Origin of the sequence: Mycobacterium sp. D16Q13 (assembly GCF_002013375.1) — a bacterium.
Taxonomy (GTDB): Bacteria; Actinomycetota; Actinomycetes; order Mycobacteriales; family Mycobacteriaceae; genus Mycobacterium.
Genome location: NZ_MAEW01000014.1, coordinates 229694 through 285788, shown reverse-complemented (window position 1 = coordinate 285788; position 56095 = coordinate 229694). Strand labels below are relative to the sequence as shown.

At 62.6% G+C, this 56095-nt stretch carries 56 protein-coding genes and 1 pseudogene (2 of these 57 cut by a window edge); 31 read left to right on the top strand and 26 right to left on the bottom strand.

Annotated elements, in window-relative coordinates; translation table 11 throughout:
• Window positions 1–147, top strand: the 3' portion of a protein-coding gene (locus B4400_RS16700) for an MMPL family transporter (protein WP_078312543.1). It extends 2445 nt beyond the left edge of the window; only the last 147 of its 2592 coding nucleotides appear in the window; its start codon lies off the left edge, out of view; it ends in the stop codon at window positions 145–147.
• A gap of 124 nt (window positions 148–271) precedes the next feature.
• Window positions 272–1207 (top strand): NAD(P)/FAD-dependent oxidoreductase, encoded by a 936-nt coding sequence (locus B4400_RS16695; RefSeq protein ID WP_078312542.1) that lies wholly within the window; start codon window positions 272–274, stop codon window positions 1205–1207.
• Between the two features lie 1328 nt (window positions 1208–2535).
• Here the strand turns inward: B4400_RS16695 and B4400_RS16690 are convergent.
• Window positions 2536–4035: a bifunctional aminoglycoside phosphotransferase/ATP-binding protein gene (locus B4400_RS16690; protein ID WP_286142430.1), complete on the bottom strand. Its 1500-nt coding sequence runs from the start codon at window positions 4033–4035 to the stop codon at window positions 2536–2538.
• A gap of 209 nt (window positions 4036–4244) precedes the next feature.
• Here B4400_RS16690 and mgtA point away from each other — a divergent pair, with 209 nt between their 5' ends.
• Window positions 4245–6878, top strand: coding sequence for a magnesium-translocating P-type ATPase (gene mgtA / locus B4400_RS16685; protein WP_078312541.1), 2634 nt, complete (start codon window positions 4245–4247; stop codon window positions 6876–6878).
• 48 nt (window positions 6879–6926) lie between these two features.
• Here mgtA and B4400_RS16680 read toward each other — a convergent pair whose 3' ends face one another.
• Window positions 6927–7190 (bottom strand): SHOCT domain-containing protein, encoded by a 264-nt coding sequence (locus B4400_RS16680; protein WP_078312540.1) that lies wholly within the window; start codon window positions 7188–7190, stop codon window positions 6927–6929.
• 22 nt (window positions 7191–7212) lie between these two features.
• A complete protein-coding gene (locus tag B4400_RS16675) occupies window positions 7213–8115 on the bottom strand; it encodes a universal stress protein (RefSeq protein WP_078312564.1) in 903 nt (300 codons plus the stop codon).
• Between the two features lie 251 nt (window positions 8116–8366).
• Here B4400_RS16675 and B4400_RS16670 point away from each other — a divergent pair, with 251 nt between their 5' ends.
• From B4400_RS16670 to B4400_RS16660, 3 genes are all read left to right on the top strand, one after another.
• The gene (locus B4400_RS16670; RefSeq protein WP_078312539.1) at window positions 8367–9242 is read left to right on the top strand and encodes a universal stress protein; all 876 of its coding nucleotides are present in this window, start codon (window positions 8367–8369) and stop codon (window positions 9240–9242) included.
• Window positions 9243–9259: 17 nt separating this feature from the next.
• A complete protein-coding gene (locus tag B4400_RS16665; RefSeq protein ID WP_078312538.1) occupies window positions 9260–9448 on the top strand; it encodes a hypothetical protein in 189 nt (62 codons plus the stop codon).
• Between the two features lie 81 nt (window positions 9449–9529).
• Complete coding sequence (locus B4400_RS16660) at window positions 9530–10249, top strand: VIT1/CCC1 transporter family protein (RefSeq protein WP_078312537.1); 720 nt, start codon at window positions 9530–9532, stop codon at window positions 10247–10249.
• 17 nt (window positions 10250–10266) lie between these two features.
• Here B4400_RS16660 and B4400_RS16655 read toward each other — a convergent pair whose 3' ends face one another.
• On the bottom strand, window positions 10267–11949 hold the full coding sequence (locus B4400_RS16655; protein WP_078312536.1) for a sulfate permease: 1683 nt from the start codon (window positions 11947–11949) through the stop codon (window positions 10267–10269).
• A gap of 168 nt (window positions 11950–12117) precedes the next feature.
• Here B4400_RS16655 and B4400_RS16650 point away from each other — a divergent pair, with 168 nt between their 5' ends.
• Window positions 12118–12345, top strand: a complete 228-nt coding sequence (locus B4400_RS16650; protein ID WP_139360426.1) for a hypothetical protein — start codon at window positions 12118–12120, stop codon at window positions 12343–12345.
• Here the strand turns inward: B4400_RS16650 and B4400_RS16645 are convergent, their stop codons facing one another.
• From B4400_RS16645 to B4400_RS16630, 4 genes are read right to left on the bottom strand one after another with little or no spacing between them, the layout of a single operon-like run.
• Window positions 12346–14064 (bottom strand): sensor histidine kinase, encoded by a 1719-nt coding sequence (locus B4400_RS16645; protein ID WP_078312534.1) that lies wholly within the window; start codon window positions 14062–14064, stop codon window positions 12346–12348. It lies immediately after the preceding gene.
• 50 nt (window positions 14065–14114) lie between these two features.
• On the bottom strand, window positions 14115–14777 hold the full coding sequence (locus B4400_RS16640) for a response regulator (RefSeq protein WP_078316475.1): 663 nt from the start codon (window positions 14775–14777) through the stop codon (window positions 14115–14117).
• Window positions 14774–17188: a phosphoketolase family protein gene (locus tag B4400_RS16635; RefSeq protein ID WP_078312532.1), complete on the bottom strand. Its 2415-nt coding sequence runs from the start codon at window positions 17186–17188 to the stop codon at window positions 14774–14776. Before B4400_RS16635 ends, B4400_RS16640 begins: the two co-directional genes overlap by 4 nt.
• The gene (locus B4400_RS16630) at window positions 17185–18087 is read right to left on the bottom strand and encodes a universal stress protein (protein ID WP_078312531.1); all 903 of its coding nucleotides are present in this window, start codon (window positions 18085–18087) and stop codon (window positions 17185–17187) included. Before B4400_RS16630 ends, B4400_RS16635 begins: the two co-directional genes overlap by 4 nt.
• A gap of 231 nt (window positions 18088–18318) precedes the next feature.
• Between B4400_RS16630 and B4400_RS16625 the strand changes: the two genes are divergently transcribed.
• Complete coding sequence (locus B4400_RS16625; protein WP_078312530.1) at window positions 18319–19293, top strand: Acg family FMN-binding oxidoreductase; 975 nt, start codon at window positions 18319–18321, stop codon at window positions 19291–19293.
• Window positions 19294–19322: 29 nt separating this feature from the next.
• Here B4400_RS16625 and B4400_RS16620 read toward each other — a convergent pair whose 3' ends face one another.
• Together B4400_RS16620 and B4400_RS16615 are read right to left on the bottom strand one after the other, a co-directional pair.
• Window positions 19323–20324: a zinc-binding alcohol dehydrogenase family protein gene (locus B4400_RS16620; RefSeq protein WP_078312563.1), complete on the bottom strand. Its 1002-nt coding sequence runs from the start codon at window positions 20322–20324 to the stop codon at window positions 19323–19325.
• 53 nt (window positions 20325–20377) lie between these two features.
• Window positions 20378–20971: an Rv1733c family protein gene (locus B4400_RS16615; protein WP_078312529.1), complete on the bottom strand. Its 594-nt coding sequence runs from the start codon at window positions 20969–20971 to the stop codon at window positions 20378–20380.
• Between the two features lie 258 nt (window positions 20972–21229).
• Between B4400_RS16615 and B4400_RS16610 the strand changes: the two genes are divergently transcribed.
• The 3 genes from B4400_RS16610 to B4400_RS16600 are packed head-to-tail and all read left to right on the top strand — an operon-like array spanning window position 21230 to window position 23505.
• Window positions 21230–22036, top strand: coding sequence for a universal stress protein (locus tag B4400_RS16610; RefSeq protein WP_078312528.1), 807 nt, complete (start codon window positions 21230–21232; stop codon window positions 22034–22036).
• A 33-nt stretch (window positions 22037–22069) separates the two neighbouring features.
• Complete coding sequence (locus B4400_RS16605) at window positions 22070–22942, top strand: universal stress protein (RefSeq protein WP_502688408.1); 873 nt, start codon at window positions 22070–22072, stop codon at window positions 22940–22942.
• Complete coding sequence (locus B4400_RS16600) at window positions 22939–23505, top strand: GNAT family N-acetyltransferase (protein ID WP_078312527.1); 567 nt, start codon at window positions 22939–22941, stop codon at window positions 23503–23505. Before B4400_RS16605 ends, B4400_RS16600 begins: the two co-directional genes overlap by 4 nt.
• 173 nt (window positions 23506–23678) lie before the next feature.
• Here the strand turns inward: B4400_RS16600 and B4400_RS16595 are convergent, their stop codons facing one another.
• Both B4400_RS16595 and B4400_RS16590 read right to left on the bottom strand, forming a co-directional pair.
• Complete coding sequence (locus B4400_RS16595; RefSeq protein ID WP_078312526.1) at window positions 23679–24509, bottom strand: SDR family NAD(P)-dependent oxidoreductase; 831 nt, start codon at window positions 24507–24509, stop codon at window positions 23679–23681.
• A 63-nt stretch (window positions 24510–24572) separates the two neighbouring features.
• Window positions 24573–25463, bottom strand: coding sequence for a 2OG-Fe(II) oxygenase (locus tag B4400_RS16590; protein ID WP_078312525.1), 891 nt, complete (start codon window positions 25461–25463; stop codon window positions 24573–24575).
• A 1025-nt stretch (window positions 25464–26488) separates the two neighbouring features.
• Between B4400_RS16590 and B4400_RS16585 the strand changes: the two genes are divergently transcribed.
• From B4400_RS16585 to B4400_RS16560, 6 genes are all read left to right on the top strand, one after another.
• Window positions 26489–27475, top strand: coding sequence for a glycosyltransferase family 4 protein (locus B4400_RS16585; protein ID WP_170915029.1), 987 nt, complete (start codon window positions 26489–26491; stop codon window positions 27473–27475).
• Window positions 27476–27640: 165 nt separating this feature from the next.
• The gene (locus tag B4400_RS16580; protein ID WP_078312523.1) at window positions 27641–28048 is read left to right on the top strand and encodes a YciI family protein; all 408 of its coding nucleotides are present in this window, start codon (window positions 27641–27643) and stop codon (window positions 28046–28048) included.
• Complete coding sequence (locus tag B4400_RS16575) at window positions 28048–29217, top strand: RNA polymerase sigma factor (RefSeq protein ID WP_078312522.1); 1170 nt, start codon at window positions 28048–28050, stop codon at window positions 29215–29217. The genes B4400_RS16580 and B4400_RS16575 overlap by 1 nt, the downstream gene beginning before the upstream one ends.
• A 72-nt stretch (window positions 29218–29289) precedes the next feature.
• Entirely contained in the window at window positions 29290–29973 is a 684-nt protein-coding gene (locus B4400_RS16570; protein WP_078312521.1) for a phosphatase PAP2 family protein, read from the top strand.
• Window position 29974: 1 nt separating this feature from the next.
• Window positions 29975–30934 (top strand): cytochrome c oxidase assembly protein, encoded by a 960-nt coding sequence (locus B4400_RS16565; protein WP_078312520.1) that lies wholly within the window; start codon window positions 29975–29977, stop codon window positions 30932–30934.
• 72 nt (window positions 30935–31006) lie between these two features.
• A complete protein-coding gene (locus B4400_RS16560; RefSeq protein WP_139361438.1) occupies window positions 31007–31546 on the top strand; it encodes a hypothetical protein in 540 nt (179 codons plus the stop codon).
• Between the two features lie 18 nt (window positions 31547–31564).
• Here B4400_RS16560 and B4400_RS16555 read toward each other — a convergent pair whose 3' ends face one another.
• Window positions 31565–32332 carry a DUF2127 domain-containing protein gene (locus B4400_RS16555; protein ID WP_078312519.1) on the bottom strand — a complete coding sequence of 256 codons (768 nt, stop codon included), beginning with the start codon at window positions 32330–32332 and terminating at the stop codon, window positions 31565–31567.
• Window positions 32333–32402: 70 nt separating this feature from the next.
• Between B4400_RS16555 and B4400_RS16550 the strand changes: the two genes are divergently transcribed.
• A complete protein-coding gene (locus tag B4400_RS16550; protein WP_078312560.1) occupies window positions 32403–33167 on the top strand; it encodes a polysaccharide deacetylase family protein in 765 nt (254 codons plus the stop codon).
• Here the strand turns inward: B4400_RS16550 and B4400_RS16545 are convergent.
• Entirely contained in the window at window positions 33164–34018 is an 855-nt protein-coding gene (locus B4400_RS16545; RefSeq protein WP_078312518.1) for a phytanoyl-CoA dioxygenase family protein, read from the bottom strand. The two genes, B4400_RS16550 and B4400_RS16545, sit on opposite strands and share 4 nt — an antisense overlap.
• A gap of 45 nt (window positions 34019–34063) precedes the next feature.
• Here B4400_RS16545 and B4400_RS16540 point away from each other — a divergent pair, with 45 nt between their 5' ends.
• Together B4400_RS16540 and B4400_RS16535 are read left to right on the top strand one after the other, a co-directional pair.
• A complete protein-coding gene (locus B4400_RS16540) occupies window positions 34064–34642 on the top strand; it encodes a TetR/AcrR family transcriptional regulator (protein ID WP_078312517.1) in 579 nt (192 codons plus the stop codon).
• A 56-nt stretch (window positions 34643–34698) separates the two neighbouring features.
• The gene (locus tag B4400_RS16535) at window positions 34699–35133 is read left to right on the top strand and encodes a hypothetical protein (protein ID WP_078312516.1); all 435 of its coding nucleotides are present in this window, start codon (window positions 34699–34701) and stop codon (window positions 35131–35133) included.
• 14 nt (window positions 35134–35147) lie between these two features.
• Here the strand turns inward: B4400_RS16535 and B4400_RS16530 are convergent, their stop codons facing one another.
• Window positions 35148–35903, bottom strand: coding sequence for an MBL fold metallo-hydrolase (locus B4400_RS16530; RefSeq protein ID WP_286142413.1), 756 nt, complete (start codon window positions 35901–35903; stop codon window positions 35148–35150).
• A 130-nt stretch (window positions 35904–36033) separates the two neighbouring features.
• Here B4400_RS16530 and B4400_RS16525 point away from each other — a divergent pair, with 130 nt between their 5' ends.
• Window positions 36034–36468: a PPOX class F420-dependent oxidoreductase gene (locus B4400_RS16525; protein ID WP_078312514.1), complete on the top strand. Its 435-nt coding sequence runs from the start codon at window positions 36034–36036 to the stop codon at window positions 36466–36468.
• A 3-nt stretch (window positions 36469–36471) separates the two neighbouring features.
• Here B4400_RS16525 and B4400_RS16520 read toward each other — a convergent pair whose 3' ends face one another.
• Window positions 36472–36915: a nuclear transport factor 2 family protein gene (locus B4400_RS16520; RefSeq protein WP_078312513.1), complete on the bottom strand. Its 444-nt coding sequence runs from the start codon at window positions 36913–36915 to the stop codon at window positions 36472–36474.
• 94 nt (window positions 36916–37009) lie between these two features.
• Between B4400_RS16520 and B4400_RS16515 the strand changes: the two genes are divergently transcribed.
• Window positions 37010–37345, top strand: coding sequence for a YnfA family protein (locus B4400_RS16515; protein ID WP_078312512.1), 336 nt, complete (start codon window positions 37010–37012; stop codon window positions 37343–37345).
• Window positions 37342–38601, top strand: a complete 1260-nt coding sequence (locus tag B4400_RS16510) for an APC family permease (protein WP_078312511.1) — start codon at window positions 37342–37344, stop codon at window positions 38599–38601. Before B4400_RS16515 ends, B4400_RS16510 begins: the two co-directional genes overlap by 4 nt.
• Here B4400_RS16510 and B4400_RS16505 read toward each other — a convergent pair.
• The 6 genes from B4400_RS16505 to B4400_RS16480 are packed head-to-tail and all read right to left on the bottom strand — an operon-like array spanning window position 38576 to window position 43499.
• Window positions 38576–39565 (bottom strand): cation diffusion facilitator family transporter, encoded by a 990-nt coding sequence (locus B4400_RS16505; RefSeq protein ID WP_078312510.1) that lies wholly within the window; start codon window positions 39563–39565, stop codon window positions 38576–38578. The two genes, B4400_RS16510 and B4400_RS16505, sit on opposite strands and share 26 nt — an antisense overlap.
• A complete protein-coding gene (locus tag B4400_RS16500; protein WP_078312509.1) occupies window positions 39562–39948 on the bottom strand; it encodes an ArsR/SmtB family transcription factor in 387 nt (128 codons plus the stop codon). Before B4400_RS16500 ends, B4400_RS16505 begins: the two co-directional genes overlap by 4 nt.
• Before the next feature lie 60 nt (window positions 39949–40008).
• Window positions 40009–40677: a cation efflux transmembrane domain-containing protein gene (locus B4400_RS16495; protein WP_078312559.1), complete on the bottom strand. Its 669-nt coding sequence runs from the start codon at window positions 40675–40677 to the stop codon at window positions 40009–40011.
• Window positions 40677–41000, bottom strand: coding sequence for an ArsR/SmtB family transcription factor (locus B4400_RS16490; RefSeq protein ID WP_078312508.1), 324 nt, complete (start codon window positions 40998–41000; stop codon window positions 40677–40679). The genes B4400_RS16495 and B4400_RS16490 overlap by 1 nt, the downstream gene beginning before the upstream one ends.
• A 43-nt stretch (window positions 41001–41043) precedes the next feature.
• Complete coding sequence (locus B4400_RS16485) at window positions 41044–42846, bottom strand: N-acyl-D-amino-acid deacylase family protein (protein WP_078312507.1); 1803 nt, start codon at window positions 42844–42846, stop codon at window positions 41044–41046.
• Between the two features lie 23 nt (window positions 42847–42869).
• Window positions 42870–43499 carry a TetR/AcrR family transcriptional regulator gene (locus B4400_RS16480; RefSeq protein ID WP_078312506.1) on the bottom strand — a complete coding sequence of 210 codons (630 nt, stop codon included), beginning with the start codon at window positions 43497–43499 and terminating at the stop codon, window positions 42870–42872.
• A gap of 118 nt (window positions 43500–43617) precedes the next feature.
• Between B4400_RS16480 and B4400_RS16475 the strand changes: the two genes are divergently transcribed.
• The 4 genes and pseudogenes from B4400_RS16475 to B4400_RS16460 all read left to right on the top strand — a co-directional run bounded on the left by B4400_RS16475 (window position 43618) and on the right by B4400_RS16460 (window position 48733).
• Entirely contained in the window at window positions 43618–44940 is a 1323-nt protein-coding gene (locus tag B4400_RS16475) for a flavin-containing monooxygenase (RefSeq protein ID WP_078312505.1), read from the top strand.
• Window positions 44937–45851: an alpha/beta hydrolase gene (locus tag B4400_RS16470; protein WP_078312504.1), complete on the top strand. Its 915-nt coding sequence runs from the start codon at window positions 44937–44939 to the stop codon at window positions 45849–45851. Before B4400_RS16475 ends, B4400_RS16470 begins: the two co-directional genes overlap by 4 nt.
• A pseudogene (gene fadD1, locus B4400_RS16465) lies at window positions 45844–47425 on the top strand (fatty-acid--CoA ligase FadD1). Before B4400_RS16470 ends, fadD1 begins: the two are co-directional and overlap by 8 nt.
• Window positions 47426–47530: 105 nt before the next feature.
• Complete coding sequence (locus B4400_RS16460) at window positions 47531–48733, top strand: FAD-dependent oxidoreductase (RefSeq protein ID WP_078312503.1); 1203 nt, start codon at window positions 47531–47533, stop codon at window positions 48731–48733.
• Between the two features lie 9 nt (window positions 48734–48742).
• Here the strand turns inward: B4400_RS16460 and polA are convergent, their stop codons facing one another.
• The 3 genes from polA to B4400_RS16445 are packed head-to-tail and all read right to left on the bottom strand — an operon-like array spanning window position 48743 to window position 52320.
• A complete protein-coding gene (gene polA / locus B4400_RS16455; RefSeq protein ID WP_078312502.1) occupies window positions 48743–51451 on the bottom strand; it encodes a DNA polymerase I in 2709 nt (902 codons plus the stop codon).
• A 47-nt stretch (window positions 51452–51498) separates the two neighbouring features.
• Window positions 51499–51888 (bottom strand): VOC family protein, encoded by a 390-nt coding sequence (locus tag B4400_RS16450; RefSeq protein ID WP_078312501.1) that lies wholly within the window; start codon window positions 51886–51888, stop codon window positions 51499–51501.
• A 9-nt stretch (window positions 51889–51897) separates the two neighbouring features.
• Entirely contained in the window at window positions 51898–52320 is a 423-nt protein-coding gene (locus B4400_RS16445) for a winged helix-turn-helix transcriptional regulator (protein ID WP_078312500.1), read from the bottom strand.
• Window positions 52321–52427: 107 nt separating this feature from the next.
• On the opposite strand from B4400_RS16445, the gene B4400_RS16440 reads away from it, so the two are divergent.
• The 4 genes from B4400_RS16440 (at window position 52428) to B4400_RS16425 (ending at window position 55596) form a co-directional block, all read left to right on the top strand.
• Window positions 52428–53138 (top strand): SDR family NAD(P)-dependent oxidoreductase, encoded by a 711-nt coding sequence (locus tag B4400_RS16440; RefSeq protein ID WP_078312499.1) that lies wholly within the window; start codon window positions 52428–52430, stop codon window positions 53136–53138.
• A 68-nt stretch (window positions 53139–53206) separates the two neighbouring features.
• On the top strand, window positions 53207–53647 hold the full coding sequence (locus B4400_RS16435; protein WP_078288150.1) for a Zn-ribbon domain-containing OB-fold protein: 441 nt from the start codon (window positions 53207–53209) through the stop codon (window positions 53645–53647).
• Complete coding sequence (locus B4400_RS16430) at window positions 53644–54849, top strand: lipid-transfer protein (RefSeq protein WP_078312498.1); 1206 nt, start codon at window positions 53644–53646, stop codon at window positions 54847–54849. The genes B4400_RS16435 and B4400_RS16430 overlap by 4 nt, the downstream gene beginning before the upstream one ends.
• Before the next feature lie 39 nt (window positions 54850–54888).
• On the top strand, window positions 54889–55596 hold the full coding sequence (locus B4400_RS16425) for a YwaF family protein (protein WP_078312497.1): 708 nt from the start codon (window positions 54889–54891) through the stop codon (window positions 55594–55596).
• Here the strand turns inward: B4400_RS16425 and B4400_RS16420 are convergent.
• On the bottom strand, window positions 55578–56095 hold the 3' portion of the coding sequence (locus B4400_RS16420; protein ID WP_078312496.1) for an ABC transporter ATP-binding protein. 208 nt of this gene lie beyond the right edge of the window; 518 of the gene's 726 nt are visible here — the last part of the coding sequence; its start codon lies off the right edge, out of view — the gene reads right to left on this strand; it ends in the stop codon at window positions 55578–55580. The genes B4400_RS16425 and B4400_RS16420 overlap by 19 nt on opposite strands.

The following is a 56095-nucleotide window of genomic DNA, read 5'->3' as shown; positions in this document are numbered from 1 at the left end:
CTACTGGGCCGCTGGTTCTGGTGGCCGCTCCACGTGCGCACCAGGCCGGCCAGTCAGATGCTGCAGCCGTTCGGATCGCGGATCTCCGTCCGAAAACTGTTAGGACCAGATCCCAGACCCGCGACGGGTGTGGGCGATCGAGCATGACCGAACTTGCCTGCGACATCGCGCACGATCGTCATACCGCACGAGGATGAGCGATGAAGCGACTCACGGTAAGCGCCGTCAACGCGCGAAACAATGAACTCGAAACAATTAGGAGGATTAGGTCATGAACACTACATGGGACTGCATCGTCGTCGGTGGCGGCGCAGCGGGCTTGAGCGCGGGTCTGGTGCTGGGCCGTGCGCGGCGGCGAACACTGCTGGTCGACGCGGGTCAGCAGAACAACCTGGCCGCTCACGGCATCGGCGGGTTGTTGGGTCATGACGGCCGACCGCCGGGCGAGCTGTACGAGGCGGGGCGGCGGGAGATTGCTGCTTATCCGTCTGTCGAAGTGCGGACCGGTGAGGTGGTGGCGGGTGAGCGTGCCGGCGATGTGTTCGAGCTGGAACTGTCCGACGGTCGGCGTGAACGCACACGTCTGGTGCTGCTGGCCACGGGCATGGAGTACCGGCCGCCTGCGCTGCCCGGGCTCGCGCAGTTGTGGGGGCGGTCGGTGTTCCACTGCCCGTTCTGCCACGGCTGGGAGGTTCGCGATCAACCGTTGGCGGTGTTGGCCAACGGTGAGCGGGCAGTGCGTTCGTCGTTATTGCTCAGGGGATGGAGCGATGACGTTGTGCTCCTGACTGGAGGGCCTGCGCAACTCGATGGTGACGCCCGATCCCGGTTAGCTGCAGCACGCGTCGCGGTCGACGAGCGGCCCGTTGCCCAACTCACCTCAAGCAATGGCGAGTTGGAAGCCATCGTGTTCACCGACGGAACTCAGATGGCACGCAGTGGTCTGCTCGTCGCAACGACACTGCATCAGCGGTCGCCGTTGGCCGAACAGCTCGGGGTCGGATTCGGTGAGCCGACGCCGGGGGCGGCGAATCCCATCGCAGTTGATGCGCTCTGCCGGACAACGGTTCCCGGAATCTTCGCGGCCGGCGACAACGCTAGTACGCAAATGCCGCAGGTAGCCTCGGCGATCGCGACCGGTTCACTCGCGGCCACGTCGGTTGTGCAGAGTCTGGCCGAGAACATCGGCCTACCGATACCGGAATGAACGGGACCGGTCGGGCTGTCGCCATCTCAACCAGAGAATCGCTAACCAACTTGGACTACAACTGGTAGTAGGCCTAGCCATGATAGGCCACCAGATGCCGTGGGCTCGCCCCGGCGCGTCTTGTACGCGATTGTTGTTCTTATATCGCTGATCGCGTACGGCAACTCGCATCCGATATGACGAAATTGGCCAGGATCAACCGAAGGCAATCGCTCGACGAGTTGCCCCAGATTCAGTGAGAAATCCACGACACAGGATTCTCATCCAATCTGGGGCACCCCAGGTCAACGGCCATCCCGCGCCCCAGATTCAATGAGAACGGACAGCAGGGAAGTGGCGGTGATCCGGTCCAGGGCGGACCGATCACCGCCACAAACTGCGTGCCATTCACAGCATCAAGTGGCCGCCAACGTCGACGGCCACTTCACTGACAAGATCTCAGAGACGAACTGCCCAATTCCGAACACTGACATCCACTCTGAGAAAACTGACATTTCAACTGAGAACGGACAGCCGCTCAAAGCGTTCCTGATTCATCAGATGAAAACAGCGTACCTTATCTGACATAATGTGTCTTATCGGCGTTAGATATACGTGGTGCTGGTGTTGAAAAGGTGCCTATCAGCACTTTCTGCACAGGCACTCGGCGCAGACCCTCGCTCTTCGGCCATCGCCGAATGTCAGCACTTATCGACTTGGCGGGACGCCAGCATGCCCAACGGATGCGCGTGTACGCGGTGGTCACACTCGGCCAAGCCGGACGCCGCTCCAACATCCAAACTCGCTCGGGCGCGACATGTTTCGTGCCCCGGGCACCCCTTCCGGCCTCCAGCCCCACACCCAAGAAACGTCACTGTGACGATATGATCGAGTTGGGGATGTCCTAGCCCGACCCGTTGACGAGCGGCACGACCGCCTCTTAGTCCGCCCGAGGTGAGCGGAGATCGCTTGATACTCATCCGATTCAGGCGAGGTGCGAAATGACGACTCATCGGGAAAGGCCTTCTTCAACACGTCACGACTTCCTCGCGATCCCAATCACCGTCAATAGTCCGCGGCGACACATCTGCCGCCAACAACGCTCCGCCGCGCTTGTCGAACACTTCGAGGACTCGAGCTTGATGCTGTCGTATGCGCACCCCGATCCGTGAACCGAAGCCGGGCAATCGCATAGACGGCCCTAAAGGCGGCACTACCCCACCGTCAGCCGACCCGCGCCACCCACGCTCATTACGTCACTGTGACGAATATATCTTGAATGGCCCAGCGCTGCAGCATCTTTGGCTACCGAGTTTCAACGACATACAAACAGAAGCTTCGGAGACGGACTACAGGACATGACACACGGCCGCGATCTGAGCTACTGACTCTGCGACTGGCCGGTTGGTGTCGATGCGATGCGCCGTGTCTGACGTACTGACGTCCGCGTCTATGGCCGCAGCGACGTCAGAAGTGGCGTCCGAGAATGTGGGCCCACGGTGCGCAATTCTGTCCTGGGCAGCAGAAAGCGGCACGTGACATTCGAATTCATGGAGCAAGGCGTGCGTTTCGCAGGCGAGGTCGCGTGTTCGCTTTTGCTGATGGATGTCACGCCATGTTCCATCGAGAATCACTGACTGACCCCGCGTAAGGAAGTTTCGTGCGCGCTGTAGCACGCTGTCGTACACCGCCGAGACATTCTGCTTGGAATACAGCCCACCGTCGAGAATGCCCGGGTCACCCGTGATTGCGCCCTGCTCTTGCAGCATTCGGCGCACGGCGTCGGTTGAAATTACCTGTGCCCCAATTCTTCCGGAAAGCGCTTTGGCGAGTGTGGTCTTTCCAGTGCCTGGTCCACCGCCGATTCGGATTAGCCGCACAGCGCCCACCCGAAGGTGCCGCCGCGCCAATTCAAGGTGAGCGACCGCCTCTGCCACCGATGCGGCACGTCCCTGTGCGAACCGAATGCAGTCCACCTTCGCCCTCACCACGGCACGGTAGGCGATATAGAAATGCCACAGCGATTGTGGAGTATCGATTCCGGACGATCTTGTGTACTGATCGATGAAGTAGTCGGCCAAATCGTTGCGGCCCAGAAATGACAAATCCATCGCCAAGAACGCCGCGTCGTCGACACAGTCGACATAACGTAAGCAATCATCGAACTCTAGGCAGTCCAACAGGACCGCCCCAGTAGGTACACAGAAAATGTCCTCAGCTAGGAGATCGCCGTGGCCATCAACAATGAAGCCTGCGTCGACTCGCTCGGCAAACAATGGATGTCTACCGCTGATGAATTCAGTTGACAGTGTGTGTATCTCGCGCAGAACATCGTCCGCGAGCACGGATCCTGTGAAGCTGAATAGGACACCTATGTTCTCTTCCCAGCGGGCCGCGACAGCATCGGCTGTCCCCGATTCGCTGATCGCTACACTGCGATCGGCACTGGCGTGAAAGTGCGCCAATGTCTTGGCGATGGCAGCAAGATTCGATTCGACCTCCGCTCCGGTTCTCACCATTGTGGCTAGTCGTGCGGAGTCCGGATAGCGGCGCATCACTATTACGGGCTCGCTGGCACCGCCCGGGGGATCAGACAGGTGAGCCACACCCAGATAGCTGTCTGGCGCCAGCCTGCGATTCAGGAAAACTTCTCGGTTACAGGCACTTTCGCGTAACTCCACGGTACTGAAATCCAAGAAGTCGTTCGTCACCGCCTTCTTCACCTTGTAAGCTCGATCGCCAATCAAGATTACGAACGCCGTGTGTGTTTCACGAAACTCTGCGGCGTTACCTCGGTTTGACGCAAAATCATTTGCAGTTCGGTGCGTACCCGCCTGGTTTGCGTCCACGGCTCCCATGATCGTCCGCCGACGCCCGGATATCGAGGCCTTGCGACTCTTTCTCGATGCCCATTTCATTGGGGTGAGCAGGGACGAAAGCCTCTTCCGCTGAGGTGGTGTCTGGCCGATAGTTCACATGACCACCCCGACAGGGAGCAAACGATGCCGAGAACACCGTACGTCGACGAGATCAACTGCTCCCCTACGGATCTGTGCCGATGAGCACCCTAGCTAAGCCGTCACCATCCGGCAGCATGGCACCGTTGGGCATTTCTGTGGCTAGTGCGCTACCGGTAGACCACCTGCTGACACGATTAGCAGCCAGAGAGCGCGGATTGACACAGGACGAAGCTCGTCAGCGGATGCTCCAGCACGGGCCGAATGCGGTGTACTCGCATCGGGCACGGATGGCTGCGGTGCTGTGGCGTCAGCTCCGGTCCCCATTGCTCGGTCTGCTAGTAGCCGCAGCAACAGTGTCGTTCTTCGTGGGCGAACGCACTGATGCATCGGTGATCGGAGTGATAGTGGTGCTGTCGGTCGGCCTGGGGTTCGGCAATGAGTACCGCGCGGCAAAGACAGCTGAGGCATTGCACTCACAGATCCATCACCGTGCACTGGTAGTCCGTGACGGACATCAGGTTCTCGTGGATGTTACCGAGCTGGTTCCCGGGGACGTGCTAGAGCTGCGCCTGGGCGATGTAGTGCCCGCCGACATCCGGCTGTTGTCGGTCAACGAATTGGAATGCGACGAGTCGGTGCTGACTGGCGAGTCCTTGCCGGTGGAGAAGAACGTGGGCCAGGGCGCCGTCGCGGCGCCGCTTGCGGAGCTGTCCGGTTGCGCGTTAATGGGCACAGTGGTGCACGCCGGCAGCGGACGAGGTGTTGTTGTCGCGACCGGGGCGCAAGCCGAGTTCGGCCGTATTGCAGCCGGATTGGATATCCACCACCCCGAAACGCAGTTTCAGGTTGGACTGCGCAGCTTTTCGATGCTCTTGGTGCAGGTTGCCGCAGTGTTGACCACCTTTATCTTCGGCGTCAACCTCGCGCTACACCGCCCGATTATCGACGCGCTGCTCTTCTCCCTGGCGATCGCGGTCGGGATCACTCCCCAGCTGCTTCCCGCCATTGTCTCCACGTGTCTGGCCGCCGGATCCCGGCGAATGTCTCAGCGCAAGGTACTGGTGAAACGGTTGGTGTGCATTGAGGATTTGGGCAATGTGAACGTCTTGTTCACCGATAAGACCGGCACGCTCACCGAGGGGCGTATCAGTTTCATGCGGGCGCTTGGCCCTGACGGGCGCTTGTCCGAGGGGGCGCTGAAGTGGGGCCTGGTGTGTACCGAGGTGGACCTGGAAGGCTCTACGGTGCTCGGCGGAAACGCACTGGATGTGGCGTTGTGCGAGTCTTCTCAATCTGCCCGGCATCGAAGCGAAGTCGCCCGCTATCGAGTACAGGCGGTGATTCCCTTCGACCACGAACGGCGGATGTCCTCCGTACTGGTGGACGATGCGGCTGGACGGCGGACGCTCATAACCAAAGGGGCACCAGAAGCCGTTCTTGATCGGTGTGTCGATGTGCCGCCACAGGCGCGCGCAGCGCTGGCGGCCGAGTTCGCGGCAGGAAATCGTGTAGTGGCCGTGGCTACTCGTTCCGCTGCCGCATTGGTGAGGCCGGGTCCGGAAGACGAGCGCGACTTGCGATTCGGCGGATTGTTGGTCTTCTTGGATGCGCCCAAGCTCGGTGCAGCCGCAGCCCTGCAACGGTTAGCAGGATTGCATATTGCAGTAAAAATCGTCACTGGCGATAGCCCAGCAGTCGCCGACAAGATCTGCCAAGACCTTGGTGTGGTCGTGACCGGCACGCTGACTGGCGCCGAGATTGCTTCTCTCGATGATCAACAACTCGGCGCCGCCATTGAGGACACCACAATCTTCGCCCGCGTAAGTCCCGAGGATAAGGCACGCATTGTGCGCGTCCAGCGTCGCACCGGCTTCGATGTTGGATTCCTCGGCGACGGCGTCAACGACGCACTTGCGTTGCACGCCGCGGATATTGGGATCTCCGTTGACTCAGCCAGTGACGTGGCCAAAGACGCCGCGGATGTCATTCTCCTAGAAAAGGACCTCGATGTTCTCGCTGACGGAGTGATAGAGGGCCGGCGGATCTTCGCCAACACCATCAAGTACATCCTGATGGGCACGTCCAGTAACTTCGGCAACATGTTCAGTGCGGCCGGCGCCTCGCTGTTCCTGAGCTTTCTTCCGATGCTGCCCTCGCAGATTCTGCTTAACAACCTGCTCTACGACACCAGCCAATTGGCCATCCCCACCGATGAGGTGGACGCCGAGCAGCTTGCCCGACCATCTCGGTGGAACATCGGTTTCATCCGCCGGTTCATGATGTATTTCGGCCCGATCAGCTCACTGTTCGACTTCGCCACCTTCGGGGTCATGTTGTGGGTGTTCCATTCCGGACCGACACAGTTCCGCTCCGGCTGGTTCGTCGAATCGCTGGCCACCCAAACTCTGGTGATCTTCGCGATCCGCACCAGACGGATCCCCTTCTTTCGCAGTACCCCCAGTATGCCGCTACTGCTTTCCGCACTCGGCGTTGTCGTGATCGGTGCATTGCTACCGGCGACACCTCTAGCCAACAGTCTTGGCTTTCACCCGCTGCCGCTCGGCTTCTTCGCCGCACTGGTCCTCATGGTCATGTGTTACCTCGTCCTCATCGAGATAGCGAAGATGCTCTTTTACCGCACGTCGCAGACATCCCCTCCAGTCTCACAACAAAAGGACCGACGGCACCATGTCGAGCGTCGTGCAGCCCGATTTAGCACTGCGCTTTCCTAGCAATTCGAGCGATGAGAGCGGAAGGCGGCAACCAATTCGGGGCGCACGTCAGTTCGGGTCGTGAAGGACCGCGATCCGCCCGCGATACTGTTCCTCGTTGATCTCGCCGTGTGCGAACTTCTCTGCCAAAATGCGCTCTGCTGCATCAGTATTCGCGCCCCGGATAGGCATCTCCCGACCAGCGGCGAGTAGGTGCTGCAGTAGCGCGACAATACCGATGACCAACACTACCCAAAATAGGACCATGCTGAGCATCATCCCCGCCCCTGCCCATAAGCCTGTGCCGTGGCCATACCAAAACATCATGATCATCCCTTCCTGCTGACGGCGACTTCTAGAGTGGCCTGTGATGGCCGCCAATCATGACGGAGTAGGCAGTCCCAGGGTGCGTGACGGACGGACTATGGTCTGTCAGCTCGGTGAGGCCCTGTTTCCGGTGGCGACCGACGACCAACAACTGAATCGAATCGGTCTCCTGCACAAGGTATTCAGAAATTGAACCCTGCCAGACGACACTGTCGATGGCGCTGTCGGGATATTGGTGCCGCCACGGTTCAAGCACCTTTTCCATGCGCGCTCGCAACGTGTTCATATCCGCCGATGGCCGACAGGTACCGCTGCCATGGCGTGACCAACAGCCCACGACCTGAACAACCGAAGCATCCCCGGCCGCCGCGTTCAACCCTTGGGTCATCACGTCATCGAAATCAGCATCATCACTAAATTCGATCACTATTATCCCCTGCCGCTCTTGGCATGGCCTGCGCCCTCGAACAACCACGACGGGGCAATGGGCACGTGCCGACAGAGCCGAGGCCGTTGATGTTGCGCGGCGGGAAGTTGCGCGGTCCCGGCCCAATGCTCCTACACAGACTAATGCGGCCGAATGCGACTGACGAGTCAATACTTCCACCGCAGAACCCTGGTGGATTTCAACCTCGATCTTGACGGGCTTCTCGCACGATTGCACTGCCATGACGGCGCCCTGGCTGGCGATTTCAGCCGTAGTCAGATCATATGCGTCGTAGAGTTCGCTACCCGACCGCTCGCGGGGTTCGATGGCGTAGACGAGCCGGAGCGGGATATCTCGGCTCACAGCTTCGTCGACTGCCCACAGCGCAGCCCCCAGCGCTCGATGAGACCCGTCAATGCCGACAACCACTGCCGGTGCCGGTTTGTCATAGTCCGGTGCTGGTTGCCCCTCGTCGGACCAACCGCTCCCGGCTTCTTCCTCCATCATGCTCTCCTTCTGCGCAATGCAATCCCGAAATTCGAAGCGATCCCGAAATATGCTGCCCTACAGCTAATACTCGTTGCCGAACCGCCACAGAGGCCAGTGCCAGTTGTCGACGCGGCGAGAGCACAAAGTCGACGACAGTGGCCCGTCAGACGGGACCAATGGCGCCAGTACGGGGACCACAGACCACAGCGCGGAGTATGTGCCGGCTCATAGCCTGCGTATAGGAGCCCACCAGAAGGAGCGTCGAGATGAGAGAAATCACTCAGAAACCGGGTGTCGTCGTCGCCACCGACGGCTCTCCTGAAGCATCCGCAGCTGTGCGCTGGGCTGCGAAACATGCTGCGATGCGCCGTGATCGGTTGACGATTGTCACAGTGGTAACCCGGGAGTACCTCTACATTCGCGATCCGGATACACAAGAACGGGTCCACCAATGGCAACGCCATCACGGTGAAGAGGTACTGCGGCGAGCTCAGCACACGGCCGAGCAGGCCGTTGGCATCGGCGCGCTTCCCGAGATACGCACCGAACTCGAATTCGGGAAACCGGTTCCTGTGCTTGTCGATATGTCAAAGGACGTTCGCACGATCGTCGTTGGACGGCGCGGCCTGGGGACATTTGATCGCCTGGTAATGGGATCGGTAAGTTCCGGCCTGGTGCACTATGCGCATGCACCGGTGGCCGTGGTCCACGACGTGCCCGAACTCGATCGGAGCGACCCGGTGATCGTCGGCATCGACGGCTCCCCCGTTTCCGAGCCGGCCATCGCGCTCGCATTCGATGAGGCATCCCACCGAAAGGTGCCGTTGGTCGCAATGCACGCATGGGTCGATGTACTGGACACAGCACCCGAATTCGATTGGCACGAAGAGCGTGAGCACGCCAATGAGCTCTTGGGTGAGCGGCTCGCGGGCTGGCAGGAGCGCTACCCAGATGTGAGCGTCGTCCGGAAACTGGTGAAGGGTAACCCCAGCCGCTGGCTTATCGAGCATTCCGGACATGCGCAGCTTGTCGTGCTGGGAAGCCATGGCCGTGGTGGATTTGCGGGAATGTTTCTCGGCTCGGTGAGTAGAAGCGTTGTGCAAGCGGCACATTCACCGGTAGTCGTAGTACGACCTTCTTGACACCTTGGGGGTATTCCATGGACATGCTGATATTCGAAATCGGGCGTTACCTCATCGGCCGCGTGTGCACGCTTGATCGGCGGGTACGCGTATCGAGCCGGATGGCGGCACTCGCTGAGTTGGGCGCCGGAGCGCTGATACTGTCCGCGCAGGCGCTGATCGCAGCGCTACGTCGCACCCACCCCATACCATCGGATCTCTTGTAGTCATGCCCACACCACGACCCTCTTGAGTAAGTGTGTACTGCCTTGCTAGACAGGACAGTTCATAGTCTGTTTGGGTGAGTCATGACCAACGAGGCGACACCACACTCCGCCGAGCCACATCAGGTCGGGACCGGCCGCAGACTGAACTGGTTGCGCGCGGGGGTCTTGGGCGCAAACGACGGCATTGTGTCGACCGCAGGCATGGTGGTCGGTGTCGCGGCGGCCACCATTGAGCGGGCACCGATCTTCACCGCGGGACTAGCCGGTGTGGCTGCCGGCGCCGTCTCCATGGCGCTAGGTGAGTACGTCTCGGTGAGCACCCAGCGAGACACCGAACGAGCCCTTCTGAGCAAAGAGCGGCAGGAACTCAAGGACCTGCCCGCCGAAGAACTCGCCGAACTCACCTCGATATATGAATCAAAGGGCCTGGCGCCAACAACCGCCCGGCAAGTGGCAGTTGAGCTCACCACCCATGATGCCTTCGCAGCGCATGCTGACGCAGAGTTGGGAATCAACCCCCACGAATTGACCAACCCGTGGCATGCCGCCCTCTCGTCGGCCATCTCGTTCTTGACCGGCGCCATCTTGCCCATGGTGGCGATCCTCCTGCCGCCGGCGGCCTGGAGAATCCCCGTGACCGCAGTCGCGGTGTGCCTGGCTCTGATTGCGACGGGGTGGATCAGCGCCACCATCGGCCAGGCCAGTCGGACCCGGGCCATCCTGCGCGTCACGATTGGCGGGCTCGCGGCCATGGCCGTCACCTACCTGATCGGCACCCTAGTCGGGCACGCCATATCGTGAGATAGCCCGGGTACTGGCTAGCGCGCGTTGAACGCATCGACGGCGATCGGCAGTGTCACGAAGATCCGGTCCTCCCCTATTTTGGACAGCAACCCTGCCGCGGCCAGCGCGTCACGCAGGTCCTGTTTGACTCGTGCCATGGCGAAGACAATTCCGAGGTCGTCTAAGTCTTCCCGGAGTCGATCAAGTGCGTCGAGGGCGGTCAGATCCACATCGACATTCGCCTCCGCGCTGAGAATGAACCATTCGGCCAGTTCGGGTCCTGCGGCTACAGCCGCCATTGCACGCTTACGGAAATCCTCTGCGTTGGCAAAACACAAAGGCGCGTCGTATCTGTAGACCACGAGGCCGGGTACCGCATGCGCGCCGGGGTAATCATCAAGGTCATGCATTCCGGGCACTCCCGGCACAAAGCCCAGCACGCTGTCGTGCGGGTGAGCGACACGGCGAAGCAGGTCGAGAATCGACAAAGCCACAGCGGCAAGGATTCCGTACAGCACCCCTACCCCGAGAACGGCGAATGTTGTTGCCAAGGCGATTATTAACTCGCTGCGACGAAAGCGGGCGAACCTACGGTACTCGGGAACATCAACCAGCTTGATGGCGGCATACACCACGAGCGCCCCCAGGGCCGCGCGGGGAAAGTGCGCCAAGGTTCCGTGCGCGAACATCAGCACCATCAGGACCAGGGCGAGTGTGGTCAAGGAATGCAGTTGACTACGGCTTCCCACCGAGTCTCCCAGCGCGGTCCGGCTACCACTGGAGCTGACCGGAAAACCCTGAGTAAGACCGGATCCCAAGTTGCACAGCCCCAGCGTGCGTAGCTCCGCGTTGGCATCTATGTCTTCATTGCGGCGAACGGCGAATGCGCGTGCCGTCAAAATGTTGTCGGAGAACGCCACGATCGCGACACCTAACGCGGGCAGGACGAGGGCGCCCAGGCTATCGAGGCCCAGCGGAGGTACCCCGGGGTGCGGCAATCCCGCGGGGACTCCGCCGACGAGATCGATGCCGGAACCGTCAGATGGTATGAGCGCCACCGCCGTCGCTGCCATCAGCACCGTAATGAGCGGGCCTGGTGCTCGTGGCGCCCATCGTGCGAGCACGCCGAGCAGTGCGAGCACCGCTGTAGCGACGATGATGGTGGGCCAACGGATCTGCTCGACGTGATCGGAAAATGACCTGATTTGCTCGACAAACTCGTCACCAGAACTGGCCGTGCCTGTAATGGCACCGATCTGACTGCCCACCATCGTGATTCCCACGCCACCCATATAGCCAACAAGCACCGGGTGCGACAGCAGATTAGCGAGCAGACCAAGACGGGCCAGCCCTGCGATCAAACACACCACCCCGACGAGCAACGCCAGCGCAGCCGCTAGCGCCGCATATCGAGCGGCGTCACCAAAGGCCAAGGGAGCCAACACTGCCGCGGTCATCAACGCGGTGGTCGACTCCGGGCCGACGGACAGCTGCCGGGATGAACCGAGCATCGCATAGATCGCCAATGGGGCCAGCGCCGCCCACAACCCCGCCACCGGCGGCAGGCCAGCCAGCGTCGCGTACGCCATGACCTGTGGGACGAGGTACGCGGCCACCGTTATTCCGGCGAGGACATCTCCCCGCAGCCACCGTTTCTGGTACGTCCGCAGCTGCGCCAGATTCGATGCGTAGTTCATCCACCGCATGGTGAAGATCATGGTGCGTCAGCGGTTCTCACGCAGCTGAACGGACTGATGACCAAGGACCCAGCTGCGATGAGCACAACTCTCCTACCAGAAGACGCAGTGCGGTGCGACGCTCTGCGGTGTCACTACCAAAAGACAGGAACAACAATGGGCTCGTCGAAGACACCAGCATTCCGGATCGTGAAAACGACTCCGATGGAACGATTCAGCTGGCTGATCATGGGTGTGATTGTGTTGGCGACGGGCGTGCTGTTCTTGATGGACAAAACAGAACGTGCCTCCACGGTCGAGTTGGTGCTTCTCTGGGTATTGGTTCTCGCCGGAATCAAGATGACCATCATCGCGGCATTCGGCCGCTATCCGTTGCCCCGCTGGCTTAACTTTCTTGCCGCCAATCCGCCCAAATAGTCAGGGCAGCGGCACCGACCAAGAGACCTGGGTACCGCCGCCGTCCGGCTCGGCGATGGTGAGATTCCCTTGCAATGCCGCAGCCCGGGTACTGAGATTGCGCAGACCCCGGTGGGTAGCACCCTGCGGCATGCCTATCCCATTGTCCGCGACGTCAACGACGACATCGTCGCCGACCGCCACCAATACCGCCAATTCCGATGCATTCGCATGCCGGACGGCATTGCTTACGGCCTCGCGCAGCACCGCCTGGGTGTGTTCGGCGATATCCGTCGGGACGACATCGAGTGGCCCGTTCAGACGCACGGAGACTTGTAGCGAGGTGTCATCGGTCAGCTCGGCGACAATAGCGCGCAGGGCTGCACGGAGCGAAGGACCGTCGGTGGCGACGGTGTGCAAGTCAAAAATAGCGGTACGAATGTCTTGAATGACGTTGTGCAGCTGGTCGATGTGTTCGGCAAGCCGGGCAGCTACTCGCGGTGATTTGGCTGCCCGCCGGTGCGTTCCCTGCATGGCCAATCCGACAGCGAACAGCCGCTGGATGACGTGATCGTGGAGATCGCGGGCGATGCGGTCGCGGTCGCTCAGCATCTGTAGTTCATTCATCGTGGTGCGCGTCTGGGCTTGTTCGAGAGCGAGCGCCGCCTGATCGGCAAAAGACGCGGCGATCTCAAGTTGCCCCTCCCTGAAATGTGCACCGTCGGCCGGGCGGATCAGCAGGAGCACGCCGGTGGTGGAATCACGTCCACGGAGCGGCAATGCCATCGCAGGACCGAAGGCCACGTGTGCTCCTGCTGCGATATCGAATTCCAGCTGGGTCACTATGCGCGGCAATCGATCTCGAAAAGCAGCCCCGGATGTGGACCCCTTCAGCGGAATGCGTACTCCGCTAAGTTCCAGCCCAGAGGTGCCGGCACATACCGCCACTGTGAGCTCTCCGATATCGCCGTCATCATCGGGCTCGCAGGGCAGCGCGATCAAGGCGTAATCGGCGTCGACGAGAGCTGCGGCGCGGACGGCTATCAGCTGCAGCGCCTCGGCGGGCTCGACTCCGGCCAGCAGCTTTGATGTGACCTCTTCAATGGCCTGCAGCCAGCGCTGCCGCTGCCGGGCCTGTTCATAAAGACGAGCGTTCTCCACCGCGATTCCCGCCGCACCGGCCAGCGCCCGTACGACCACCTCGTCATCGGCACTGAATTCTTCGCCATTGCGTTTCTCGGTGAGGTACAGGCGCCCAAATACCTCGTCCCGCAACCGCACCGGTACGCCGAGAAAGGCGCGCATGGGCGGGTGATTGGGCGGGAACCCTATGGATGACGGGTGGTGCATGATGTCGCTGAGCCGAAGGGGTTTGGCCTCGTCGATGACCACTCCGAGGACGCCATGGCCAGTGGGCAGCGGGCCGATGAGTTCGCGGGTGGCATCATCGATGCCCTCATAGACGAACTGGGTGAGCATGCCGTCCTCCCCCAGGACGCCGAGTGCCCCGTACTGGGCATCCACGAGCTCAATGGCGGCTCGGACGATCTGCCGGAGTGTGACATCCAGTTCCAGCCCGGCACTGACCGCCATCACGGCATCCAGAAGCGCGTCGACCCGGCCCCTGGTCTCGGTGATGATGCGCTCAATTCGGCCCTGGACCTCCGCCAGCAGCTCGCTGAGCTGGATATGCGCGAGTTCCTTGGACACCGACTCGTCGGTACCCAACCGATCGGTCACCCAATGAGTATGGCGCAACCAGTCGATATCGGCTGGTCAAAGGTCAAGTCTTAACGTCCCGAGTATCGCTCTCCGGAAGCGGTTCGGTCGCCGGCGAGTTTGGTCACGAGCACTGCGGCCTGTGTGCGTCGTTCCAGGCCTAGCTTGGCCAGCAACCTCGACACATAGTTCTTCACCGTTTTGTCCGACAGGAACATCTCTCCCGCGATCTGGCGATTGGTGAGGCCTTGTCCTATCAGCTCCAGCAGAATCTGCTCCTGCGGCGTCAACGAGGCGACGGGCGAGGACTGCGTCGCCGCACGCAGTCGATCCATCAGGGCGGCTGCCGACCGGTTGTCCAGCAAGGACCGGCCAGAACCGACCGTCCGTATCGCGGACACCAGGTCCATGCCCTTGATGTCTTTGATGACGTATCCCCCCGCTCCGGCCAGGATCGCGTCCAGCATGGCTTGCTCATCAGTGAACGACGTCAGCATCAGGCAGTTCAGGGCAGGACACCGCGAACGTAGGTCCCGGCAGAGTTCGATCCCGTTTCCGTCGGGCAGCCGTATGTCGAGTACGGCGATATCGGGATTGAGCGCGGGGATCCGGGCCATCGCTTCAGCAACCGAACTGGCCTGTCCTATGACGACTAGGTCCTCTTCGTCGTCGATGAGATCGGCCACCCCGTATCGCACGATTTCGTGGTCATCCACCAGGAACACAGTGATCATCTCGTCTTGTCTTCTTCCCATCGCCAATCCCGGACCTCCGGCAGGTCTTCGCCGTGGGCACGTATCCACGCGTTGTGGCGGTCGTGCGTACGGAGCATCTCGTCCCTCAGTCCCTGGGCGTCTGCGCATTCCAGCAGGCCCGGTGTGCGCTCCACTACGTCGATCACCAGCTGGAATCGGTCCATCTTGTTCAGCACCAGCATGTCGAAGGGCGTGGTGGTGGTGCCCTCCTCCAGGTAGCCGCGAACATGCAGATTCGCGTGCCCCGCCCGACGGTAGGTGAGCCGGTGGATGAGCGCCGGGTATCCATGGAACGCGAAGATCACAGGACGATCCGCGGTGAACAGCGTGTCGTAGTCGACGTCGGACATGCCATGCGGGTGCTGGCTATCGGGCTGCAGACGAAACAGATCAACGACATTGACTACCCGGATCTTCAACTGCGGCAAATGCGTTCGCAGTATCGACACTGCCGCCAGTACCTCGATGGTGGGCACGTCACCGGCACAAGCGAGAACAACATCCGGGACAGCTCCGGCGTCACTGCTGGCCCATTCGAAAATATCGGCACCGCGTGCGCAATGCAGCGCTGCCTGTTCGGGATTAAGCCATACCGGCGTGTAGTTCTTGCCGGCAACAATGACATTGATGTAGTCGCGGCTGGCCAGGCAATGCGCGGCAACCGACAGCAAGGTGTTGGCATCCGGCGGCAGGTAGATGCGCGCCACTTCGGCGCGCTTGTTCGCGATGTTGTCGATGAAACCCGGATCCTGGTGGGAGAAACCGTTATGGTCCTGACGCCACACATGCGACGTCAGTAGATAATTCAGCGACGCGACGGGGCGGCGCCATGGTAGTTGCCTGCTGATCTTGAGCCATTTAGCGTGCTGGTTCACCATTGAATCCACAATGTGGGCGAACGCCTCGTAGCAGGAGAACAGGCCATGGCGGCCCGTGAGCAGGTAGCCCTCCAGCCATCCTTGGCACAGGTGCTCGGATAGGACCTCAAGAACCCGGCCGTCTCGCGCCAGGTGCTGATCGCCGGGGAAAATCGTTGCGCTCCACTGCTTATCGGTGACGTCATAGACGTCTCCGAGCTTGTTCGACTCGGTTTCGTCCGGCCCGAAAAGGCGGAAGTTCCTTCGGTCGGCGTTGCGGACCAACAATTCTCGGAGATAGCGTCCCAGCACCCTGGTCGGCGATGCGTCCACTGCGCCCGGCCGGCCGGTCACCACACCGAAGGTTGCCGGATCTGGCAGCGCCAGCGGCGTCAAGAGCGTGCCACCGTTGGCATGCGGGTTCGACCCCATGCGTCGTTGCCCAGAGGGAATAAGCCGTGTCACAAGCTCATTCGGCGCTCCTGCTTCGTCGAAGAGCTCTTCAGGGCGGTAGGACCGCAGCCAGTGGGCAAGTTGGGCCCGATGTGTTGGGTTCTCGCGCACATTGGCGATGGGTACCTGGTGTGATCGCCATGTGCCCTCGACCTGATGTCCGTCGACTACCACTGGGCCTGTCCAGCCTTTGGGGGTGCGCAGGACGATCATGGGCCAGAAAGCGCGATGCAGAACCGGTACCTGGCATCGGGACAACGCCTGAAAGTCGCGGATCTCCATGATCGCCCGGTCCAGTGCGGCGGCCATCTGTTGGTGCATGTCTTCGGGTTCATGGCCGGAGACATAGATGGGGGTGTAGCCATATCCCCGTAGCAGGCTGTCGAGTTCTTCGTCCGTGATTCTCGACAGCACGGTGGGGTTGGCGATCTTGTAGCCGTTGAGGTGAAGGATCGGTAGGACCGCACCGTCGGTCGCCGCGCTGAGGAATTTGTTGGCGTGCCAGCTGGCGGCCAGTGGCCCGGTCTCGGCTTCGCCATCGCCGACGACGCAGACTGCGACCAGATCCGGGTTGTCCAGTACGGCGCCGTATGCATGGGCCAGGCTGTACCCCAGTTCGCCGCCCTCGTGGATGGATCCAGGCACCTGCGGCGCTACGTGGCTGGGCACACCGCCAGGAAATGAGAACTCCTGAAACAGTTTCCGCATACCACGCCCGTCACGGGGGACATCCGGACGGATATCGCTATAACTGCCCTCGAGCCACGTATTCGCGAACAGGGCAGGCCCACCATGCCCAGGCCCGGTGACGTACATCGCGTTCACATCGTGGGCGATGATGGCCCGATTCATATGGGCGTAGATGAAATTCAGCCCCGGTGAGGTCCCCCAGTGCCCCAGCAGACGCGGCTTGATGTGCTCGGGCTGCAAGGGCACCGTGAGCAGCGGATTGTCCATTAAGTAGATCTGGCCGGCCGTGAGGTAGTTCGCGGCCCGCCACTGCGCATCAACTGCCTCAAGCTGATCGGCAGACAGGGTGCCCGGGTGATGGTGCGCGGTGCCTGGCGTTGCGGTGCTCATCGCTTATCGTCTGCTGCATGTGGGCGAGCGACTAGCACCGGGCAAGGAGCCTGGTGGATGAGAGCATGGCTGGTGGAGCCGAGAAAGAAGCCCGCGACGTCGCCGCGTCCGCGGCTGCCGACCACGAGCAGCTGTGCATGCCGGGCCCGGTGCAGCAGGATATCGGCGGGGTTGCCCATCGCGACTACCCGGCGCACGCCGACGTCTGGGTATTTTTCCTGCCAGCCCGCCAGTCGCTCGGCCAGTACTTCGGCCTGCTGTTGCTCGGCGATATCCCAATCCATCGCACTCCAGGCGGTGTATGCGTACACGTAGCTCGGTGGTACGTCACCTCCGGCATGCACGGCCACCAGCTCAGCGTCACGCATCGACGCTTCCTCGAAAGCCCACGCGATGGCTTCTTCGCTTGAGGGAGATCCGCTGACACCGACGACAACCGGACCCGCCGGCGGAGTCCCCGACTCGCGAACGACCGCGACGGGGCTGTGTCCCCTCGCGGTCAATGAGACCGACACCGACCCGGCCATCATCCCGGTGAATCGGCCAAGCCCGCTGGAGCCGACCACGGTGATGAATGCATCCTTGGACAGCTCGACAAGCGTGGGCACAGGCTGAGCTGTCACCTTGGCGGCGGCCACTTCCAGATTGGGGTGCAGCGCCAGGACGTGCTCTTTGGCCCGGTCCAGAAACTTGACGCCGTCGGTGTCCAGGTGGTCGTAGAAGCTCGTCGACGCCGATAGATTGAAGCCATAACCGAAGCTGCCGTAATCGACAGCATGCACAAGCCGAAGGGGCAGATTGCGCCGTTCTGCCTCGTCCCCCGCCCATGTGAGTGCGTGCAGAGCGGACGCAGATCCATCAATGCCCACCAAAATGTATGGACGTGGTGTGGTGTTCATGGTGTCCTCCGAGTTGGTAGGTACCAGTGGCTGGTAAGGACAACGCTATGGATCGGCCCTGTGGTCTTCCACGGTCAAAGGTCCCGTACCGCCGGGTATCACGTCCCCGATCAGCGAGGCAGTACGGCTGTTCGGTCCTAATGCACCATCAAGCCGGGACCAATTGCTCTCATCTGCGGGGCCGCCTCGGGTTGATGCTTGGTGCAGGGCGGCCGAGGCGGAGGTATCGCTATGACGCAGGTAGTGCTAGACCGCGATGTGGTCGTCAAGGCAATCCAGGCGGCGTGCCGGGCGCCATCGATCCACAACAGTCAGCCATGGCGATGGGTCCTCGATGATGAACTCAAACTCTTTCTCGACGTGAATCGCCTACTACGCGTGGACCCCTCACAGCGGGAAGCCTTGATCAGTTGCGGTGCCGTATTGGATCACTTTCGGGTGGCCTCAGCCGCCCTCGGCTGGTTAGTGCGCCCTGAATACTTTCCGAACCCCAATGACCGTACCCATTTGGCGACAATCAATTTCACCAAGATGCAGTACGTCACGGATGCACATCGCGATCGCTTACATGCCCTGGAGCGTCGCTATACCGATCGACTCCCCTTTCTGCCGCCGCGCCGGTGGTCGGTGACCGAGCAGCTGCTCCGGCAGGCGGTCAGTGATCGTGCCTTCCTCGATGTCCTCGCCGACGGGGCCCGTCCTCGCGTCGTGGAGGCAGCTCAGCTCAGCGAAGGCCTTCGCCAATACGATTCGGCGTATCAGTCCGAGATCGACTGGTGGACTGCGCCCTTCAAGCTCTCCGAGGGAATCCCGGACAGCTCTTTGCCTTCCGAGGAAGAGCGGAATCGGGTGGATATCGGGCGCGATTTTCCTTTCGCTCGGCACCGCGAACGTCGTGCCGCTGTGCCGAAGGATAAGGCAACTCTGGTCGTGCTCTCGACCGGTGATGACTCTGCGCAGGATTTCGTGCGATGCGGTGAAGCCTTGTCAGCCTTGCTGATTGAAGCAACGGTCGCCGGTTTAGCGACATGCACCCTGACCCACGTCACCGAACTTACCGCCAGCCGCCAGATCATCGAAGGTATCACTGACCGCGACTATCCGCAGGCGGTGGTTCGGATCGGCGCGACGCCACCGCTGGATCCGATACCGGCTCCCACGCCGCGGCGTCCGCTGTCTGCTGTCATCGAATTCGCGGGTAAATAGCCTATGCGCCGCACGCTGCGGCGTCGGAACTAAGGAACAAGCACGGCCGCGCCGGTGATCCGGCCGGCGGCAAGATCGGACAGAGCACGGTCCGCATCTTGCAGGTCATATTGCGGGCCCGCCAGATGGAGGCGATGTGTCGTGGAGAAGTCCAGGAATGCCCGCGCGTCAGCCCGGGTGTTGGCCGTGACCGATCGAATCTGCCTCTCCTGGAACAGGTGCCGTTGATAGTTCAACGGGGGAATGTCTGTGAGATGGATGCCGGCGATAGCCAGCGTGCCTCCCCTGTCGAGCGCCGCCAACGCGGGGCGCACCAACTCGCCGACAGGGGCAAACAGTATCGCAGCGTCCAGCGCAGCGGGAGGCGCATCGGCAGGCCCCTGCGCCGAGCTAGCACCAAGTTCGAGGGCAAGTAGTTGGGCATCTTTCCCGCGGGTCATGACGTGCACCTCGGCGCCCTGGGCCAGGGCGACCTGCGCGGTGATGTGCGCGCTGCCGCCAAAGCCGTACAGGCCCAAACGCCCGCCCGCCGGCAACTCTGCACGCTGTAGTGAGCGGTAACCAATGATGCCAGCGCACAACAGCGGGGCAAGCTCGGCGTCGGTATATCCCGCGGGCAGCGCCAACGCATAGGCGGCTGGTATCACCGCGAACTCGGCGTACCCACCGTCAGCGTCCCAACCTGTGTATAAAGATCCGGGACATAGGTTTTCCTTGCCGCGTTGGCAGTATCTGCACACGCCGCACGTATGCCTAAGCCATGGCACGCCGATTCGATCGCCTATCGTGAAATCGGTGTCGGCCTGCTCGCCCAGTCCAACGACCTCGCCGACGATCTCATGTCCAGGCACAACGTTGGGCCTGCGCGGCACCAGATCACCCTCGGCGACATGAAGATCGGTGCGGCACACCCCACAGGCAAGCACCCGCACCAACAATTCGCCCGGATCAGGCTCGGGCACTTGCAAGCGGACCCGACGCAGGGGCCCGTTCACGATAGGCCCCGGCCGCTGTACCTGCCAGGCCAGCATCTCTGTGTCCATGGCCGCCTTCTTCCCCTGTGCTCGCAAATGAGCTTACGAGCTCAATGGTCGCTTTTCCGGCGACCCCCGCGATCCACCAGAGCATTGAAGTCCGAATCCCAGCGCGCATACCGAAGTCGACAGATGCGCCGAAGCGCCAACCCGACCGCACCGACGACAAGAGCCGTGACAGCAGTCCACAGCAGGACCGCGGCGGCTATGGCGTCAGCGGCAGCGTCCGCTCGAGACGCCGGTGCCGACACGCTGCGACCATCCGGATCAATCCAGATCGTGAACCTGTCTCCAGTATTGAGATCTTTTCCATAGCGGATGGTTTCGCGATGTTGCACACCTCCGATGCTCCACTGCGCCGGTACCAGAACAGCGGAGCTGTACCGGGGAGCGACCGCATGACTATCCCCGGTTGCCACCGCCTGCACCTGGTGGCGTGAATGCACTTGCTCATTGCTGGTTCTGCTTCCGGCGTCGTACAGAGCTGTGCCGACCGCTCCCGCCGTCGACAACATCACCAACGCCAAGAGTAAACCCGCCAGCTGGACTGCGGCCGCAACCCGATCGCAGCCCCGCACCAAAGGATGGCGCCGAAACAATCTGGTAAGCAGCACCTGCAGGTAGCCAAACGCTAAGACATTCATGACATCTCCTAGGCTGAGCATCGGCTGTAACCATCTGATCGTCGCATCGGATGCGTCCGCGCTGCAGAGACCGCAGCCTCCACGTGACCAGGTCATTGGTCACGGTGCTCATCAGCCCTATGGCACGGCGGGGCGTAAACCATCGGCAGGGAACCGGGGACTTATTACTCCGCCTTGTGACCGAAATCGGTCCTAGCGTCAGTTCAGCCGATCAACGGGCCGGCGAACCGCGTTCGATCACCCAAAGGAGTGATTGCAATGACCGATACCGACCGGCACGGCCCGGTAGTTGTTGGCATCGACGGCTCGCGCGCCGCTGTTCACGCGGCCGAATGGGCCACAGATGAGGCAATCAGCCGAGATGTGCCGCTGTGCTTGGTTCATGTGACCAGGCCCGTGGTCACCGCCAAATCTTTCGTGGACCAGTACAACATCGACAAGGAGTATGCAGAAACATCACTGCGTGATGCGGCGGCCGCCGTCAAGGCGACCCGCAAGCCCGTCAAGGTCGATTGCGTGATCCGTCATGGGCTGGCCTCGGATGCCTTGGCCGCAGAATCACGAACCGCCAGTCTCGTGTGCGTTGGCTCCGAGGGATTCGGGCGATTGGCGAGTGCCTTTTGGGGCTCCACCGCAACTGAAATCGCTAAGCGAGCGCATTGCCCCGTCGCGATAGTCCATCGACCGGTCTTTGTCGCGCACGGACTTCCCGTGTGGATCGCTGTGGCTGTCAACGGTCCTCAAGACACGGACACCGTCATCGACCACGCGGTGCAGGAAGCACGACTGCGCCATCTTCCGATTCTTGCGGTGGGTACCTGGCAAGAAGACATGGGCGAATCGCCCTACGACGAACTCGATCGCCGTGTGGCCGGTCTGCGTGAACGTTATCCGGACGTCCACATGTACCCGGTTGCAGCGCGTTCCGATATCGGCCATTTTCTCGCCGCCTGTGATGAACCGATCCAACTGGCAGTAGTGGGACGCGCTGATATCCCACATGTCATCCGTATGCGGCCTTCAGCAGAGCACGGCGACCGCACAATCCTGATCGTTCGCAACTAACAAACTCATGATGACGAACGGGGCTGAAACAAAATGATGTCCGAGAACTATCACGCGGGGATCGTGGTCGGGGTCGATGGATCGGCCTGCGCCGATGCGGCGGTTCGTTGGGCCGCACAAGAATCGAGCATGCGCAACGAACCGCTGACCCTCATCAGCGCCTTCGACATCGAGCAAACCCATGTCTACGACCAGCAGCTACGTGAACGGATCTATCAATCACGCGAACGGCAAGCACAATTGGTGCTGGAAAACGCGCAGCGCATTGCTGAAGAGGTCGCCGGGCACCCGTTGCCCGCCGCGCGCCGCCGAGTGGTCTTCGGGCATCCGGTATCGGCGCTCGTAGACGCGGCACAAGAATCACGCGTGCTCGTCGTCGGCAGCCGAGGCCAGCGCGCCCTCGACCGTCTGTTGCTGGGCTCGGTCAGCACCGCTGTTCTGCACCATGCACGTTGCCCCGTCGCGGTGATCCACAACGAGACAACACGCGACAACCACGCGCCTGTCCTGCTCGGTATCGACGGCTCACCGACATCAGAGAACGCGACGGCCATCGCCTTCGACGAAGCTTCACATCGGAAGGTTGCGCTTATCGCCGTGCACGCCTGGCATATGCCCAACTTCTTCGAACCGGCATTTGACCTGCGTGCTACCGAAAATCAAGAGAGACAAACTCTCGCCGAGAGACTGGCAGGATGGCAAGAACGCTACCCCGACGTGAAGGTCGACCGCCGTGTCGTGTGTGACTACCCCGGCCCGTACCTTATCGCCGAGTCCGCGCACACCCAGCTTGTCGTTGTCGGCAGTCACGGCCGCGGAGGCTTCGCCGGAATGCTGCTCGGCGCAGTCAGTTCTGCCGTCGCGCAAGCCTCCCGAGTACCCGTCATCGTGGCGCGGCGACCATGAACGTCACCGTCGCTGATCCTGAGCAGAAGATTGGCAAGAGCTTTGACGGTGCGGCGATCACCGTCAGAAAACTCAATCGTGACGATATCCGCTCGGTCACCTTTCTTCATTCCGGGCTCAACGACCGAGACCGCTACCTGAGGTTCTTCACCACCCGTCCCAAAGACGTTGCAGCGATATCTGAATCACTGACTCAGCAGTCTAGGCAACAACTGTCAATAGGAGCCTTCGAGCATGGACGATTGGTTGGTATTGCACACTACGTCGTCAATCGAGACGGGCGTACCGCCGAAGTTGCCATCCTCGTCGCCCGTGACGACCATCAGCGGGGTGTGGGCACAATGCTCCTCAAGTGCCTCACCGAGTCCGCCATCAGGAACGGGATCAAACGGTTCACCGCCGACGTCCTCGCAGAAAACCACACGCTCGTAGTGATGCTGCGTGAACTAGAACTGCCACACAAAATCGACCATACTGATCGCGAGGTACTTCACCTCGTTGTCGAACTAAGCCCCCTCGAAAACATGCTGAAACCGACTTGCGCTGAGGTACAACCGGGTTGAAGGTGGCTAGGCATCGGCCAGATGCGACTACGTCCACACTTCGAGGAATCGGGCTTGATATCTGTCGTACGCCCCCAGATCTGTGAACCTCGCCGTGATCTATGTGGGGCGTGCGCGACTGGGCTGAGCGCAGATGGTTGGTACATTGGTTAGCGGAACTTGTTGCAGCCGAACTAGTTTGGATTGGGTACCGCGAGGCCTGTGAATACCGAAAAGAGGTCCTGGTAGCGAGCTCCCATGACCCGGACAAGTACATCGAGAACCTTGGCATCGGGCCCGACGAGCACACGAGGCTTCTTCTTGCGCACAGCGGTCAGAATGATCCGTGCGGCTGCCTCGGGGCTGGTGTTCGCCAGATACTTGTCAAACACGGCGGCCGCCGCCTGCACATCGATACCCTCGACGGCGGTGGCGTTGCGGGCGATGGCAGTCTTGATACCACCGGGGTGTACGCAGGTAACGGCGACCGGCTTCTTGCCGATGATCATCTCCTGGCGCAGCGACTCGGTGAACCCGCGCACCGCGAACTTGGCGGCGTTGTAGGCGCTCTGGCCAGGCAGGGACAGCAGGCCGAACAGGCTGGAGACGTTGATGACGTGGCCGTCGCCGGAGGCGATCAGGTGCGGCAGAAATGCTTTGGTGCCGTGGACGACACCCCAGAAGTCGACGTCGATGATGCGCTCGATGTCCTTAAACGGGCTCTCGCCAACGTCACCCGCATAGGCGATGCCGGCGTTGTTGAACATCTGGTTGACCTTGCCGAACTGTTCCTTGACGGAGTCCGCGTAGAGCAGGAAGGCCTCGCGCTCAATGACATTGAGGCGATCCGCGCGGACCTCGGCGCCGAAGGCTTTGACCTGGCGTTCGGTCTCGGCGAGCCCCTCGGTGTCCACATCGCTGATGGCCACTGTGGCGCCCGCGCGGGCCAGCCCGATCGCCACAGCGCGCCCGATGCCCGAACCTGCGCCGGTGACCACGGCCACCTTGCCGCGAAAGCCTTCCATTTCTGCCTCCCTATTGCGCTGGGCGTCAAACAGTCTCAATGCGGCGCGTCGTGGCTTCGTGTCCTAGTGCCGCAATTTTCTCGCTATCTCGCGGGCTTTTGCCTTGCGGAGGTAGGCGAAATGAGCCTTGACCGCGGGGAGCCCGAGATTGGGGTTGACGACATACGCAACCATGCTGATATTGCGGCTGAGGTTCAGAAGTCCCCTGAAGAAGAACAGTCGGGCCTTACGGGCGATGCCCTCCTGCGCCCCGTGCTCCCTGTAGTACGTCGTCTCATCACCACCGAAGCTATCAGCCGGAGCGGCTGTGTAGTAGAAAAGCGCCAGCGATTGTCGCCATGAACCTTCGGTAACGGGGACCGGGAATCCGTGCACCGACTGGTCATCGGTGCGAAAGATCAGGGCCCTGCCCCAGATGGGAACGACCGTCTGAACGGCCCGGCCCTCCGGATCGTAGAGCGAGAGGCAACCCCCATCGTTCAGTGACCAGCTGTCATTCAAATACACGATAACGTTGATGCGGCGGTAGAGGTTTAGCGCGCGAAGGTAGTGGAAGTCGGTGTGGGGAGTCAGGACGCCGCCCGAGCCGCTGAGGTGAATGCCACCCCCAAACAGATAGGGATCGGGGAGCAACTGCCGGATGCCGGTGATTTTTTCGAGCACGCTCAGGAAGCGCGGTTCGTTGAGTTCTCTGATGACCGCCTTGAACGGTTCCGGGATGAGATCAATTTCCGCGCAGAACCGTTTGTTCCGAATGTATCCGTCGTCCCATTGGTTCCACCAGGGCCAAGAAATACCGGGAAAGGCATCGGCGGCCTCCGAGGACAAACGGAGAAAATCGTCGACCACCAGGTGCGGAAATGGCTCCGCGGTGTGGAATTGGCGGCTCAGGTCTGACGCGTCGCGCTCAAGTTTTTCGACTCTGACAACGGAATCTGTCTTTTCGATTTGCATCAGATATCTGCTCCTCGTGCCAGACCATGCGGAGCCTCGATAGCCGACCGCATCGATTGTGTCTGCACGATGCAACGGCGGGCCAGTACTGCGCCATGGTTTCGGCTCCAACCGAAACGACGTATGGCGGCATGGACGCCGAAGCCGCCAGGGAACAAAAGAGCGAGTAGACCCGGCTCAAGTGGCCGTTGGCCTGCCCTGCAACCCTTTGATATTCGCCATTCCCAGCGAAACGTAAGCACCTGTCCGGCATGCTTAGGCCATGTCCAACCTAGATACGTTGAACAGTCATCCTGCCGACAGAAGGCAGCAGATCCGGCGATAGTGCACGACAACTGGATGCTGGCGAAATCGGTGGTGGTCTGTGGCGTAGCGACAGCAGTTGTCGCTGCTTTAGGCATGGTCGCTGAACCATTTCTCTTGTAAAAGCCATCGAGGCCAACATATTTCCTGACCCCTCCGGAGGCGCCGAGGGCTGCGGTTGATCAGATGCGACATCGTCGTGCCGGCCGTGCTGGTCGCTGTGATCACGGTCCAGTACAGGGCCGGATGGAACTGCCGACATCGCCGTTGTGTGTTACCGTTCCGCTAGTTGTCTTTGTTCACCATCGTGACTGTCGTAGCCTGCGCGCCGACGTCCTGGTTTCGAGCATTTCACCGAAGGATCGTGCCGTATGCCCCGTCGCGGGCCACGGGGTTATCCGTATCACCACCTCATTTCGTGTCGTGCGTTCGGTCGGGTTCGTCGACGGTCGACCTCGAGTGAGATTGCATTCGCATGGGAATCGTGTCGTTGCGCAATCAGCGGTCCTTATGCAGATTCACCAACCCCGGCCTCACGGGAGCGGTTCATTGTAGTCGTCACCGTGACCCAAGACGACCGTTGAAAAATGAAAAGCAGGGCAGTGCAAATGATCTCGTTCATTTGGTCTCCAGGAAACGCTCTTCCGGCCGGTACCGGCGGCTCAGAAAACTACACAGTCGGCCAAGTCCGCGAACTGAATCGGCGCCGCATACCGGCTCAAGTGGTCACTATCGGCCTGGGTGCCGAAGACGGCCGCGATGACTTCAGTGGCATCCCCTTCCTGTCGCTGTCGACGCTGGCCGAGGTAGGTGACCTCGATGGCACCGTTGTGTTCGTCAACGAACCCCACGTTGTGGCGACCAAGCGTCCTGCGTTCCTGATCTTGCACAACCCGCCCCCCATCCGGGAACGCTACAAAGCGTTCGCTATCAATGGAACCCGCGATCGGGTGTTGATCGCCACCAGCCGCTACGCGGCCCGGCTGTGGTCGAACTATCTGGACGTCGACATCGCCACGATCAGCGTCGTCTACCCATTCGCGGAACCGTGCTTCGGCACACAGCCCCGGCCCAGGAACGAGACGGGCAGAACCCGAATCCTCTTCGCCGGCAGACTCAGTCCGGAGAAGGGCGTCTATACCCTCCTTGAGACGCTGCACATCGACATCATCGAACAAGACACCGAGCTCAGCTTCACCGCGACGACTGCCGGCGCCGACAAGCCGCAGGGAAGGATCATCGAGCGACTACTGCGCGAGCACCCCGGCATCTCCGTGGTCCCCACCTGCAAAACGCCGACCAAGATGGCGACGCTGATGGCCGAGCACGACATTGTGGTCATGCCGTCCAACAGTCAATACTGGCATGAGACCTTCGGCATTGTCTCGATCGAGGCCCAACACTCCGGCTGCCGCGTGATCGCATCCGATGACGGCGGGCTACCCGAAACAGACTGCGGTGGAATAATTCTTGTCGCTCCGGACAATGCCGAAGCGCTGGCGCGGGGAATCCGCGAGGCCATCAGCAGTGGATCGCTCCCACCGTCAAGCCGTCACGACGCGCGCAACAGGTTCACGGTCGTACAGTCCGTCGACGCACTATTGATGGTGTTCTCACAGCCGCTGCCGATCTCACCGGCAACGATCGTTCGTCAACTCGAAGAACTGATCCTCGTACCATCTGCCGCGCGACCACATACAGCGGCCTGAGATACCGCTATTAGATACACGTCTACTATCCGATTTCTGAGGCTCCGGCTGGTCGACTTTTCTGGCACATATCCGAGAAGCTCGACAACCGATGTCGAGAACGGCGCAATGGTTCCGTCCCAGGGGTGAGCGACCAACTAGGGTCGCGAACGAAGGGAGATCATTATGGCCAAGTACTTGCTGCTCAAGCACTATCGCGGTGCGCCCGCGGCCGTCAATTGCGTGCCGATGGATCAGTGGACGCCCGCCGAGGTTCAGGCGCACATTCAATACATGAACGACCTCGCGGCCCGGCTGGAAGGCACCGGCGAATTCGTCAACGCCCAGGCCCTGACGCCGGAAGGCGCGTGGGTGCGCTCCGACGGCGAGGGCAAGCCCCCGGTGACCGACGGCCCGTTCGCGGAGACAAAGGATTTGATCGCGGGCTGGATGATCATCGACGTGGACTCGTACGAGCGTGCCATTGAGGTTGCCGGGGAGCTATCGGCGGCTCCGGGAGCCGGCGGCGAGCCCATCCACGAATGGCTCGAGGTTCGGCCGTTCATGACAGCTGCACACTCCGACCTCGATTGATGGCCGACGCTGCGGTGGGCGAAGCCCAGCTGCGGGACCTGATCCCCAGTGTGCTGGCGGCGCTAATGCGCCGTGGTGCGGACTTCGCCACCGCAGAGGACGCCGTGCAGGAGGCCTTGATCCGGGCCGTCCAGACGTGGCCGTCGCGGCGCCCGGACGATCCCAAGGGCTGGCTAATCACCACCGCCTGGCGGTGTTTCGTCGATCGCGCACGATCCGATACCGCCCGGCGAAGTCGCGAGTATGGAATCACGGACGAGCCGCCGCCAGGACCAGTGGCCTCCGTGGACGACACGCTGCAGCTCTACTTCCTGTGCGCGCATCCGCGCCTCTCCCCCGCATCAGCAGTCGCGTTGACCTTGCGGGCCGTCGGCGGCCTCACCACCCGTCAGATCGCACAGGCATACCTGGTACCCGAAGCGACAATGGCCCAACGGATTTCGCGAGCTAAACGAACGGTGAGTGACGTACGACTGGATCGTGCGGGGGACCTGGCCACGGTGTTACGCGTGCTGTACCTAGTGTTCAACGAGGGATACAGCGGCGACGTCGACCTCGCGGCCGAAGCCATCCGGCTTGCCCGGCAGCTTGCCGCGTCCACCGATGACGAGGAGGTCGCCGGCCTGCTCGCGCTGTTCCTGCTCCATCACGCCAGACGCCCGGCTCGCATCCGCGCGGACGGCAGTCTCGTCACGCTGGTAGATCAAGACCGCGGTTTATGGCAAGACGATCTGATCACCGAGGGTGTGGCCGTGCTCCAAGCCGCGTTGGCCCGCGATCGGCTTGGCGAGTATCAGGCACAAGCCGCGATCGCGGCGCTGCACGCCGATGCGCGGACCGCCGCCGAGACAGACTGGGTGCAGATCGTCGAGTGGTACGACGAACTGGTCCGGCTCACCGACAGCCCCGTCGTGCGGCTTAATCGCGCGGTCGCTGTCGGTGAGGCGGACGGTCCGCGTGCCGGACTCGCCGCACTCGGCCAACTCGATGCGGCTCTCCCCCGCCACACCGCGTCGTCGGCCTACCTTCACGAGCGCGCCGGAGACATTGCCACAGCCGCGCGGCTCTACACCGATGCCGCCGCTCAGGCCCACAACGTCGCTGAGCGCAACCACTTGACGCTTCGAGCCGCCGCTCTCAACCAGCGACTCTCGACCGGGGGCCAGTGAGCGCTGACAGCAGATTCGCAGGGAAGAGATCTAGCCTCGGTCGTCGGTCCCGGAATCGACCAGAAGGACACGATGACTTTCAGCCGGCGGAATCTTCGCCCCGAAACTACGAGCGCCCGAACCGCCGCGGTTCTCGCGGCAGCGTTGTTCGTGGTTTTCGCGACGCTGGCAGCGACAGCGCACCACTACGGCTCAGGTAGCAGGGTCGACCACCGCGCGCTGGACTGGTTGGTGATTCACCGGCACAGTTGGCTCACCTCGGCCGCCGTTGACATCACGGACATCGGTAGCCCCGCTACGGTGTCCGTAGTGACAGTTATTGCAGCACTGGCAATTTGGCGGTTCGCACGCTCATTGAGAACCGCGACCACGGTAGTGGCGGCCGTCGCATCAGCGTTCTTCCTTGCCGCGGCGGCGAAATGGGCAGTGGGAGAACACCGTCCACCGCGCAGCACTCAGCTGGTTGCGGAAACCGGCTGGTCCTTTCCCTCCGGACACGTCACGGGCACCACCGCTCTTGCCGGAATGTTGGCCATCGTGGTCGCCTACCGTCATAGTGGCTGGCGACGGTTGGCTGCCCTGGTGGCAGCAATAGTGGCGGTGACGCTGGTAGCCGGCAGTCGTCTCTACCTTGGAGACCACTGGGTGGTCGATGTCTTGGCAGCGGTGGTGCTGTCGACGTTAGTGGTGACGATCGCGGCCGCGACCCTTCACGAGACACCGACTACCGGCCTATCCCGACAGACCGCCGCCTGAGATGTTCTTGCCCACCGAACCACTGACCTGGGTGACGGTCTGGCGTGCATGGCATTTTGATACGGCGGCTGCCCTCTGCGCTATCGCTCTGGGCACGGGATACGGCTGGGCCCTGACCCGCGCGCGGCGTCGCCACGCGGATATCAGTGGCGTGTGGGCGAGTTGCTTCTTCACGGGAGTCGGATGCTGGGTGCTCGCATGCATGAGTGTGGTTGGCCTTTATGCACACGTGCTGTTCTGGATGCGGGCCTTGCAGGTTGTCTTGCTGCTGCTGGTCGTGCCCTTCTTCTTAGCCCTTGGCCGGCCGGTCACCGTTGTGCGTGGCGCGCTACAACCGGACGGGCTGGACAGATTTGATCGCGGGCTGTCGTCGGCACCGGCGCGGGTCTTGACACATCCGCTCACGACATCCCTGGCCATGTTGGTCACACCGTGGTTGCTGTACCTGACGCCGTGGTACACGGCATCTCTGACGCATGACCTGCTTGGCGCGATGACACGAACGGCGTTGGCGTTGATCGGGTTTGCGTACTTCTACGCGCGCTTGCAGGTAGATCCCGTACCTCGCAAGTATCCGCAGCTGATATCGCTGGTGCTCAGCGTGGCCGAGACCATCGGGGACGGCGTCTTGGGCCTAGTCCTGTGGCAGGGCCCGCTGGTGGCGTCAAGCTACTATCTGGCGCTGCACCGCTCCTGGGGGCCGGATATGCGCACGGATCAGACCTTGGGCGCGGGCATTCTCTGGATCCTCGGCGATGTCCTTGGACTGCCCTTTCTGCTGCTGCTGATGCGCGCCTTATCTGCCGACGACAAGGCGCAGGCCGCCCGGATTGACGCCGAACTCGACCGCGCCGACCAGAATTCACTCGACCCGGGCAACACGATGGCCATGGATCCGGCTACGCCGACACTATGGTGGGAGAACGACCCACAGCTGCGAGAGCGATTCGGGCGACGCTGACAGTCCCGTCACCGGGCGCCTTTCCCAGCGAACTTCTGTACACTCCGTCTATTTTTCGGGCAGTATGGACGGATGGATGTCCCGCGGTGCGCCTTACCGTCGCTCGTCGACTCTGCCCTGCCCGAGTCTGCGCCTTCCCAGCGTCCGCCACGACCTGCCTCTCCCGCCGTCGACACCTCGACGCCCATCGGCCGCGCTGTTGCGGGCTTCTACCTCGCCTTCGAGGCCGTCGATGATTCCGACAGAATTCGTGAGGCCGCCAATCGGCTCGGCCAGCAGCATCCGCCCGAATCGGATGCGCGCCAGAAGTACCTCGCGTTGGCCCACGGAATCTCTCATGTGGAGGCGATCCGTCGCCATGCTCACCACACGTTGCGTGAAATCGCCACCACTGCCGCGCGTACGGCCGAACGCCTCACCCAGGACTCGGCGAATCTCCCTTCGGAGATCAACGACGCGATCGATGCCGCCGTGCGCCGTGAGTCCATCGCCGTCTGCGACCGCGCGGTGCAGATGATCAACAGCCAGACCCGCCTGGTCCTGAACCTCGACGAGGTGACGGCCACGATCACCGTCGACGAATGGTTGACGAGCCACGGCCTGACGGGCTGACCGGCTGCTCACCGACCGCTAGTGCGGGTTGTCCGCCAGCGCCGCCCGCTCGACGCTCAGCAGACTCTCGGCGCGATGTTCCTCCTCGTAGGCTTTGCCGCCGCCATTGAGCCCGAACAGTCTCTTGCTCCAGAGCAGCCAGACCACGGCCACGATGTTCACCAGGAGCGCCAAAACCCTGAGAACGGTCTGCTTTTCGATGAGCTCATAGATCTCGAGCGGCAAGAAGATGCTTGTCGCAATGACGGCGAAGTACTCACCCCAGCGCTTCATCAGCCACAGACCGAAGGCCTCGATGAACTCGATCGCCGCATACGCCGCCAAGCCCACCGCGACCCACATCAGTGTCGAGGACGACAGCGAGAACGCCTCGCCGATATGACGGATGACTTTCGAATTGTCCGGATTCCATCCGAGCTGATTGGCCAGCGGGCGAATCAGCGGCAGGTCCCGCTCGAAAACCTGTTGGAGATGTTCGCGCGAACCGCGAACCTTGACCACCCCGAACGCGAGCAGGACAAAGACGAGACCGCGGAATACGCGTTCGGCGGCCAGCAGTCGCATCAAGGTCCGATCACGCAGGAGCCGTCCGCGCGGAATCTCTGGTGCGGTATCGGCCGGTCCCCGATAGCGCGGCGCGCCGACCACAAACGTCTCGCACCGCAAGCACCGCCAGGCCTCACCTGCGGGCGTCTGGACTCTCAGGCGTTCCCGAAGCGGCTGCTCATCGGGAGCGAATGTCGCATGCCCGCGCAGGCCACACGATCTCAGCGCAAAATCGATCACGACAGAAACGGTAGCCCGACACCACCTGCGACACCGCATGATGTCCAGGTTCCGGCGCTACCCTGGCGTCGTGCTCGACCGTCGCCGGTTTTTGACCTTGTTGGCAGCCACTGCCGCAGTGGCTGCCTCAGCCATCGAATCAGCCGTTGCGGCCGCAGACCCCGGCACGGCAGCTGGAGCTTCTAGCAGTGGGCTGACGCGGGTGCCATTGCCTGGCGGCGGTGCGTTGACCGCTCTGCCGGCCCGCGCCGACGGACAGCGACTACTCGCCTTGACCCTTGACGACGGCACCGATGCGAACGTCATCGCCGCGTACACCCAGCTGGCGCGCGATACCGGAATCCGCTTGACCTACTTCGTCAATGGTGTGAACGCGGGATGGACGCAGAATGCCCCACTGCTTCGCCCGCTCGTCGACAGCGGACAGATCCAGCTGGGCAATCACACGTGGTCTCATCCGAATCTCACGACACTGACCGCCGAGAAGATCGCTGACGAGCTCACCCGCAACACCAAGTTCTTGACCAACACCTACGGAGTCGATCCAGCGCCGTTCTTCCGCCCGCCCTACGGAAAGCGCAGCGCCGCAACTGATTCAGTTACTCAGGGGCTCGGGTATGGGCCGCCGGTACTCTGGTACGGGTCATTGTCGGACTCAGGAGTAGTCACCCCGCGGTACATCGTGGACATGGCTCGCAAGTACTTCAACCCGCAAGCAATTGTCATCGGCCACCTCAACCACCCACCGGTAACCACGGTCTATCACCAGCTGCTCGATGTCATCGGGGAACGGCAGTTGCGTACGGTCACACTCAACGACGTCTATCAGCGCTAGAGCGACGGGGCGCCAGGATCAAGCAGTCTTTTGGGATGCATGCCGTCGACCTGGCCGATAAACGGCGGATGGATGCTGTACCCCAGCATCCGGCGGATGTCCTCAGACACCGCCCGCACGGTGTCGCGGGTCATCGACAAGGTGAACGCCTCCTGCGGGCGTAGCCACGGCTCACAGTATTGAGCTGTCAGAGCCAGCCGTGCGGCATTAGATCGGTTCGCTCCCCCGCCGTGCCATAACGTGCCCGGGAAGAACACACAGGAACCCGCCGTCATCACCACAGGTTCACGCTCGATGTCCTGCGGCCGCCGGTCACCCCAAAGATGGCTGCCTGCAATGACATCAGTGGCACCATTGTCGGCGGTAAAGTCGTCGATCGCCCAGATCGTGGCCGCACCAAGACCGGCACGGGGACGCGGAATCGGATAGAAGCCGTCGTCGGTGTGCAGCATCTGCGCCTGTTCGCCAGGCAGAATGTTGATGACCTGCAGCATCGACAACAGATAGTTCGGCAGAAAAAGCCGATCCAGCAGGGCCAAGACCCTCGGGTGATCCGCGATCCGGTCACACGCACGCGTCTTGTTCAGCACGCTGTACACCCGTTGAGTGGTATGCCCTTCAAATCCATTGCGGCCATGCAGATTCAGCAACGGCGCAACGGCTTCCCGGATCTCTACGAGCTCGTCAGCGGTCAGCAGATCCGGCAAGATCACGTAGCCGTCGTGGCGCATCGCCGCCAAATCCGCGTCGGCGACAGCAGGATCGACACTCTCACCGCTGCTCGCGGTCCGTCGATGAGTTCCGGCCAGGTCGCCGCTCAAATCCACCAACGACGACACTTCCGCGCTCATCGCCACTCCTAAACATAAGGTAATTATGTTTTGTACGATCACATAGTGGCACGCCCCTCAATCGGACGTCAACAGCTCATCGACGCCGCCCGTGATGAACTCGTCCGCGGCAGCGGAGTCATGGATCTCAGCGGATTGACCCGTCGAGCCGGACTCAGCACCGGCGCTCTCTACCATCACTTCGGATCCAAAAGCGGCTTGCTCGCGGTCATCTACGACGAGTTCTACGAGGGTCTCGTGCAGGCAATTTCCGACACGCATCTGGCCCTGAACACCGACTGGCGCGTCCACGAGCTGGAACGCACCCGCCTGTTTGTCGACTATCACGTGGCCGACCCGCTGGCCCCGATCCTGCTCAACCGCGCCGCGTTAGATCCCCAACTGGTCGAACTGGAAGCGGCGTACCTGCAACGCATTAGCCATAACGCCGCCAAGAACATCCGCCGCGGCCAGAAGTTGGGCCAGTTGCCCGCAGACATCAACCCCGACAGCGCAGGCGCCTTCATCATCGGCGGAATTCGATACGGGATTGCCCAGCAGTTGCGACTGACCCCACTCCCCGCGCCCGGCGAGATCACCGAACGGCTGTGGCGCCTGATCTCCGCGGCGCTAGGCGTCGGCTGAACCGCCGCCTAGGGAAACGTCGGCCAGATTGAGGACACATGGGCGATACTCCCTGCATGCGTTCGATACCTGTTGGCCGTGCGGCCGCTCTCACCCTCGCCGTTCTGGGCGCGGGACTTTCCTCCTGCCCGCTGGCCATGGCGGCACCGTCGGGCGAGGTTGCGCTCTGTTTCGACGGTGACGTGCGCGTCAGCGCCTGGCAGGCGAGCCAAGCCGATGCACGTCGGGACCTGATTCCCGGCACGCTCAACATGAACGCCACGGACGGTCTTGCCGGACCCAAGCAGGCGTACTTCCAGTGGCGCAACCTGACCACGGGCGCTGTCGGCGAAGCGCACGGCGACGGCTCGGGCACGGCAGGAGCATCGATCTTCAATGTCGTCACCGGTCCCGGCCAGGTGGAAATCACCACCGATTACGGCGGCCGTTCGGGCTTCTTCTGGAACGACGAAAACACCGCCCACTGCACCGGGACGGTCACTGTCGTCTAGGCCCCGATCGAGACTCAGACAACTTCTGAAGCAAGCCGTGCGAACGCGGCGCTGTCGTGGCTGCAGAACACGGTGACGTCCTCGGAATGATCGGCGACGAGCTCGGTGAGGCGCCGCATAATCTGCAGCTGAGCACGTGGGTGACTCGGATGCGCGGTGACCATGTGCATTGCCCTGCTCGCGGTGGTCAACGGGCCGCTACCGAGCGCGTGCGGCTCCGTGTAGGCGTCGCCGGCATGCAGCAGCCAGCCGGTTCCGGTGTCGATGGCGACGCCGACGTGGCCTCGCGTGTGGCCGTAGAGCGGAACCACCAGGATCTCCGGCGGCAGCCCGTCAAGGTCACGGACGGCACGGAAACCGAACCATGGCTCGCCACCGTCGAGCTCGTTGATCTGCCAGTTGACTCCGTGACCGCACAATTGTGCAGTGCGATAACGGATTCGATCGACGATAGTTGGCTGCTGGCTGGCGCGATGTTCGGGTCCGTGTACGTGCACGGTTGCCGACGGAAAATCGGCGAGGCCACCCGTGTGGTCGTAATCCAGATGGGTGAGCAGAATGTGTCGCACATCAAGTGGGTCATATCCAAGCGCCTCGATCTGCCGCACCGCCGTCTCTGCCTCCCGCAGGACGGGCCCGATGGCGTGCCGTGTCCATCCGAGCAATCGTGGATTCTGGACGCAGCCGAGACCGAAACCGGTGTCGACCAGTACCAGCCCCGAACCCGGCGTCTCGACCAGTAGGCAGTGGTCAACAAATCCGAATGCCATTGTGCCGCAATTAAGATGGTGAACCTTCACATCTCACCTCGTGTCGCGTTGCCGACGTCAACCTTCATTCACAGTAACTTCCGCATCGAACGCACGGAATACCCGTCCGATGCACCTGGTTCGTCCACATATGAATGCTGTCCAGCAGTTCGATCCGCATGCGCTCATCGCCGACAGCCGCATCGGCGTACTGGCGACCATCAAGTCCAACGGACTACCGCAGCTCTCCCCCGTCACCCCGTTCTACGACCGGGACAAAGGCGTCATCTACGTCTCCATGACCGATGGACGTGCCAAGACCGTCAATCTTCGCCGCGACCCCCGAGCGGCGCTGGAGGTCACCAGCTCGGACGGACGGGCCTGGGCAACGGCCGAGGGAGACGTATCCCTGACCGGACCGGGTACCGACCCACACGGCCCCGAGGTCGAAGCGCTTGTCGACTACTACCGCGGCGCGGCCGGTGAACATCCCGACTGGGAGGAGTACCGCGCGGTCATGGTCTCGGACCGACGCGTCCTGATGGCTCTCACCGTCGGGCGGGTATACGGCGAGAAGCTGGGCTAAGGCTCAGACCTTTCCCGTCGCGTCGTACATCCAACTCATGTCAGCGTTGGCCAAGTCTTCCAACCACGATGCGGGAGCGAAGTTCGTCAGTGCGCCCATGTCCCAGTAGTCCTTCCAGAGCGTGATCTTTCCGTCGACCACCTTGAGGACGGAGGCAAAACGCAGTAGCGCCGACTCCCCTGTGTTCCAGATCCACGTCTCGGAGTGCTCGTACATCACGTCGTCACCATTGGCGACGATCAGCCCGTCATGGTGCACGTAATCCTTCAGCGGTTCGAGCCCGATCTTCAGACGTTTGACGATGTTCTCCGGTCCGCATGCCGCAGCGGTGGGTCCCACGGGCATGTCCAGATAGATGCAGTCGTCGTCAAGAAATGCCGTGACGGCGTTCCAGTTTCTCTCCGAAAGAGCTACCCACAGACCGACAACCACCGACGCTGATGACATCGCCACAACTTTCCTTCCCCCGAAGTACAACGAGTCGAAATCCTACGAGCCGCGCACTCCCGCCGGGTCCGATCGGGGCGATTAGGCTCCCCACATGCCTGTCGCAAAGTCGATCCTGTTGTTCGCGGCGGCCGCGGTCTTGGAAATCGGTGGCGCCTGGCTCGTATGGCAGGGCGTGCGCGAGCATCGCGGCTGGGTGTGGGTGGGGTTCGGTGTCATCGCACTGGGCGCCTACGGATTCGTGGCGACCCTGCAGCCAGACGCTCACTTCGGTCGAATATTGGCGGCCTACGGCGGCGTGTTCGTCGCCGGGTCACTGCTGTGGGGGATGGCGATGGACGGGTTCCGCCCCGATCGCTGGGATGTGGCAGGCGCGCTGCTCTGCGTGGCCGGCGTCGGGGTCATCATGTACATGCCCCGGAACGCATGAGCCGCGCCCCGTCCGGCCCCCTTCGACGGGAACTGGGCACATTCGACGCCGTCATGATCGGGCTGGGCTCGATGCTCGGCGCCGGAATCTTCGCGGCCTTGGCGCCCGCGGCGCAATCGGCCGGATCCGCCCTGCTCGTGGGCTTGGCGGTCGCCGCGGTGATCGCCTTCTGCAATGCGACATCTTCGGCTCGGCTCGCCGCGGTGTATCCCGCCTCCGGTGGAACGTATGTCTACGGCCGGATGCGTCTCGGCGAGTTCTGGGGTTATCTGGCTGGTTGGGGCTTCGTGGTTGGGAAAACTGCGTCATGCGCGGCCATGGCACTGACGGTGGGCTTCTATGCGTGGCCCGCCCACGCGCACGCCGTCGCGGTGGCGGCGGTGGTGGCCTTGACCGCGATCAACTATGCGGGAGTGCAAAAGTCGGCGTGGCTGACACGTGTCATCGTCGCGATCGTGCTGTCGGTGCTGGCCGCGATTGTCGTCACGGCGGTTGGGTCCGACGGTATCGACGCCGCATCCCTCGATATCACCGACGTGCCTATTGTCGGGGTGTTGCAGGCCGCCGGTCTGCTGTTCTTCGCGTTCGCCGGATATGCCCGCATCGCGACTTTGGGTGAGGAGGTGCGCGACCCCGCGCGCACCATTCCCCGCGCCATCCCGATCGCGTTGGCAATCGCACTGGTCGTGTATGGCGTTGTCGCCGTTGCGACATTGACCACGCTGGGGCCATCACGGTTGGCCGCATCCGCGGCCCCGCTGCTGGATACCGTCACCGTCGCCGGTGTGCGGTGGATGGAGCCGGTGGTGCGGATCGGAGCCATCGTGGCGGCGACGGGCTCCTTGTTGGCACTGATCCTCGGGGTATCACGCACGACCTTCGCGATGGCACGCGATCGCCATCTGCCGCACGTCCTGGCGGCGGTGCATCCCAAGTACGGCGTGCCGTACCGCGCTGAACTCCTTGTTGGTCTTGTGGTTTCGGTCCTTGCGGCCACCGCGGACTTGCGTGGCGCGATCGGATTCTCGTCCTTCGCGGTGCTGGTGTACTACGCGGTGGCCAATGCGGCGGCGTGGACGCTCTCCCCTGCCGAGGGCCGTCCACCGAGGATTGTTCCGGCACTCGGCCTGACCGGGTGTGTCGTGATTGCTCTCGCGTTGCCGCGGTCGTCGGTCCTCGCCGGCACGGCAGTACTGGCGGTAGGCATCCTCATCTACGTCGCCCGTCGCCTCAGTGCCCCGGGTACGCGTGAATAAGAGCGCTATCGAGTTTTGACACCGCATGAGTCAGTTCGTGTTCGGCGACGTGTGCGATGCGGTGCGCCTCGGCGAGGCTGATGTCGGGGTCGACGTCGAGCTCGGCGTCCGCATGGAGGCGATGTCCGATCCACCGCAACCGCACGCTGCGCACCGTCCGCACACCAGGCTGAGCCACCAGTGCTGTTTCAGCGGCGTCCACCAACGCAGGATCCACCCCGTCCATCAACCTCCGGAACACATCCCGGACCGCGGTGCGCAGCACCGCGAGAATCGCGAGGGTAATCACCAGCCCAATGATCGGGTCCGCCAAGGGATATCCCAAGGCGACGCCCGCGACGCCCAGCACCACGGCCAGCGAGGTGAACCCGTCGGTACGTGCATGCAGGCCGTCGGCCACAAGTGCCGCCGAGCCGATCCGGCGCCCCACCCGGATCCGGTAGAGGGCGACGAGCTCGTTGCCGACAAAGCCGACGACACCCGCCGTCGCCACCCACCCCAGTTGTCCGATCTGCACGGGATGCATCAGGCGCATCACTGCCTCATAACCCGCCACCACGGCCGACAAGGCGATCATCGATACGACGAACAAGCCGGCCAGATCCTCGGCCCGCCCGAACCCGTAGGTGTATCGCCTCGTCGCCGCGCGGGTTCCGAGTCCAAAAGCTATCCACAGCGGGATCGCCGTGAGCGCATCGGAGAAGTTGTGGATGGTATCGGCCGCCAGCGCAACGGAGCCGGACACGACCACGATCACCACCTGAAACGCGGCCGTCAGCAGCAGTGCTACCAGGCTGATCTTGACGGCCCGGGTCCCCGCTGCGCTGGAGCTGAGCGCGTCGTCGATGCTGTCGGAGGCATCATGGCTGTGCGGGGACACGATCTCCGCGAGCATTCCCCGCAGACCGGCCGCGTGGTCGTGGTCGTGGTCGTGATGAGTCACTTCCTTGCGGGTATGACTCATTGCCTACCAGCCCTTCTCGCGGTTTCCACGGTCCGCAGCGAGGCCTCCGAGCGGTGATGCGGCGGGATGCCCGGGCCGGCATGCTCAGCGTTATAGACCGCGTCGGTCACCAGCTGCTCGACATGCTCGTTCTCCAGGCTGTAGTAGACGGTGGTGCCGTCACGACGGGTCCGCACCAGTCGGGCCATCCGCAGCTTGGCCAAATGCTGCGATACCGACGGCGCCGGTTTGCCCACTAGGTCTGCCAGCTCATTGACGGACAGCTCACCGCCGGTGAGTGCCCACAGCACTCGAACACGGGTGGCATCGGCCAGCATCCGAAAGACTTCGACGATCAACCCAACCTGTTCATCGCCCAATGGCGACTGATCTGCCTGCGCCATGGCGAACGCTCCTCTACTGCATATCTGCATTGATACGCAGATAGTAGACCATGTGTGGCGCTAGCGCTGGCAGCAGTCGCATTCGTCGCTAGCGGCCTGCACCGATGCCGAGGGAATATGTGGCGCACAGCAGGACTCGCCCTTCCACGCATTCATCCCCTCGCGGACCGCAATGGCCGCGATGACCAACGCCGCGATCGGGTCGGCCCAGGACCACCCGAAGAGGGCGTTGACGAGCAGCCCCACCAGCACGACCGCCGACAGATACGTGCACAGCAGCGTCTGCTTGGAATCTGCCACCGCAGACGCAGACCCCAGCTCGCGGCCCGCTCGGCGTTGCGCCCACGACAGCACTGGCATGACCACCAGACTCACTGCTGCCAAGGCGATCCCAATTGTCGAATGCCTGGCCTCACCGAACCCCGCTAGCGCCCGGATCGATTCCACCGCCACATAGGCGGCCAGCGCAAAGAACGAGAATGCGATCACGCGAAGAGCAGTCTTCTCCCTAGCCTCCGGGTCCTTGGCACTGAATTGCCATGCCACTGCCGCGGCCGATGACACTTCGATCACAGAATCCAAGCCGAAACCGATCAGCGCGGTCGAGGACACTCGCGCACCCTCCGAGAGGGCCACGACGGCCTCAATGACGTTGTAGGTGATGGTGGCGGCGACGAAAAGACGAACCCGGCGATTGAGCACATCTCGCCGCTGTGACGCGAGCACCATCAGCAGCAGCCCTCGTCGGCCGGGCAGCACGACGGATCCACCGTCAGCACCAGGTCCACCAGGTCGTCTAGAGCGTGAGCGATGCGCTCATCGGCCAGCTCGTAACGGGTGCGCCGGCCCTCCGGAACAGCGACAACCAGACCGCAACCACGCAGACACGCAAGGTGATTCGACGTGATCTGTCGCGACACCCCAGCATCGTCGGCAAGCTCAGAGGGATACCCGGGCCGCGATCGCAGGCTCAATAAGATGGCCGTGCGCGTGGGGTCCGACAATGCGGATCCGAACCTCGTCAGGGCGTCGCGATGAACCAGGGTCTGCATGGATCCAATAGTACAGCTTTGTCTGTATTCAGGTCTAGATGTACTAACTAGCGGCGGGCACCTGCCCCGCCGCGGCCGAACGCACCTTCTCCCCCGCCCGCAGGAAGCTACCCGTCCGTTGCTTGCCCAGGATGTCGGCCGGCTGGCCGTCAACCACGACGGCCCGGCCGCCAATCAGTACCGTGCTGACTGTTGCGTCGTTGCGATTGACCATCCGTGATAGTCCCCCGTACGCGGCTACGGACTGCTCGGCGTACTCGGTCAGAGATCCATCGAGCTTCTCCGGATCTACCACGAAAAGATCTGCGCGGTCGCCAATTCGGAGATGACCGGCATCGATCTGGTACCAATCGGCGAGCTCACCGGTCAGCCGGTGTACGGCCTGTTCGATGGTCATGAACGGCTGTCCGGCTAGTTGTGCCTCGAGTACATGCCGCAGTAGCCGCAGCCCGAAATTGTAGAAAGCCATGTTCCGCAGGTGGGCACCGGCATCGGAGAAGCCAAGCTGAATGCCGGGATCTTGCGCGAGCTGCTTGAGCACCCCGGGGCGATGGTTGGAAATCGTGGTCCGCCAGCGGATTGCCGTGCCATGTTCGAGCACCAAATCAAGAAACGCGTCGACGGGATGTAGCCCCCCGCGATCCACACCGACCTGCCCGAAGGACTTACCGACCACCGACGCATCCGGGCAGGCTACGATCTCGGCGTCGAAAAAGTCTCTGTGCCAAACTCTTACGCCGAACTTGCTCTCATACTCCTTGCGAAACCGCCTCCGGTACTTCTCGTCACGCAGCAGCTCATTGCGCTCGACTTCATCCCGCAAGTGCAACGCCGCGGCACCCGCACCGAATTCCTCGAAGATCACCAGATCGATGCCATCGGCGTAGACCTCGAACGGCACGGGCAGATGCTGCCAGCGAAAGTTGCCGCCCAGCGTGTTGACGATGCGGGCCACCGGTCCCATCGCCCGGATCGCGTACGGGTTGGCCTTGATATCGGCGGCCGAGAGTAGTGATGTCGATAGCCGCTTGCGCAGGATTCCCAGAGACTGGACGGCCTGAGACAACACGTTCAAGGGGTTCTCAATGTCCGGGCCGGATTGCAGCGCCCGATTCCTTTGGCGAAGTTGTGATTTCAGCTTCCGTAACTCGCGCGGCTTGGCGTAGGTCGACGGCAGCGTCCGGGAACGACACACATCGCCATCTAGCTTGTCGAACAGGAGCTGCTGAGACGACATCCCCACGAAACCGGCGTCCAGGGCCTCGGTCAGCCAGCGGTCCATCTGTGCCTGCTCACTGGGTGTGGGTCGTTCGTTCTTGCGGGTGGCACGGTCCAGCCCCATCACCGCCGCGCGCATATCCGAATGCCCTAGGAACGTCGCGATGTTCGGCCCCAGGGGTAGTGACTCAAGAGCCGCGATGTACCCACGCGCGTTGGTCCACGTCTTATGTTGATCCACGGCCCCGATGACGTGGTCACGCGGGATCGCTTCCACTCTGCCGAAGATGTCTCCGGCATCGATGCCACTGACATGCACCACCGACAGCGAGCAGGAGCCCAGCAGTACTGTCGTCACCCCATGACGAACCGACTCCGATAATGCGGGAGCGGCAAGTACCTCGACGTCGTAGTGGGTGTGGATATCCACCAATCCCGGGAGGACCCATTTTCCGGTGGCATCGATGATGTGCGGACAGTTCGTCTCGTCGAGGTCGCCATCCGAGACTGCGGCGATGTGGCCATCCTTGATGCCGATGTTTCGGATAGCGGACGCCGCGCCGGTGCCATCGAACCATCGCCCGTTCTTGATCACCGTGTCGAACTGGACGCCGTCATGGGAAGCCATGGTGAATTCTCCTTATAGTACTGCTATTTCACGGGCGCGATACGAAGCGCCGGTAGGACATACCGCCGAAAATGGCGACGTAGTGAGGCTGGATCGTCCGGATCCATGCAGTTTCCGGGGACGCTTCCCAGGCTGATCATCACGCGAGCGATCCATTCGCTGGCTTCCTCGACATCGGTGCGCGCGTGGATCTCCCCGGCATCGCGGGCCGCCTCCACATACGGGCGCCAGAAGGCGGCGAGGTCCGGTACCAGACCCTGAACGCCGGCTCCGGCGCAGGCCATGAACTCCTCGGGCTCGCGCACCCGGATCCGCATGAGCAGGGTGCCCGGATCGTCGTATGCACGTCGGCCGATCTTCACTCCGGCCACCAACCGAGCCTCGAACCCGTCGATGTCCGCGAGCTCGGCGGCAGACTGTGCCCAGCTGATCTCGATCAACCGGATGATCGCCGCGCCTACCAGGGTCTGTTTATCGGGGAAGTGGCGATAGAGCCACGACCGCGAAACACCCGCTTCCTCAGCTACATCCGTCATCGTCGTCGCACGAATCCCCTTGTCGGCCAGAATTTTTTCGGCCGCGTCCAGCAGCCTCGCGGCCACCGATGCACCATCGGGATCGGGTATCGCACCTTCATCGAACACCGCAGTCATGCCCTCAATGTAAACAAGGTGTGGACACATTTCAAGATCTGTGTACACTTCGAGTGCACAGATTTCTGAAACTGTTCAGAGACGACCGCATCGCCGCGGTCGTATTTCTAGGAGTGCCATGACCCGACCCAATATCGCGATCATCGGTGCCGGCATCAGCGGGCTCACATCCGCGAAGATGCTGTCCGACTATGGAGTTCCCTTCACCTGCTTCGAGACGTCAGATCGAATCGGCGGAAACTGGGCATTCGGCAATCCCAACGGCCACAGCAGCGCCTACCGCTCCCTGCACATCGATACCTCACGGCATCAGCTGTCCTTCCGCGACTTCCCCATGCCTGACAGCTATCCGCATTTTCCCCACCACACCCTGATCAAGCAGTACCTCGAGGACTATGCGACAGCCTTCGATCTCAGACCCAACATCGAATTCCGCAACGGCGTCGTGCACGCCGAGCGACTATCGACCGGCGGCTGGGAACTGCTGACGCAGAGGGGTGAACGCCGATTGTTCGACCTGCTCGTCGTCGCCAACGGTCATCATTGGGACCCCAGGTATCCCGACTTTCCGGGCACATTTACCGGCACCACACTGCATTCGCACCACTACATCGATCCGCGCACTCCCCTGGATCTCATGGACAAGCGAATTCTGGTGGTGGGTCTGGGCAATAGCGCGGCGGACATCGCGGTGGAACTATCGTCACGAGCGACGGGAAACACCGTTACCCTCTCCACCCGATCCGGCGCCTGGATCGTTCCCAAGTACGTCGCCGGACAACCCGCCGACAAGTACTTCCGCACCAGCCCGCACATACCGATGGCATGGCAGCGCAAGCTCTTTCAGATGATGCAGCCGATCATGTCGGGTCGCCCAGATCAACTGGGGCTGCCGATGCCGAACCACAAGTTCGGCGAGGCACACTTCACTCAGTCCGTGGAGCTACCGCTGCGACTTGGATCCGGTGACATCACCCCCAAGCCGAACATCAGCCGCTTGGACGGTGACACCGTGCATTTCGAGGACGGCACATTCACGGACTTCGACGTGATCATCTTCGCGACCGGCTACAACATCACCTTCCCGTTCTTCGATCCGGAATTCCTCAGTGCCCCGGGCAATCGCATCGACCTATACAAACGGATGTTCAAGCCCGGCCTGGACGACTTGATCTTCGTCGGTCTGGCGCAGGCTGTTCCATCGCTTTTCCCCTTCGTCGAATGTCAGGCGCGCCTGGTGGGCGCCTACGCGGCGGGCAAGTACCGATTGCCCTCAGTCGACGAGATGAATGCGGTGATCGAGGCAGAGCATCGCAAGTACACCGGGCACATGCTTGATCGCCCGCGCCATACCCAGCAGCTGGACTACTTCCTCTACGAACACGATATGAGAACCAAGGAGATCCCCGGCGGATTTGCGCGGGCGGGAGGAGCGGCGTGAACCGACGGAACATCCGATTCAGTAGCCACGGAATCGACTGTGATGCGTGGTTTTACCGAACTCAGACGTCAGCGGAGCCGGCTCCTGTCGTGGTGATGGCGCACGGCCTGGGCGGCACCAAGGACTCGGGGCTAGAACCGTTCGCCGAACGGCTGGCCGCCGCCGGCATGCATGCCCTGGCCTTTGACTACCGCGGCTTCGGATCATCTGACGGCTTTCCCCGGCAACAAGTTTCATTCAGTCGTCAGATCGGTGATTATCACGCCGCGGTGAGCACCGCGGCTCGTCTTCCCGGCGTCGATCCCACGCGAATTGTCCTGTGGGGTGTTTCCCTGGCGGGTGGGCATGTGCTGGCGGTCGCCGGCGCACGCAACGACGTGGCGGCTGTTGTGTCGGTGACGCCCTTGGTGGACGGCATCGCGGCAGCACGGTCCGCAATGGGTGAACACAGTGCCGGTGCCCTCATGCGCTCTGCGCTGACTGGCGTCCGCAGCCGGGTGGGCCGCGGGCAGCGCACGATCCCGATCGTCGGGCACCCAGGAGAACTGGCGGCGCTGACGTCTGACGGATACTACGAGGCGCATCTGGAGATCGCGGGCCCCTCCTGGCGCAATGAGATCGACGCGACGGTAGGCACTCAACTTGCCTCCTATCGCCCCACTCGCTATGCCGCGCGCATTGACTGTCCCGCTCTGGTGCAGATCGCTGACTTCGACCAGGCAGCGCCGCCGCACGCCGCGGCCAAGGCCGCCTTCAAGGCCCGCGCCGAGGTGCGGCACTACCCGTGTGATCACTTCGGTGTCTACCAGGGCCAGGAATGCTTCGATTCCGTGGTGTCCCACCAAATCAGCTTTTTGACGAGACATCTGGGTGTCAGGGCGGCGTCGCTTACCCAAGCAGTCCATGGTTGAGACCATCCAGCAATTGGTCCGCGCGCGGGCCACCGATGACAACGCGGGGCTCGTCTATCGGGGTGTGACGTGGACGTGGCGCGAGCACATGGCCGCGGCGGCTCGTCACGCCGCGGTACTGATTCGGATGGCCGACCCTGATCGGCCGCTGCACATCGGCACCCTGCTGGGCAACACACCCGCGATGGCCACGGCGATGGCCGCCGCCGCCCAGGGGGGGGTACATCCTGTGCGCCATCAACAGCACTCGGCGCGGAGAGGGGTTGGCACGCGATATCTACAAGGCGGATGTACAGATCCTGCTGGTGGACGCTGACCATGCGCCTCTACTCGAATCGTTGGATCTGCCCGGTGTCGTGGTGATCGATGTCGACGGTGCGGATTGGCAGCGCGAGGTCGCGGAAGCCGGCGAGCTAGAGCCCTGCCGAACCGCCCAGGCCCTCGATCCCTTCATGATGATCTTCACCTCCGGGACCAGTGGGGACCCGAAGGCAGTTCTGGTGACGCACATGATGGTTCTTGTTGCGGCCCAGTCATTGGTGGCTCGATTCTCGCTGTCCGCCGCCGACGTCTGCTACGTCTCGATGCCACTGTTCCACTCCAACTCCGTGCTGGCCGGATGGGCTGTCGCGGTCGCTGCGGGTGCCACGCTTGCCCCGGCGAAGTTCTCCGCGTCGGGCTTCCTCGCCGATATTCGGGAAGTCGGCGCCACGTACATGAACTATGTGGGCAAGCCGTTGGCCTACGTGCTGGCTACGGAGGAACAACCCTGCGACGCATCCAACCCGTTGCGCGTGGCCTTCGGAAACGAAGCCTCCGACCACGACATTGCCGAATTCGCACGGCGATTCGATGTCACGGTGTGCGACGGATTCGGTTCGACGGAGAATGCCGTCATCATCACCCGGGAGGAAGGAACTCCCACGGGATCCATCGGCAAGGGTTTTCCCGGTGTCGGGATCTACGACCCTGACACCTTGAGCGAATGCGCCACAGCCCGGTTCGACGCACACGGCATCCTGGCCAACCCGGATGAGGCGGTCGGTGAACTGGTGAATACCCAAGGGGCGGGCTTTTTCTCCGGGTATTACAACGACGACGACGCCACCGGCGAACGGATGCGCCACGGCATGTACTGGTCGGGCGACCTCGCATACCGGGATGGCGAGGGTTGGATCTACCTGGCGGGCCGGACTGCCGACTGGATGCGGATCAATGGCGAGAACCTGGCGGCGGCACCCATCGAGCGGATTCTGCAGCGGCACCCCGCGGTGAGCCAGGCAGCCGTGTACGCGATTCGCAATAGGCGGGACAGCGACGAGGTGATGGCGGCGCTGGTACTGCGGGATTCGTTGACGCAGTCGGGTCTCTCCAGGTTTCTCGCCGCACAGGAAGATCTGCCACGGATTGGCTGGCCGCGATATGTGCGCTTGGCACGTAGCCTGCCCAGCACCGCAACCAACAAGGTGCTCAAGCGCGCGCTGATTTCGGATGGCGTTGATGTCGGCGACGACGAGCTGTGGCATCGCGACGAACGCGGCGCCGAGTATGAGTCCGCGGAGAACTCCCGGTAGCACTGTTCAGGTCGCCGGCCTCCGCGCGCGGAGGCGGGCATCGGAATGGCCAGCGATGTGTGGTCGGACGCCCCACCCCAGCTGGTTCGGGCGTAGCGTCCGGGTATGGCGCACGTGATGCGGACTCAGGTGTGTGTCGCCGGCGGAGGCCCCGCCGGCTTGGTGCATGCGCTGCTGCTGGCGAGGGCAGGGATCAACGTTGTCGTTCTGGAAAAGCACGCCGACTTTCTGCGCGATTTTCGCGGGGACACCGTTCATCCGACCACCATGCGCATCATGGATGACCTCGGGTTTATCGACGAGTTTCTGCGACTGCCACATCAGAAGGTCGATCACATCGCCTTCGATGGCGACGGGCGGTTGCGCACCTTCGGTGATTTTCGCGCGCTGGCGTGGTTGGGGTACAAGCAGCCATACATCGCGTTCATGCCGCAGTGGGATTTCCTCGACTTCGTGGCTGAGAAGGCCGAGCAATACCCGGAATTCACGCTCGTCCGGAATGCGGAGGTCACCGGTCTGATCGTTGACGGCGACCGAGTGGTGGGCGTGCGGACACCCGACCTGGAGGTGCATGCCGATCTGGTCATCGCGGCGGACGGTCGCACGTCCGCCGTACGCGCCGCTTCGGGACTGGAAACCGCCGACGAGAGCTCACCGATGGATGTGCTGTGGTTCCGGTTGAACCGGCGACCGGGTGATCCCGACGAGACATTCGCGGTCCTGCGTAGAGGCCTGTTGTTGGCCATGATTCACCGCGGGGACTACTGGCAGGTCGCCCATCTCATGCCCAAGGGCGCCGGAGCACACAACGGCTCGCTGGACGCATTCAAGGAGCGGTTGATCACCGCCCGCCCGCAACTGCGCGAGCACGTGAACGATCTGCGGTCCTGGGATGACACCAGCCATCTCGATGTCCGGGTCGATCGGCTCAAGACCTGGTGGCGGCCCGGTCTGCTGTGCATCGGCGATGCCGCGCATGCCATGTCGCCCGCCGGCGGAGTCGGCATCAACCTGGCCGTCGCCGATGCGGTGGCAGCCGCCAACATCCTCGTGGATCCGCTGTGTAAGCGGTGCGTCACCGACGAGGATCTCGCCAGGGTGCAAGGCCGGCGCGAACTGCCGACCAAGGTGGTGCAAGCGTTTCAGGTGTTCGTCCAGAACAACGTCATCAAGCCGGTTCTCACCGGCGACCTGTCCCCCATCAAACTGCCATTCTTTGTCGGACGGGGCCCGCTCAAGTTCGTGCCGCCCATCGCGGTCGGCAGAGGTTTACGTCCGGAGCGGGTGCACACCCCGGACGTGCACTAGCGGCTCGGCTCAGTGGGCCGCGGCATCCCAGCTGCGGCCATAACCCACCGAAACCTCAAGGGGCACATCGAGCGGATAGGCCGAACCCATGGTTTCGCGTACCAACGCCTCCAGCGTGTCCCGTTCGCCGTCGGCCACTTCGAAGAGCAGCTCATCATGCACCTGAAGGAGCATGCGCGACCGTAATCCCTTGTTTCGCAACGCCTTATCGGTAGCGATCATCGCGACCTTGATGATGTCGGCGGCGCTGCCCTGGATCGGCGCGTTGAGCGCCGCACGTTCGGCCGCCTCACGCCGCAGGCGGTCGCCACTGTCCAAATCGGGCAGGTAACGGCGCCGTCCGAGCACCGTCGAGGTGTATCCGTCCTTACGTGCCTGATCCACCACGGCATGCAGGTACTCGCGAACGCCGCCGAACCGCGAGAAGTACTGATCCATCTGCTCTTTGGCCTCGTCGTTGGAGATCTTGAGCTGGGTGGCCAGTCCGTAGGCCGACAGACCGTAGGCCAAGCCGTAGGACATGGCCTTCACGCGACGACGCAACTCACCGGTGACCTCGTCGATCGGCACCCCGAAGGCCCGGGCTGCCACGAATGAGTGCAGGTCCTCGCCGGTGTTAAACGCTTCGATAAGACCCTCGTCGGCCGACAGGTGCGCCATGATGCGCATCTCGATCTGGCTGTAGTCGACAGTCATCAGCTCGGAGTGGCCCGCACCGACCACGAAGCCATCGCGGATCTCGCGCCCGGCCTCGGTGCGCACCGGGATGTTCTGCAGGTTTGGCTCTGTCGATGACAATCGGCCCGTGGCCGCGATCGTCTGATTGAAGGTGGTGTGAATACGCCCATCCGCGGCAACGGATTTCAGGAGCCCGTCGACGGTGACCTTCAGCCTGGTGACGTCGCGGTGAGTGAGGAGGTGCTCCAGGAATGGGTGCCCGGTCTTGTCGAAGAGCGTTTGCAGCGCGTCCGCATCGGTCGTGTAGCCGGTCTTGGTCTTCTTGGTCTTGGGCATACCGAGCTCGTCAAACAGCACCACCTGGAGCTGTTTGGGAGAGCCCAGGTTGATCTGCTTGCCAATCACCGCATAGGCGGCGTCTGCGGCCTCCCGGATACCGGTGGCGAATTGATTCTGCAGGGAGGTCAGGTGGTCGATGTCGACCGCGATACCGACCGCCTCCAGCCCCGCCAGTACCCGTAGGACCGGTAGTTCCATGTCGGTGAGCAGTGCCGCCGACTCGATGCGTTCGAGTTCGACGTCGAGCGCATCGGCGAGGTCGATGACGGCACGGGCACGCAGCATCTGGGCCTGGGATAGCTTGGCCCCGTCCGCGCCGTCTTCGTCTAGTAGCGAAAGCTGTTGCTCTCCAGTGTCTTCGGCGCGCAGTTCACGGCGCAGGTACCGCAATGACAGGTCGTCGAGCGCGAAGCTGCGCTGCCCGGGGCGGACCAGGTAGGCGGCGAGTGCGGTATCGGAGGTGACACCGGTAAGTGGCCATCCGCGTCCGGCCAGCGCGTGCATGGCCTGCTTGGCCTCGTGGAGCGCCTTGGGGCGAGCCTCATCGGCGAGCCATTCGGCGAGAGCTGCCTCATCCTCTGGGGTGACCGTCGTGGTGTCGATGTACGCACCATCTCCGTCGGCGGAGGCGATGGCGATGGCCGTCGCATCGCCGTCATAGGGCGTGTAGGTCCCGACTACCGCGAGGCCGCTACGGCGGCCATCCGCGGTGTGTGCCGTCAGCCACTCGGCGACAGTGCCCGGCTCCAATGCCTGTCCCGCCAGCTGGAAGCCCTCGTCCACTTCGGGCTCCACCGCTTCCAGGGTCTCGAACAGCCTGTCGCGCAGCACCCGGAACTCGAGATCGTCGAAGAGGCGGTGTATCTGGTCGCGGTCCCAGGGTGCCACGGCGAGCTGGGCGGGCACATACGGAAGCGGCACCGTGCGCACCAGATCGGTGAGCTCGCGGTTCAGAACCACCGATGCCAAGTTCGCGCGCAGTGACTCGCCGACCTTTCCGCGCACGGTATCGGCCTTGTCGATCAGTTCTTGTAAGGATCCGTATTCGAGGATCCACTTGCTGGCGGTCTTCTCGCCGACGCCGGGGATCCCGGGGAGGTTGTCGCTGGGGTCGCCCCGCAGTGCTGCGAAATCGGGGTACTGGGTGGGTGTCAGCCCGTACTTCTCCACCACTGCCTCCGGCGTGAACCGGGTGAGGTCGCTGACACCCTTGCGCGGATACAGCACCGTCACGTCCTCATTGACAAGCTGCAGTGCGTCGCGATCACCGGTGACCACATAGACCTTGAAGCCCTCGGCCTGCCCCTGGGTGGCCAGGGTGGCGATGATGTCGTCGGCCTCGAATCCTTCCTCGGCGAGCACCGTGATGCCCAGGGCCTGCAGCACTTCCTTGGTGATGTCGATCTGCCCGCGGAACTCGTCGGGCGTGGCCGAACGGGTGGCCTTGTAGTCGGGGTAGCGCTCGGAGCGGAATGTCTTGCGGGAAACGTCGAAGGCGGCCGCCACATGCGTCGGCGCCTCGTCGCGCAGCAGGTTAATCAACATCGAGGTGAACCCGTACACCGCGTTGGTGGTCAGGCCGGACTGCGTCTTGAAATTCTCGGCCGGGAGCGCATAAAACGCCCGGAACGCCAGGGAGTTGCCGTCGAGCAGCAGGAGGGTCGGCTGTTTGGTCCCGGTCTTGGTTACAGGCGCAGTCACAGTCCTACCCTAGGCAACGGGGGCGACAGCACCTACGACCCCGACTCCTACTCGTCCCCTGATCCGTAGGGCCGGGTGAGGATTTCCAGGTAGTGGCCCGCCGGGTCCCGGAAGTAGACCCCGCGACCGCCGTCGTTGTGGTTGATCTCGCCTGGATGTTGTGCCCGCGGATCTGCCCAGTGCTCGAGACCGCGATCAGTGATGCGGCCGTAGATCGCGTCAAAGTCGTCCTCGTCGACCAGGAAGGCATAGTGCTGCGGGGTGATGTCATCGCCCGCGATGGTCGCGAAATCCAGATTGCCGCCGTGCTCGAGGGTGACGTTGAGGAACGGACCGACTTCCTGTGCGGAAGGCAGCCCGAAGATTTCGGTGAAGAAGCGCGCGGACGCGCCGCGGTCACGTGAATGAATGATGGTGTGGTTGAACGCGATACCCATGGAACCTCGCTACTTCGCCATCGCGGCATTGTCAAGGGCGGCGTCGAACAGGGCCCGGTGGCCGCGAATCACCTCGTGATGGCCGCGTGCCCAGAGGACCAGGGCGGCGGAGATGCTGTGCAGATCGAGTCCCAATGGCGTCAGCGCGTACTCCACCCGCGGTGGCACCTCGGCGAATGCGGTGCGCGTGACGAGTCCGTCACGGCGCAACAACATCAGCGTGCGGGTCAGCATGCGCTGCGAAATGCTCGGTACGGCGTCGTGGAGCTCGGTGTATCGGCGCGGGCCGTCGTGCAGCGTCGCGATGATCAGCACGCTCCATTTGTCGCCCACGCGGTCCAGGACCTCGCGGATGAACTCACCCTCTGCCAGCCCCACCCCGGCGCAAATACTCGGCAAAGCGGGGCTCTCGCGTTCCGTCACTACGCACATCCTTGTTCGCCAGCGCACACACGTGTGCCTTTTGTAAGAGGTTCAAAACTTCTTCATGATGGTGCTACGCACATATCAGAAGAAATGATACGACCAGGAGGTTAAGGATGGACAGAACCATGCTGGTGCTCGGGGCCGGCAGTGGCACCGGCGCGGCGGTGGCTCGTAGATTTGGCCGTGAAGGTTTCCACGTCGCGGTGGCGGGCCGGCGGCGCCAACCACTCGATGCCTTGGTGGCAGATCTCGCCGAGGAAGGAACAGCGGCCACCGCCTTCCCGACCGACCTCACCGATGAGGTCCGCCTTGCGGAGCTCCTTGCAGCGGTGACCTCTACGCTGCCCCCGATCGAGGCCATTTACTACGGCCCCTCGTCGCCGGTGACGTTCACCCCCGCACGCCAACTCACCGTGGCCGAGGCCGACCGTTACTGGGGGCTGCTGGTGCGCCCATTGATTCACACGGTGTCGACCACACTGCCCGGGATGATCGAGCGGGGACGTGGAGCAATCCTGGCCGCCATTGGCGGTACCGGCGCCAGGGCGATGCCGGAGATGAGCGGCCCCGGCCCGGCAGCCGCCGCGGCACGAAATTATCTGCAGGGACTGCATTTTGAAGTGGCACCGCGTGGTGTGTACGTCGGGCTGCTGACCGTAGGGGCACTCATCCTCGGTAGCGAGATGGCGGCCGTGACCCCTCGCGACGCCTACGAGTTCCCGACGGTCGAGTCGGCGGCGTTGGCCGAGCAGTTGTGGGACATGTCTGCCGTCCGGAACGCGTTCGAGAATTTCGTGCCGACGGACTCGATATTTGGGCCATGATCCCGCCAGGCGGGAGACAAAACTGACACACGTTTCAATTCACTCATGAGCATGGGTAATCTGACCGGGTGCCTACAGATCAAGCCCCTGCCGTCGACGGCTGGTTCGACACCGACGAATCCGGCCAGCCCCACTTGATAGGCGGCAAGTGCACACAGTGCGCCACCATCGTGTTCCCGCCGCGTGCCAACAACTGCCCCAACCCGGCTTGTGACAGCGATGTTCTGGATCAGGTGCCGCTGTCGTCGCGGGGCACTGTGTGGAGCTACACCGAGAACCAGTACGCACCGCCGCCCCCGTATCCGGTATCCGACCCGTACGAGCCGTACGCGATCGCCGCGGTCGAACTGGCGGCCGAGGGCATCATCGTGCTCGGCAAGGTGGTTACGGGCACCGGCGCCGCCGACCTGAAGGTGGGCCAGGCCATGGAACTCGCACTCGAACCGCTCTACACCGACGACGAGGGCGTGCAGCGTCTGGTCTACGCATGGAAGAAGGTCTCGGCATGAGCCGCACCCCGGATCCGGTCTACATCCTCGGCGCGGGCATGCACCCGTGGGGTAAGTGGGGACGTGACTTCACCGAGTACGGCGTCGCCGCGGCCCGCACCGCACTGCAGGACGCCGAATTAGATTGGCGTCAAATTCAATTCGTCGCCGGAGCGGATACCATCCGCAACGGCTACCCGGGCTTCATCGCCGGCTCGACCTTCGCCCAGAAGCTGGGATGGAACGGCGTGCCCATCAGCTCGACGTATGCCGCCTGCGCCAGCGGCTCGCAGGCCCTGCAGAGTGCCCGTGCGCAGATTCTCGCCGGCTTCTGCGATGTGGCGTTGGTCATCGGAGCCGACACCACGCCGAAGGGCTTCTTCGCGCCGGTGGGCGGCGAGCGCAAGGCCGACCCGGATTGGCAGCGTTTCCACCTCATCGGCGCCACCAACCCGGTGTACTTCGCGATGCTCGCGCGGCGCCGGATGGACCTCTACGGCGCGACTGCCGAGGATTTCGCCCAGGTGAAGGTGAAGAACTCTCGGCACGGTCTGAACAACCCGAACGCCCGGTTCCGCAAGGAGTCCTCCGTGGAGGATGTGCTGGCCAGCCCCGTCGTGTCGGACCCGCTGCGACTGCTGGACATCTGCGCCACCAGCGACGGCGCCGCGGCCCTGATCGTGGCCAGCGCCGATTTCGCGAAAAAGCATCTCGGTTCGGTCGAGGGTGTCCCGTCGGTGCGCGCGGTCGCCACGATCACCCCCAAGTACCCGCAGCATCTCCCGGAACTCCCGGATATCGCCACCGATTCCACCGCCGTGGTGCCGGCACCCGACCGCGTGTTCAAGGATCAGATCGTCGACGCCGCTTACGCGGAGGCCGGTATCGGTCCCGAGGACGTGAGCCTCGCCGAGGTGTACGACCTCTCGACTGCCCTGGAACTGGACTGGTACGAGCACCTGGGCCTGTGCGCCAGGGGCGAGGGCGAGCAGCTGTTGCGCAGCGGTGCCACCACGGTGGGCGGCCGGATTCCGGTGAACGCCTCCGGCGGCCTGGCCTGCTTCGGCGAGGCCATCCCGGCCCAGGCCATCGCGCAGGTGTGCGAGCTGACCTGGCAGCTGCGCGGGCAGGCCGGTGATCGGCAGGTCGAGGGTGCGCGAGTCGGGATTACCGCCAACCAGGGCCTGTTCGGTAACGGTTCGTCGGTCATCGTCGCGCGCTAGTCGCGCTCCGTGGTGATCGTCGGGCGTTAGCCTCAAGCGATGGAACGACAGTTCCACGCATACGGCCCGTCGCACTGGGTGATTCTTGCCGTATTCGTGCTCGGCGCAGTGCTCTTGGTGTCGCGCGGGCGCAGGCTTACCGACGTCGGCGCGCGGCTGCTTGGTCGTGTGCTCGGTGCGGTGACCGCCATCATCTATGCCGTCATCTTCATCGCCGGATGCATCCCGATGCGCATTGATGTCTCGATGCCCCTGCGGCTGACCGACCTGGCGACCGTCGTCGCAGCATATGCGCTGTGGTCCCAACGGTATTGGGCATATGCGTTGACGTACTACTGGGGATTGGTGCTCAGTAGCCAGGCGCTCATCTCCCCCGTGCTGACCGGCTCTGACTTTCCGGGCCACGAGTTTCTCGCGTTCTGGTCGATACATCTGCTCGTGGTGTGGGCGGCCATCTATCTCACGTGGGGACGGGGCATGCGTCCGACGTGGCATAGCTATCGCCTAACTGCCACCGTCACATTGTCCTGGGCAACTCTCACCATGACGTTCAACGCCGTCGCCGGGTCGAATTATGGCTTTCTCAACGAGAAACCGGCCACGGCAAGCCTTTTGGACCTGATGGGCCCGTGGCCCTGGTATGTGGTCTTCGCGGCCATGTTGGTTCTGACAGTCTGGGCATTGATGACCTGGCCGTGGGAGCGGGCCGCGGGTAGAACAGGAGAAGGTCAGACAACGCCGAGATAGGCGGACCGAACGCTGTCGTCCTGCAGCAATTCTCGTCCGGCGCCCGATCGAACGACCGACCCGGTCTCCAGGATGTAGGCGTGATCAGAACGGCTCAGTGCCTGCTGCGCGTTTTGCTCGACCAGAACCACCGTCGTCCCGGAGGCGTTGATCTCCTCGATGATGTTGAAGATCTTCGTGATCAACAACGGTGCCAGACCCATGGACGGCTCATCGAGCAGGAGGATCTTCGGCCTGGCCATCAGCGCACGTCCGATGGACAACATCTGTTGTTCGCCGCCGGAGAGAGTGCCGCCCTCCTGGTGCCGGCGTTCGGCGAGCCGTGGGAACAATGCGTTGATCCAGTCAAGGCGTTCCCGGCGTTCCGCCCGTGACTTGAATTTGCGCCCGTAACAACCCATTTCGAGATTCTCGGCGACGGTCATGCCGGGAAATATCCCCCGCCCCTCGGGCGCCTGGACGATTCCCGCCTTGACACGCTTGTGCGCCTTCATCTTCG

Excerpts from the sequence above, each read along its gene's own strand:
- B4400_RS16695 (WP_078312542.1), top strand. The coding sequence starts at position 272 with ATGAACACTACATGGGACTGCATCGTCGTCGGTGGCGGCGCAGCGGGC.
- mgtA (WP_078312541.1), top strand. The coding sequence starts at position 4,245 with ATGAGCACCCTAGCTAAGCCGTCACCATCCGGCAGCATGGCACCGTTG.
- B4400_RS16680 (WP_078312540.1), bottom strand. The coding sequence starts at position 7,190 with ATGATCATGATGTTTTGGTATGGCCACGGCACAGGCTTATGGGCAGGG.
- B4400_RS16675 (WP_078312564.1), bottom strand. The coding sequence starts at position 8,115 with ATGGAGGAAGAAGCCGGGAGCGGTTGGTCCGACGAGGGGCAACCAGCA.
- B4400_RS16670 (WP_078312539.1), top strand. The coding sequence starts at position 8,367 with ATGAGAGAAATCACTCAGAAACCGGGTGTCGTCGTCGCCACCGACGGC.
- B4400_RS16665 (WP_078312538.1), top strand. The coding sequence starts at position 9,260 with ATGGACATGCTGATATTCGAAATCGGGCGTTACCTCATCGGCCGCGTG.
- B4400_RS16660 (WP_078312537.1), top strand. The coding sequence starts at position 9,530 with ATGACCAACGAGGCGACACCACACTCCGCCGAGCCACATCAGGTCGGG.
- B4400_RS16655 (WP_078312536.1), bottom strand. The coding sequence starts at position 11,949 with ATGATCTTCACCATGCGGTGGATGAACTACGCATCGAATCTGGCGCAG.
- B4400_RS16640 (WP_078316475.1), bottom strand. The coding sequence starts at position 14,777 with ATGATCACTGTGTTCCTGGTGGATGACCACGAAATCGTGCGATACGGG.
- B4400_RS16635 (WP_078312532.1), bottom strand. The coding sequence starts at position 17,188 with ATGAGCACCGCAACGCCAGGCACCGCGCACCATCACCCGGGCACCCTG.
- B4400_RS16630 (WP_078312531.1), bottom strand. The coding sequence starts at position 18,087 with ATGAACACCACACCACGTCCATACATTTTGGTGGGCATTGATGGATCT.
- B4400_RS16625 (WP_078312530.1), top strand. The coding sequence starts at position 18,319 with ATGACGCAGGTAGTGCTAGACCGCGATGTGGTCGTCAAGGCAATCCAG.
- B4400_RS16620 (WP_078312563.1), bottom strand. The coding sequence starts at position 20,324 with ATGCTGGCCTGGCAGGTACAGCGGCCGGGGCCTATCGTGAACGGGCCC.
- B4400_RS16615 (WP_078312529.1), bottom strand. The coding sequence starts at position 20,971 with ATGAATGTCTTAGCGTTTGGCTACCTGCAGGTGCTGCTTACCAGATTG.
- B4400_RS16610 (WP_078312528.1), top strand. The coding sequence starts at position 21,230 with ATGACCGATACCGACCGGCACGGCCCGGTAGTTGTTGGCATCGACGGC.
- B4400_RS16605 (WP_502688408.1), top strand. The coding sequence starts at position 22,070 with ATGATGTCCGAGAACTATCACGCGGGGATCGTGGTCGGGGTCGATGGA.
- B4400_RS16600 (WP_078312527.1), top strand. The coding sequence starts at position 22,939 with ATGAACGTCACCGTCGCTGATCCTGAGCAGAAGATTGGCAAGAGCTTT.
- B4400_RS16595 (WP_078312526.1), bottom strand. The coding sequence starts at position 24,509 with ATGGAAGGCTTTCGCGGCAAGGTGGCCGTGGTCACCGGCGCAGGTTCG.
- B4400_RS16590 (WP_078312525.1), bottom strand. The coding sequence starts at position 25,463 with ATGCAAATCGAAAAGACAGATTCCGTTGTCAGAGTCGAAAAACTTGAG.
- B4400_RS16580 (WP_078312523.1), top strand. The coding sequence starts at position 27,641 with ATGGCCAAGTACTTGCTGCTCAAGCACTATCGCGGTGCGCCCGCGGCC.
- B4400_RS16575 (WP_078312522.1), top strand. The coding sequence starts at position 28,048 with ATGGCCGACGCTGCGGTGGGCGAAGCCCAGCTGCGGGACCTGATCCCC.
- B4400_RS16570 (WP_078312521.1), top strand. The coding sequence starts at position 29,290 with ATGACTTTCAGCCGGCGGAATCTTCGCCCCGAAACTACGAGCGCCCGA.
- B4400_RS16565 (WP_078312520.1), top strand. The coding sequence starts at position 29,975 with ATGTTCTTGCCCACCGAACCACTGACCTGGGTGACGGTCTGGCGTGCA.
- B4400_RS16560 (WP_139361438.1), top strand. The coding sequence starts at position 31,007 with ATGGATGTCCCGCGGTGCGCCTTACCGTCGCTCGTCGACTCTGCCCTG.
- B4400_RS16545 (WP_078312518.1), bottom strand. The coding sequence starts at position 34,018 with ATGAGCGCGGAAGTGTCGTCGTTGGTGGATTTGAGCGGCGACCTGGCC.
- B4400_RS16535 (WP_078312516.1), top strand. The coding sequence starts at position 34,699 with ATGCGTTCGATACCTGTTGGCCGTGCGGCCGCTCTCACCCTCGCCGTT.
- B4400_RS16530 (WP_286142413.1), bottom strand. The coding sequence starts at position 35,903 with ATGGCATTCGGATTTGTTGACCACTGCCTACTGGTCGAGACGCCGGGT.
- B4400_RS16525 (WP_078312514.1), top strand. The coding sequence starts at position 36,034 with ATGAATGCTGTCCAGCAGTTCGATCCGCATGCGCTCATCGCCGACAGC.
- B4400_RS16520 (WP_078312513.1), bottom strand. The coding sequence starts at position 36,915 with ATGTCATCAGCGTCGGTGGTTGTCGGTCTGTGGGTAGCTCTTTCGGAG.
- B4400_RS16515 (WP_078312512.1), top strand. The coding sequence starts at position 37,010 with ATGCCTGTCGCAAAGTCGATCCTGTTGTTCGCGGCGGCCGCGGTCTTG.
- B4400_RS16510 (WP_078312511.1), top strand. The coding sequence starts at position 37,342 with ATGAGCCGCGCCCCGTCCGGCCCCCTTCGACGGGAACTGGGCACATTC.
- B4400_RS16505 (WP_078312510.1), bottom strand. The coding sequence starts at position 39,565 with ATGAGTCATACCCGCAAGGAAGTGACTCATCACGACCACGACCACGAC.
- B4400_RS16500 (WP_078312509.1), bottom strand. The coding sequence starts at position 39,948 with ATGGCGCAGGCAGATCAGTCGCCATTGGGCGATGAACAGGTTGGGTTG.
- B4400_RS16495 (WP_078312559.1), bottom strand. The coding sequence starts at position 40,677 with ATGGTGCTCGCGTCACAGCGGCGAGATGTGCTCAATCGCCGGGTTCGT.
- B4400_RS16490 (WP_078312508.1), bottom strand. The coding sequence starts at position 41,000 with ATGCAGACCCTGGTTCATCGCGACGCCCTGACGAGGTTCGGATCCGCA.
- B4400_RS16485 (WP_078312507.1), bottom strand. The coding sequence starts at position 42,846 with ATGGCTTCCCATGACGGCGTCCAGTTCGACACGGTGATCAAGAACGGG.
- B4400_RS16480 (WP_078312506.1), bottom strand. The coding sequence starts at position 43,499 with ATGACTGCGGTGTTCGATGAAGGTGCGATACCCGATCCCGATGGTGCA.
- B4400_RS16475 (WP_078312505.1), top strand. The coding sequence starts at position 43,618 with ATGACCCGACCCAATATCGCGATCATCGGTGCCGGCATCAGCGGGCTC.
- B4400_RS16460 (WP_078312503.1), top strand. The coding sequence starts at position 47,531 with ATGGCGCACGTGATGCGGACTCAGGTGTGTGTCGCCGGCGGAGGCCCC.
- B4400_RS16450 (WP_078312501.1), bottom strand. The coding sequence starts at position 51,888 with ATGGGTATCGCGTTCAACCACACCATCATTCATTCACGTGACCGCGGC.
- B4400_RS16445 (WP_078312500.1), bottom strand. The coding sequence starts at position 52,320 with ATGTGCGTAGTGACGGAACGCGAGAGCCCCGCTTTGCCGAGTATTTGC.
- B4400_RS16440 (WP_078312499.1), top strand. The coding sequence starts at position 52,428 with ATGGACAGAACCATGCTGGTGCTCGGGGCCGGCAGTGGCACCGGCGCG.
- B4400_RS16430 (WP_078312498.1), top strand. The coding sequence starts at position 53,644 with ATGAGCCGCACCCCGGATCCGGTCTACATCCTCGGCGCGGGCATGCAC.
- B4400_RS16425 (WP_078312497.1), top strand. The coding sequence starts at position 54,889 with ATGGAACGACAGTTCCACGCATACGGCCCGTCGCACTGGGTGATTCTT.